Source organism: Streptomyces sp. NPDC030838 (assembly GCF_055572035.1).
The window spans coordinates 1,491,418-1,549,088 of record NZ_JBVIED010000001.1 but is presented as its reverse complement, the minus strand read 5'-3'; the positions used below and the strand labels follow the sequence as shown (position 1 = coordinate 1,549,088).

Genomic DNA, 57,671 nt, shown 5'->3' with positions numbered 1-57,671 from the left:
AACCACAGCAGCGCCGTGTCATCCGGGCCGCCGCGCCCCAGATGGCCCTCGACGCCCGCCAGCACGGCCGCCCGGGTGGCCTGGGCGTCGTACAACGTGCGGATCTCCGGCGCGAGTCCGCTGCGCCTCCGCAGCCAGTCCTCCGCCGCCCGCGCGTCGTTGACGCAGCCGCGCAGCGGCGCGCCGGGGTAGTCGTCGATGCCCACGAACAAGGCGTACACGGTCCGCATGCGGTGATCTTGCCAGGCCGGCGGGGTGCGGGCAGGGCGTTTCCGGGGCGCGCGCCGGGCGAGTACCGGGCGAGTTCGCGTTCGACCCATGTCTCCGCGTGCGTACGCCAGTTGACAGTGGTACATCACCGTCAGCACCGGCAGGAAGGACAGCAGCGTGAGTACCGGGGGACCCAATCCGTATCAGCCGTCGTGGCCGCCGGGCGGCGGGCCGTATCCGCCGCCGCAGCCGGGGCCCTACGTCCCGCCGCAGCCGGGCCCGCACCCGTACAACCCCTACGGCCCGTACGTGCCGCCGCAGCCTCCCGTCCCGCTCTGGCGCCGGCTGCGCGACGACGAGTGGCCGACCCTGCGGGAGCTGCTGGGGCGGGTGCGGGCGCGCGGCAACGGCTGCGTGGCGGCGCTCCTGTTCGTCCCGTGCCTCTGGGGCGTGACCCTGCCGCTGCTGGTCGGCTATCCGCTGGCCCGCGCGGCCCGCCGGAAGGCACGGCAGATCTTCCCGCCGAGCCACCGCCGGATCGAGGACGCCGAGGTGGTCCGGGTGCAGAAGGTGCGGGCCTGGACCGCCGCCGTCATGTCCTTCCTCATCCTGACCGTCTACGGCAAGCCGGAGGATGTCGCGCAGGCGCAGGAGCAGTACATGCTGCGGCTCGCGATCACGCCCTGGCTGCTGCTGCTCAGCGCGCCCGTCGTGGTGGCCCTGCTCTTCCGCTGGGCCGCCGCGGACGCCCGGCAGACCATGCGGCAGAACCTGCGCGCGGCCGGACGGTCGGCCCTGTGGTACTTCGGGGCCGTCACGTCGGTGCCGCTGATGGCCCTGCTGGCCGGCGGTCTCGCGGAGTTCGCACCCGGCCTCGGCGGAGCCGGGCAGTTCCTCGTCCTGCCGCTGGTGCTCGGGCAACTCGCGGCGCTCGTCTGGGCGGGGTGCTTCCTGCTGTTCGCCACCGGCCCCGCCGTCCGTGGCGCCTTCAACACCGCGCGGGTGCACGCGGCGCTGCCCGCGCTGCTCACCGGCGTCCTCGTGTGGGAGTTCACGGCGATCAGCGTGGCGACCGGCGGTACGCCGCCCGGCCCGCCGCTGGTGCAGATCGCCGCCCTGATCGGCGGCCCCGCCTCGGTGACGGCGGTGGCCTGGTGGGAGATCCACCGGCTGCGCACCCGGCACGGGGTGGTGCTGCGGGCCGGGTGAGGGACGGGGCGTCCGACCCGGTCGTACGACCGCGCGGGGCAACCGTGATTACGTAAGCCCATGACTGCGATCCGACTGCTCCTCGTCGACGACGACCCCCTGGTGCGGGCCGGGCTGTCCTTCATGCTGGGCGGGGCCGACGACATCGAGATCGTCGGGGAGGCCGCCGACGGCGACGAGGCGCAGGCCCTGGTCGCGCGGACCCGCCCGAACGTGGTGCTCATGGACATCCGGATGCCGACGGTGGACGGACTCACCGCCACCGAGCGGCTGCGCTCCCGCGCGGACGCCCCGCAGGTCGTCGTGCTCACCACCTTCCACGCCGACGAGCAGGTGCTGCGCGCCCTGCGCGCGGGCGCCGCCGGATTCGTCCTCAAGGACACCCCGCCCGCCGAGATCCTCGACGCCGTGCGCAGGGTCGCGGCGGGCGACCCCGTGCTGTCGCCCGCCGTCACCCGGCAGTTGATGGCCCACGCGGCCGGCACCGCCGCCGACATCCGCCGCACGCGCGCGCGTGAGCGCATCGCCGTCCTCGGCGAGCGGGAACGCGAGGTCGCCGTCGCGGTCGGCCGCGGTCTGTCCAACGCCGAGATCGCCGGGCGGCTGTTCATGAGCGTGCCCACCGTGAAGACCCATGTCTCGCGCATCCTGGCCAAGCTGGACCTCAGCAACCGGGTGCAGATCGCGCTGCTGGCCTACGACGCGGGACTCCTGGACCAGCCGGACGAGGACGCGCCGGCCGGGCACTGACGCCGCCGCTCGTCCGTTGACGGGGTGGACGGAGCGACAGGGGAAAGTCATGGGGGAAGGCGTGGGGGACCACATGGGGGACATCATCGATCTGGCCGACCACGGCGAGATCATCGATCTGGCGGACCACGGGGACGCGTTCCGCACCGACCCGCACCCGGTCTACGCCGCACTGCGCGCCCGCGGCCCGGTGCACCGGGTGCGGCTGCCGGCGCCCGAGGGCTACGAGACCTGGCTGGTCGTCGGGTACGAGGAGGCGCGCGCGGCGCTCGCCGACCCGAGGCTGTCCAAGGACACCGGCAGGATCGGGTTCACGCCGCTGGACGAGGAGCTGATCGGGCCGTATCTGCTGGTCGTCGACCCGCCCCGGCACACCCGGCTGCGCTCGCTCGTCACCCGCGCGTTCACCGCGCGGCGGGTGGAGGAGCTGCGGCCCCGGGTGCAGCGGATCACCGACGACCTGCTCGACGCGATGCTGCCGCTCGGCCGGGCCGATCTCGTGGAGTCGCTTGCCTACCCGCTGCCGATCACCGTGATCTGCGAACTGCTCGGCGTGCCCGAGCTGGACCGCGCGGAGTTCCGCACACTGTCCACCGAGGTCGTCGCCCCGACGAGCGCGGAGATCGGCCAGGACGCGGTCGCCCGGCTCGGCGCCTACCTGACCGAGCTGATCGAGGACAAGCGCTGCGCCGGCCCCGGGGACGACCTGCTCAGCGCGCTGATCGGCACCACCGCCGAGGACGGCGACCGGCTCTCCCCGGAGGAACTGCGCGGCATGGCCTATCTGCTGCTCCTCGCGGGCCACGAGACGACGGTCAACCTCATCACCAACGGCGTGCACGCCCTGCTCACCCACCCTGACCAACTGGCCGCCCTGCGCGCCGACATGACCCTGATCGACAGCGCGGTGGAGGAGATGCTGCGCTACGAGGGCCCGGTGGAGAACGCCACCTTCCGGTACGCCGCCGAGCCGCTGGAGATAGCCGGGACCCGGATCGAGGCGGGCGAGCCGGTCATGGTCGGCCTCACCTCGGGCGACCGCGACGACTCCCGCTACCCCGACGCCGGCCGCTTCGACATACGCCGCGACCCGCGCGCCCACCTCGCCTTCGGCCACGGCATCCACTACTGCCTGGGCGCCCCCCTGGCCCGCCTGGAGGCCCGCACCGCCATCCGCACCCTCCTCGACCGCGCCCCGGACCTGACCCTCGACGGCCCGCCCGGCGACTGGCTGCCGGGGATGCTGATACGGGGGATGCGGAGTCTGCCGGTGCGGTGGTAGGAGCGCGCGTCGACGGAACCGTCCCTCCGCGGGTGTCCTCCGGTCACCGGAACACCGCCTGTGCGGGCGTCCCTCCGGTCACCGGAACACCGCCTCCGCCCCGCCCGCTATCTCCGCCAGCCGTACCGGTCTGCGCTCGCGGCGGGAGCGTTCGCAGGCCTCGGCGATGCGCAGGGCCTGCAACGCCTCGCGGCCGTCGCACGGGTTGGCCCGCTCGCCCCGCACCACCTCCACGAACGCGGCGAGTTCGGCCTCGTACGCGGGTCCGAAGCGCTCCAGGAACCCGGTCCACGGGCGGGACGCGGCGGGCGGACCGGTCGGCTCGGTGGACGCGATCGGCGTGCGGTCGTCCAGGCCCACCACGATCTGGTCCAGCTCCCCGGCCAGCTCCATGCGCACGTCGTAGCCCGCCCCGTTCAGCCGGGTGGCCGTCGCGGTGACCAGGGTGCCGTCGTCCAGGGTGAGCAGCGCCGCGCCCGTGTCGACGTCGCCCGCCGCGCGGAACATCGCCGGACCGGCGTCGGACCCGGCGGCGTACACCTCCACCACCTCGTGGCCGGTCACCCAGCGCGCGATGTCGAAGTCATGGACCAGGGCGTCCCGGAACAGGCCGCCGGACAGCGGCAGATGCGCGGCCGGCGGCGGGCCGGCGTCGGAGGTGGTCGCCCGCACGGTGTGCAGCCGTCCGAGCCGCCCGGAGCGGACCGCCTCGCGCGCCCCCGTGTACCCCACGTCGAAGCGGCGCTGGAAGCCCATCTGCAAGACCGTCCCGGCCGCCTCCACCTCCGCGAGGGCGTGCAGCGTGCCGGGCAGGTCGAGCGCGATCGGCTTCTCGCAGAACACCGGCAGTCCCGAGCGCGCCGCCCGGCCGATCAGCTCGGCGTGGGCCGAGGTCGCCGTGGTGATCACCACCGCGTCCACGCCCCACCGGAAGATCTCGTCCACCCCGGGCGCCGCCGTCTCGCCGAGCCGGTGGGCCAGCTCCTGCGCCCGCGCGGGGTCCGCGTCCGTCAGGATCAGGGAGCCGACGTCCCGGTGCCGGCTGAGCGTGTTCGCATGGAAGGTGCCGATGCGGCCCGTACCGATGACCCCGATGCGCATGGAATCAAGGTGGGGTCGGACCCGCCCCACTGTCAATCCGCATGTCCGGACAATCGGACTACACAACTTCCCGTCAACCAGTCGTGAAAGCTACGCTCGGCCCGTGCCGAAACCAGATGTCGACCCGACCGTCCAGCTCGACCTCAGCGTGGACCGGAGTTCTCCGGTGCCCCTGTACTTCCAGTTGTCCCAGCAACTGGAGGCCGCGATCGAGCAGGGAACGCTGACCCCGGGCAGCCTGCTGGGCAACGAGATCGAGCTGGCCGCCCGGCTCGGCCTGTCCCGGCCCACCGTCCGCCAGGCCATCCAGTCCCTGGTCGACAAGGGGCTGCTGGTGCGCCGCCGCGGCGTCGGCACCCAGGTCGTGCACAGCCAGGTCAAGCGCCCGCTGGAGCTGAGCAGCCTCTACGACGACCTGGAGGCGGCCGGCCAGCGCCCCGCCACGAAGGTCCTGGTCAACACCGTCGTCCCGGCCTCCGCCGAGGTCGCGGCGGCGCTCGGGGTCGCCGAGGACAGCGACGTCCACCGCGTGGAACGGCTCCGGCTGGCGCACGGCGAGCCGATGGCGTACCTGTGCAACTTCCTGCCGCCCGGCCTGCTCGACCTGGACACCGCCCAGCTGGAGGCCACCGGCCTGTACCGGCTGATGCGGGCCGCGGGCATCACCCTGCACAGCGCCCGGCAGTCCATCGGCGCCCGCGCCGCGACCGCCGCCGAGGCCGACCGGCTCGGCGAGAGCGAGGGCGCCCCGCTGCTCACCATGCAGCGCACCACCTTCGACGACACCGGCCGCGCCGTCGAGTACGGCACCCACACCTACCGCCCGAGCCGCTACAGCTTCGAGTTCCAGCTCCTCGTACGGCCCTGAGATCGACCGTCCCGCGGGGCCCGGGTTCGTCGCAATGTCCGGACAATGCGACCGACTCGCGGTCCCCGGTCTCGGGAGGCACGATCCCCGTGTTCATACTGGGGCGTTTGGGGCCGGTGAGATGACCGGCCCCTCATGCACCGAAGAACACGGCAAGAAGGGCACGGCCTCGTGGCACGGTTTCGGACCTGGGTAGGCATCGCGGTGGCAGGGGCACTGACACTGTCCCTCGCGGGGTGCAGCAGCACCGGCGGCAAACGCGCCGAGGACGCCCGCAAGGCCGCGGCCGCCCGGGGCGAGGCGGCGGTGACCACCCCCCGCTGGACCTTCGCGATGATCACCCACTCGGGTGACGGCGACACGTTCTGGGACATCGTCCAGAGCGGCGCGAAGGAGGCGGCCGCCAAGGACAACATCAACTTCCTCTACTCGCACGACGACGAGGCCCAGCAGCAGGCCCAGCTGGTCGACGCGGCCATCGACAAGAAGGTCGACGGCATCATCGTCACCCTCGCCAAGCCGGACGCGATGAAGGCCGCCGTCGCCCGCGCCGTCAAGGCCGGCATCCCCGTGGTGACCGTGAACTCCGGCTCGGAGAAGTCCGAGGAGTTCGGCGCGCTCACCCACATCGGCCAGGACGAGACCATCGCCGGGCAGGCCGTCGGCGAGGAGCTGAACGCGCGCGGCAGGAAGAAGGCGATCTGCGTCCTGCACGAGCAGGGCAACGTCGGCCACGAGCAGCGCTGCGCCGGCGTCGAGGAGACCTTCGACGGCGACGTGCAGAACCTCTACGTCACGGGCACGAGCATGCCGGACGTGCAGTCCGCCATCGAGGCCAAGCTCCAGGCCGACAAGAAGGTCGACGCCGTCGTCACGCTCGGCGCCCCGTACGCCGACACCGCGGTCAAGGCCAAGCAGGGCGCGGGCAGCGACGCCGAGATCGACACCTTCGACCTGAACGCCAAGGTCGCCGCCGGCCTGAAGGACGGCACCCTCGGCTTCGCCGTCGACCAGCAGCCGTACCTCCAGGGCTACGAGGCCGTCGACCTGCTGTGGCTGTACAAGTACAACGCCGACGTCCTCGGCGGCGGCAAGCCCGTGCTCACCGGCCCGCAGATCATCACCAAGGACCAGGCCGCCGCTCTGGAGGAGTACACGAAGCGGGGCACCCGATGAGCGCGACCACCACCACCGACGAACGCCTCCTGCGCACCTCCCCGCTGCGCAAGCTCCTCGGCCGCCCCGAGCTGGGCTCCGTCGTCGGTGCCCTCGCCGTCTTCGTCTTCTTCGCCTTCGCGGCCGACAGCTTCCTGCGCGCCTCCAGCCTGAGCACCGTCCTCTACGCGTCCTCCACCATCGGCATCATGGCCGTCCCGGTCGCGCTGCTGATGATCGGCGGCGAGTTCGACCTGTCGGCCGGCGTCCTGGTGACATCGTCCGCGCTGATCTCGTCGATGTTCAGCTACCAGATGACGGCGAACGTCTGGGTCGGCGTAGGCGTCTCCCTGCTGGTCACGCTCGCGATCGGCGCCTTCAACGGCTTCATGCTGACCCGCACCAGGCTGCCCAGCTTCATCATCACGCTCGGCACCTTCCTGATGCTGACCGGCATGAACCTCGGCTTCACCAAGCTGATCTCCGGCACCGTCTCCACCAAGACGATCGCCGACATGGAGGGCTTCCCCAGCGCCCGCGACGTCTTCGCCTCGACCCTCACCATCGGCGGCGTCGACTTCAAGATCACCATCCTGTGGTGGTTCGCGCTGGTCGCCGTGGCCTCCTGGATCCTGCTGCGCACCCGCGCGGGCAACTGGATCTTCGCGGTCGGCGGCAACAAGGACGCCGCCCGCGCGGTCGGCGTCCCCGTCACCGCCACCAAGATCGGCCTCTACATGGGCGTCGCCTTCGGCGCCTGGATCGCCGGACAGCACCTGCTCTTCTCGTACGACGTCGTCCAGTCCGGCGAGGGCGTCGGCAACGAGCTGATCTACATCATCGCCGCCGTCATCGGGGGCTGTCTGATCACCGGCGGCTACGGCAGCGCCGTCGGATCGGCGGTCGGCGCGTTCATCTTCGGCATGACCAGCAAGGGCATCGTCTTCGCCGAGTGGAACCCCGACTGGTTCAAGTTCTTCCTCGGAGCGATGCTGCTCCTCGCGACCCTGCTCAACGCCTGGGTCCGCAAGCGCGCGGAGGCCACGAAATGACGGACACGGCGACTCGTACGGCGCTCGTGGAGCTGTCCGACGTCAGCAAGCACTACGGCAACGTCCGCGCGCTCGAAGGCGTCTCCCTGGAGGTTCACCAGGGCGAGATCACCTGCGTCCTGGGCGACAACGGCGCCGGCAAGTCCACCCTCATCAAGATCATCGCGGGCCTGCACCAGCACGACGCCGGCACCTTCCGCATCGAGGGCGAGGAGACCCGCCTGGGCTCCCCGCGCGAGGCCCTGGACCGGGGCATCGCCACCGTCTACCAGGACCTGGCCGTCGTCCCCCTCATGCCGGTCTGGCGGAACTTCTTCCTCGGCTCCGAACCCCGCAAGGGCGTCGGCCCCTTCAAGCGCATGGACGTCGACTTCATGCGCCGCGCCACCTATGCCGAACTGCGCAACATGGGCATCGACCTGCGCGACGTGGACCAGCCCATCGGCACCCTCTCCGGCGGCGAACGCCAGTGCGTGGCGATCGCCCGCGCGGTGTACTTCGGCGCGAAGGTCCTGATCCTGGACGAGCCGACGGCGGCACTGGGCGTGAAGCAGTCGGGCGTGGTGTTGAAGTACATAGCCGCGGCCCGGGACGAGGGCCTGGGCGTTGTCTTCATCACGCACAACCCGCATCACGCGTACATGGTCGGCGACAGATTCGTCCTGCTGCGGCGGGGCACCATGGTGGGGAATCACACCCGGGACGACATCACGCTGGACGAGCTGACGAACCAGATGGCAGGCGGAAGCGACCTGGCAGATCTACGCCAGGAACTGGAACGTCCCTAAGGGGCGCGGGGAACTGCGCGAAGTACCACAACGGCGCCGCACCCGGCAATGAACCGGAACCACGCAGTTCGGCACCCCGCACCCCCGTGAGGCAGAATCGGCCCCGATGAGCACCTACGGCACCTTCAACGCCCCCATCGGCTCCCGGCGTGCCCCCGCCCTCAGAACGATCGGCACCCGGGAACGCCGCTCCCACCTGACCGCGCCCCGCGTGCCCACGGTTGGTATCGACATCGGCGGCACCAAGGTGATGGCGGGCGTCGTCGACGCCGACGGCAACATCCTGGAGAAGCTCCGCACGGAGACCCCGGACAAGTCCAAGAGCCCCAAGGTCGTCGAGGACACCATCGTCGAGCTGGTGCTGGACCTGTCCGACCGGCACGACGTGCACGCCGTCGGCATCGGCGCGGCCGGCTGGGTCGACGCCGACCGCAACCGGGTGCTCTTCGCCCCCCACCTGTCGTGGCGCAACGAACCCCTGCGCGACCGCATCGCCGACCGGCTCGCGGTCCCCGTACTCGTCGACAACGACGCCAACACCGCCGCCTGGGCGGAGTGGCGCTTCGGCGCCGGCCGTGGCGAGGACCACCTCGTCATGATCACCCTCGGCACCGGGATCGGCGGCGCGATCCTCGAGGACGGCCAGGTCAAGCGGGGCAAGTTCGGGGTGGCCGGTGAGTTCGGCCATATGCAGGTGGTGCCCGGCGGCCACCGCTGCCCGTGCGGCAACCGCGGCTGCTGGGAGCAGTACAGCTCCGGGAACGCGCTGGTCCGCGAGGCCAAGGAGCTGGCCGCCGCCGACTCCCCGGTGGCGTACGGGATCATCGAGCACGTCAAGGGGCAGATCGACGACATCACCGGCCCGATGATCACCGAGCTGGCCCGCGAGGGCGACGCGATGTGCGTCGAGCTGCTCCAGGACATCGGCCAGTGGCTCGGCGTCGGCATCGCCAACCTGGCCGCCGCGCTCGACCCCTCCTGCTTCGTCATCGGCGGTGGCGTCTCGGCCGCCGACGACCTGCTGATCGGCCCCGCGCGGGACGCCTTCAAGCGGCATCTGACCGGTCGCGGCTACCGCCCCGAGGCCCGGATCGTCCGCGCCCAGCTCGGCCCCGAGGCCGGCATGGTCGGCGCCGCCGACCTCGCCCGGCTGGTCGCCCGCCGCTTCCGCCGCGCCAAGCGCCGCCGCGTGGAGCGGTACGAACGCTATGAGCGGTACGCGCAGGCCCGCCGCGCCCAGGGGTCGCTGTGACGTCGGGTCCCCTGCCGCACCAGGCCGGTCCGCTCGACGAGCCGCAGCGCCCCGTCGAGGACCGCCGCCACATGATCCGCCGCCGCGCGCTGACCCTGATCATCATCGTGCTGCTCATCGGCATCCCGGCCGGCTATCTCGTCATCTCCGCCAACCAGAGCCGCGACAGCGGCAAGGACAAGGAGAAGAAGTACTCCGCGACCGGCCTCACCGAAGGCTGGCCGTCGAAGGTGCAGCGCCGCCTCTACCAGGTGCCGATACCGCATCCCTCGAACAAGGTCGCCTGGTACGAGACGAACAACTGGAAGACCAGCCGCCTCTACGTCCAGTTCCAGACCACGCACGACGGCCTGGACGCCTTCCTGAAGGAGCTGGGCGTCAGCCGCAGCGACCTGGTCAAGGACGACATCACCATCGGCGCGCGCGACCGCGATGTCACCGGCTGGAAGTTCTCCGGGCAGAACGTCCGGCCCGGCCCGAACTACGGCCTCGTCCGCGAGCAGAAGAACCCGAGGCCGACGCAGAACGTGGTCGTGAACTTCGGCAATCCGACGTACCCGATGGTCTACGTCGTCTCCCGCACGGTTCCCTGACGCACCGGCCCCGGACGGCCGCCGGAGCCGATTGTCAGACCCGGCCCGTAGAGTCGAAGACGACTGATCGACGCGCACGGGCGGGAGGTGACCAGACGTATGCGCGACACGGCGACGGCGGCCGAGCGGACGGACGCGCGGGTGCCCGCGGGACTCGCGGCCGTCTTCCTCCCCGCACCCCTGCCGCGCGACGGCCGGATCGCCTTCTGGCACCCCGAGGGCGACCCCCCGGCGGACCTCCGCGCCGCCGAGCCCACGGAGCTGACGGTCGTACGGCGCCATGGCTCCGGCGTACGCCGCAGGCAGACCCCCGCACTCAGCGTGCCGCTCGACCAGGCCCTGCCGCTGCTGGTCCGCGCGCGGCACGATCCCGCCGCCCACCCCGCCACCGCCTGCTGGGGAGCCGCCGCCCGGCATGCCCTGCGGCTCGCCGCCCGCGGCCGTCTCCTGCCCGGACTGACGCCCACCGGCCACGACGCCTGGCGAGCCGGCCCGCTCGACCCCGACGACCTGGCCCACCTGCGCGCCATCGCCGCGGCTCTGCCGTACGAGGGCCACGCGGTGCCGCTGCCCGGCACCGGCCCACTCCGGCTGCCCGAGCCGGAGGCGCTGATGCGCTCCTTCCTGGACGCCGTCGCGGACACCCTGCCCCGCACCCCCGCCGCACCCCACGCCTGCGGACGCCCCTTCGCCGACCGCCGGCCGCAGCGCCTGCCCGACGCCCACGACTGGGCCGCCGAGGTCGCCGCCGGCATGGACGCGGGCGTGCGGATCTCGCTCCGCCTCGACCTGTCGGCGTACGACCTGTTCGACACCGGGCAGCACAGCGGGGAGAACGAGCGGCTGCGCCGCGCGGGCGCCGCGATCGTCCAGGTGCACAGCCTCGCCGACCCCACTCTCGTGACCGACGCGGCGGCCCTGTGGGCGGGCGAGGCGGACGCCGCGTTCGGACCCCGCGCCCGGGTGGACGCCGCCCTCGCGGTCCGCCGCGCGGCCCGCGTCTGGCCCCCGCTGGACCGGCTCGCCGAACAGGACGTGCCCGACGTCCTCGCGCTCTCCGAGGAGGAGCTGGGCGATCTGCTCGGCGTCGCCGCCTCCCGCCTCGCCGCCGCCGGAGTCGCCGTGCACTGGCCGCGCGACCTGGCCCGCGACCTCACCGCCGCCGCCGTGGTGCGCCCCGCGCCGGGCTCCGCGACCGACGGCACCGGCTTCTTCGAGAGCGAGGAGCTGCTCCAGTTCCGCTGGCAGCTCGCGCTCGGCGGGGAACCGCTCAGCGAGGCCGAGATGGACAGCCTCGCCGAGGCCCACCGCCCCGTCGTCCGGCTGCGCGACCAGTGGGTGCTCGTCGATCCGGCCCTCGTCCGCAAGGCCCGCAAACGCGAACTCGGACTGCTCGACCCGGTCGACGCCCTGTCCGTCGCCCTCACCGGCAGCGCCGAGATCGACGGCGAGACGGTGGAGGCGGTCCCGGTCGGCGCGCTGGCGGCCCTGCGCGACCGCCTGACCGCCGGTATCCACCCCGCCGAACCCCCCGCAGGCCTGCACGCCACCCTCCGCGACTACCAGCGGCGCGGCCTGGCCTGGCTCGACCTCATGACCTCCCTCGGCCTCGGCGGCTGCCTCGCCGACGACATGGGCCTCGGCAAGACCATCACCGTCATCGCCCTGCACCTGAAGCGGGCCCGCCCGGAACCGACCCTCGTGGTCTGCCCGGCCTCTCTGCTCGGCAACTGGCAGCGGGAGATCGAGCGGTTCGCCCCCGGCGTCCCGGTCCGCCGCTACCACGGCACCGGCCGCACCCTCGACGACCTGGACGCCGGCTTCGTCCTCACCACGTACGGCACCATGCGCTCGGCCGCCCCGGCCCTGGCCGGACAGCCATGGGGCATGGTGGTGGCGGACGAGGCCCAGCACGTCAAGAACCCGTACTCGGCCACGGCGAAGGCCCTACGGACCATCCCGACGCCCGCACGCGTGGCCCTGACCGGCACCCCCGTCGAGAACAACCTCTCCGAACTGTGGGCCCTCCTGGACTGGACGACGCCCGGCCTCCTCGGCCCCCTGAAGTCCTTCCGCGCCCGGCACGCCCGCGCGGTGGAGAACGGCGAGGACGAGGAGGCGGTGGCGCGGCTGGCCCGCCTCGTCCGCCCGTTCCTCCTGCGCCGCAAGAAGTCCGACCCGGGCATCGTCCCCGAGCTGCCGCCCAAGACGGAGACCGACCACCCCGTCCCCCTCACCCGCGAACAGGCCGCGCTCTACGAGGCGGTGGTGCGCGAGTCGCTGCTCGCCATCGAGACGGCGGACGGCATGGCCCGCCGGGGCCTGGTCCTGAAACTCCTGACGTCGTTGAAGCAGATCTGCGACCATCCCGCGCTCTACCTGAAGGAGGAACCCGCGCGGGCCGGCACCGACCGACTCGTGGCCCGCTCCGGCAAACTCGCCCTGCTGGACGAGCTGTTGGACACCCTCCTCGCCGAGGACGGCTCGGCGCTGGTCTTCACCCAGTACGTCGGCATGGCCCGCCTCATCACGACTCACCTCAACTCCCGCGCGGTCCCCGTGGACCTGCTGCACGGCGGCACCCCGGTGCCCGAGCGCGAACGAATGGTCGACCGCTTCCAGAGCGGGGCCACCCCCGTCCTCGTCCTCTCCCTCAAGGCGGCCGGCACGGGCCTCAACCTGACCCGGGCAGGCCACGTCGTCCACTTCGACCGCTGGTGGAACCCGGCCGTCGAGGAACAGGCCACCGACCGCGCGTACCGGATCGGCCAGACCCAGCCCGTCCAGGTCCACCGCCTCGTCACGGAGGGCACGGTGGAGGACCGCATCGCCGAGATGCTGGCCTCCAAGCGCGCCCTGGCCGACGCGATCCTCGGCTCCGGTGAGGCAGCCCTCACCGAGCTGACGGACCGTGAGCTGTCCGACCTCGTCTCCCTGCGGAGGGCGTCGTGAGCGGGGTGGCGCGTGGGCGGGGCGAGGACGGCGTGGGTGCCGGGGAGGTGAGCTTCGAGGAGGCCGGCTTCCAGGGGGAGGCCTTGTTCGAGGGGGAGCCCCTGGAGGGGGAGCGTTTCGAGGGGGATGGCGCCGAGGATGCGCGCTCCGAGGGGGCGGCGTTCGAGGGGGCGGCGTTCGAGGGGGCGGGCCTGGAGGAGGTCGGCTTCGAGGGGGAGCCCTTGGAGGAGGAGCGTTTCGAGGAAGCGGGCGTCGAGGTGACGCGGTCCGAGCGGACGGGTGTCGAGGAGACGCGCTCCGCGGAGGCGGGCGTCGACGAAGCGGGCGTGGAGGACGCGGGGTCCGCGCGTCCCGCGGATATGGCGCGCCGTGCCCTGAGGGCCGCCCGGTCGACGGCGGATGCCGTCCCGGGGGAGGAGACGTCATCCTCCGACGAGCGTGCCTCTGCCTCCGGCCCGGCGGGAGCCACTCCCAACGGCCCCCGCGCACCCCGGCCCGGCGACGCCGCACGCGCGGCCCTCCGCCGGGCGGTCGCGGCCCGGCGGGGTGCGGGGGAGAGCGTGGGCCGGGAGACCGGAGAGGCTGAAGCGCTCGCGGCCGTGGGCCGTGCCGCTGACCCCGCGAACCCGACGGACGTGTCGGAGGTCCCGCGGACCCCGGAGGCCCCGCAGCCCGACGCCCCGGCCACCCCGCGCGAGGTGCCCGAAGGCACCTCCGCAGGTCAGGCCGGCCTGGCGGATCCCCGTCCCGCCCTGACCGGTCATGGCCGCCCGGCGGACTCCGGTGCCGGCTCCGCAGGTCGGGACCGCACTACAGACCCCCGCCCCGCACCCGCGGGTCAGGCCGGCCCGGCGGATCCCCGCCCCACCCCTACAAGCCCTACCAGCCCCACAAGCCAGGCCCGCCCGGCGGACTCGTCTCCCTCACATCCGGACCGCACCGCGGCCTCCCGCCCCGCCGACGTCGCCCGTGACGCGCTCCGAGCCGCCCGTCGGGAGCAGGAGAAGCAGCGTGAGCGTGCGGCCCAGGCGCGCGAGGGTGGCAGGGCTGGGCGCAGCGCTGCGGAAGGGCGGCGCCCGGTCCGGCCCGTGCCCTCGCGGAGGGCCGCGGCGAGTGGAGAGATGGCCGCCTTCCTGGCGAACGCCTTCCGGATGCCGACCGACTCGGACGGCGCGGGCAGGACCGGCGACATCGCTCCGGCCCTCGACGCCCATGCCCCCGCGCCCAATGCGCCCGTCCCCAGTGCCCCCGCGCCCCATGCCCCTGTGCCCCAGGCCTCCTTCGCGTCCGAGGCCCCCTCGGAGGACACGGACCCCAGGACCGCCGCGCACCCCGAGGACCCGCACCACCGCACCCCCCGCTCCATGGCCTCCCCCCACCGCGACAGCGACCTGCGCCGCACCTTCGCCGCCTTCCCGTCGCGCCCGCATTCGGACGACGCCCGGTTCGCGGAGACCTGGTGGGGCAACGCCTGGATCACCGCGCTGGAGGAGGGCGCGCTGGACGCCAAGCGGCTGGCCCGCGGGCGTGGTTACGCCGAGCAGGGGCAGGTGGACGCCATCACGGTGACGCCGGGCCTGGTCCTCGCGTACGTGCACGGCAGCCGCCCGCGGCCGTACCGGGTCCAGATCCGGCTGCGCACGCTGGACGACGCGGACTGGGAGCGGTTCCTGGACGCCGCAGCGGACCGGCCGGGGCACATCGCCGCGCTGCTGGACAAGGAGATGCCGCACGCCCTCGCGGAGGGCGACGTCCCGCTGCTGCCCGGCCCCGGCGACCTGGAGCCCCGGTGCAGCTGCCCCGACCGTGGCCACCCCTGCAAGCACGCCGCCGCCCTCTGCTACCAGACCGCCCGGCTGCTCGACGCCGACCCCTTCGTGCTGCTCCTGCTGCGCGGCCGCGGCGAGCGCGAACTCCTCGACGCCCTCTCCCGGCTGAGCGCCACGCGGGCGGCCCGCGCCGCCCGGGAACGGGACCCGGAGCCCCTGCCCGGCGTCCGCGCGGCCGACGCCCTCGCCCCGCGCGCACTCCCGCCGCTGCCCAGGCCGTTGCCGGTGCCCCCGCACCCGGAGCAGCCCCCGGCCTACCCGGCGGCGCCCGGCGGCCCCGACCCGCTCGCCCTGGACCAGCTCGCCACCGACGCCGCGGCCCGCGCCCACGCCCTGCTCGCCACCGGCCACGACCCGGTCGCGGAGCTGACTCTGTGGCAGGACGCGGTACGGCTCGCCGCGGCCCGGCCCGGTGCCGGCCTCACCGCCGCCACACGGGGCCTGTACGCGTCCCTCGCCTCGGCCGCCGGCCGCACCCCCGGCGAGCTGGCCCGCGCGGTCGCCGCCTGGCGGCAGGGCGGCCTCGACGGGCTCGCCGCACTCGAGGAGCCCTGGGACCCGCCTGCGGGCCGCTTCGACCGCGCCCGCCCGCTCCTCCTCGCCGCCGACCTCCCCGCCTTCCGCCCCTGGCGCAACCGCCTCACCCACCCCCGCGGCCACATCCAGCTCCGCCTCGGCCGCGACGGACTCTGGTACGCCTACGAGTCGGAGCCGGGCGCGGACGACTGGTGGCCCCGCGGCACCCCGGACCCCGACCCGGTCGGCGCCCTGACGGGCCTCGGCGGCCCCACCGACCCCTGACCGGCCTGCCGGTTCGCCGGGGGCCCGGCGGCCAGGGTCGAAAGTCCTGTCAAGGCAACTCGGTGGCGACGCACCGCTGATGGCCGGGATCACCGCGACGCAGACGCTTCTCGGGATCGCCGCTGTCCCGATCGTCGTGGCACTGGTCCCGGCATAGTCCTGCCTCGAGCCGACCGCCACGTGCTACTTCCTGCGGTGACGGCGTACGGCATCGGTGTTGGCGCAGCGTGCGGAGCAGTAGGTACGGCGGCCGTTGCGGCTGGTGTCGACGAAGGCTGTCCGGCAGGAGTCCAGCGCACACACGCCCAGCCGCCCTCCCTCGCCTCCATGGTGAAGATGGCCAGGCCGCCGGCTGTCACGGCTTTCACGCGGCTGTGCAGATCCTGGCCGTCCGGGGTGAAGTGCAGGTGCGGCCGCAAACCGTCGTGCGTGGTCAGGTAGACGCTGCGCGCGCCATCCGCGAGCAGCGTGTTGATGGATTCGCACCGTTCCGTCTCGGAGGACGCCTCGAAGACCGGCCTCAGCCGCCGCGACCACGTTCTGATCCCCTCGCACGTGGAGCCGGTGATCAGCGGACGGCGGATCTCAGGTCCCGTAGCGCCTGTTCCAGCGCCTCAGGCGCCCATGCACTACTGATTCGAGGTTCACCAGCACCACGGCCAAGCGAACCCCGACCATGTTGTCATGCTCAAACCGCCCATGACCATTGCATCACCTGACCTCCGCTGAAGCCAGTCGCACAGTCGCGCGGTGCCTGCCGCACCGCCAGTGGCCTCGTCATGGCAGGGTGCGTGACCGGGGCCGGTCCGCCGGGTGCCCTCACCGGGGTGAGAGACGCGTCCGGGTGGAACCGACTGATCACGGCCGTCTCGTGCTCTCTGAGGGCACGACCCTTCACGAGCGTAGTGAATGACGACGGCACCACTGCCGACGGCTCCCCCCTGATCGACGGTGACGGATCCTACGACAGCGGTCGCGGCGGTGAGGAAGCCCGCCGGGGCAGCCCGGGCTTGTTCGGTGTCATCGCTCGGACCCTTCGCGGTGGGTGGGATGGTAGGCGCGCAGGAAACCGCACATACCCAGCGTCTGCTGGGGTGGTTGCGCGATACGCGAGACCTCTGCGTCGAACAGGTAGTCGAAGTCGTCGCCTCGCAGGGCGTTGATCTGCCGTAGTGCCATGTGCGCGGCAGCCAGCGCACCGTCGCTGACTGTCTTCTCCCAGGTGTCCAGCCGGGGTTGGACGAGCCGCACCGCTGCCGCGCAGAAGTCCTCGTACGCCGAGCGGTTCCCTCGCCGCCACTGCCGCTTCAGCTCGGTGAATCCTTCGACAGCCAGATCCCTGCGAGCCCGCGCGCGCTCGGGGCTGGGGATGCCGTCGGCGTCGAGGAGCGAGGCCGCGTCCGGGTAGGTCTCGGGGGAGAGGTACTCAGGCGGGAAGGTCATGACCGCGTCGCCTGCTTCTGGGAGGCCGCTGTTCTGCATGACGACGATCACGCGGAGGTCCTCGTCGTTGACGGCGCGGTGGATCGTGCCCGGGGTGAACCAGACCGTGTCTCCGGGGTGCAGCTCGGTCGTCGTGTGCCCCTGGTGGTTGAGGGTTTCCAGTCGGCCGCGTCCACTGACGACGACGTAGCACTCCGCGCAGGTGAGGTGCATGTGGGGCGAGCCGCCGTGTTCGTCGTCCGCCGTGGGCCAGGGATACACCTGGAGCTGGCTGAGTCCCACGGCTCCCGGGAAGTCGGGGACGGAGGTCACAGTGCGAACTCCCTTGCCGTCGCCTCGAGTTCGCGGCGATCAACCATGCGGTCGAGGAACACGAAGCGGTGGCTCAGGGACAGGGTCTCACCGGGTTCCAGCTTGATCTCCGTGTCGAAGGCGGGCGACGGGTTGAGGCAGGCGAAGGCGCTGCTGCGGGCGAACCACGTCAGCGGGGCGGCGGCGCTGGTGGTGCCGGCGTAGGCGAGTACGGTGGCGCCGCCGTCGATCTCGTCGTGCTCGCCGGTGATGGCCGCCCAGGCCCCCCGTGTGCCCATGACGGCGTCGCCCTCATGACCCCCGTCGGCGATGACGTCCGCGCCGGTCCAGGCCCGGGGACCGCGCCAGAACAGACCCGTGTACCCGGCGTTGGGGCGGCCGTGCGTGGTGGGGCTGCCCATCTCCAAGGGCTCGTGATGCACGTTGGTCAGGGCGGTGGTGAAGTCCAGCGCCCAGACACCGTCGTCGGTGTCTGCGCTGTGGAAGCGCAGGGTGCGCGTCTCGTCGATCCACACCTCGTCGCTGGAGGCGATCCAGTCCAGCCCCTGGATGACGGAGACCTCGCTGCCGCCAACGTCCTGCCGGTCGAAGGCGCGGTGCACCTGCCAGCCGTGGTTCTCACGCCAGACGTAGCCGTGGCCGGGTGCGCCCTGTTCGAAGGTGGGCCCGCCCCAGAAGTTGTCGCCGGACAGATGTGACCAGGTCATCTGCAGGCCCTTGTGCCAGCGGTGATCCCAGGGCCGGTAGACGCCCACGGGCGCGCCGGAGAGGGTCCTCAGCGGATAGAGGTAGGGCTTGGGGGATTCTTCGAGCGGGGTGTCCGGCCGGTACACGTACGTGGCGAGGTCGGTGCCGGCAGCCGACACCACGAACTGGGTCCCGGCGTCGTCGTGGTCGATCGTGAAGCGAGTGTCAGACACCGGTCTTCTCCTTGACGGCGTTGTCCTGGGCGGCGCCGGGGCGACCGCTCATGGAGTGGTAGAAGGGGTTGGCCGGGGCGATCACGTCCGGGGTGACGGGGCGTCCGGTCGTCGCCGACTCGTACAGGGCGGCGATGAAGGCCAGGACGCGGCGGCCGTCGTCGCCACTGGCCTCGGGGCGTTCCCCGGCGCGTAGCGACCGCAGCAGCGCGCGCAACTGCGCGGCGTGCGAACTGGCTTCGTCGTCGAGCGGTGCTCCCAGCTCCGTGGCCGTGGCGCCGGCCCGGTGGGGTGCGGGGGTCCACGTCCAGTGGGAGTTGTCGTAGCCGTAGAGGTGGGACAGCTCGACCGTGGCCTCGGTGAAGTCGAAGCGCAGGTAGCTGGTCTCGCGGGGGGAGAGGAGGCTGTTGACCAGGGACACCATGGCGCCACTGGCGAAGCGGACCATGGCCATGGAGACATCCTCGGTCTCCACGTCGCGGGCCAACGTGCCCATGGCGGCGCGGACTTCGGTCCATTCCCCCATCAGGGCCAGCATGAGGTCCATCTGGTGGATGCCGTGACCCATGGTGGGACCGCCGCCCTCGGTCTCCCACCTGCCGCGCCAGGGGACTTCGAAGTAGGCGTCGTCCCGGTACCACAGGGTGTGACAGACGCCGACCAGGGGAGCGCCGAGGCTGCCGGTGCGGATGTGCTCCCGCAGGGCTCGGGCGGCGGAACCGAAGCGGTGCTGGAAGACATAGGAGACGTACGGGCCACCCTCCCGCTCGTGGGCACCGACGACGTCGTACTCGGCCACCGAGAGCGTGGGGGGCTTCTCGCACCACACCCACACACCGGCGTCCAGGCAGGCGGTGATGGCCTCCCCGTGGGCGATCGGGGGCGTGCAGACGATGGCCAGGTCGGGGCGCTGCTCCTGGAGCATCCGATCGAGGTCGTCGTAGGCGGCGGGGATGTTCCAGCGGGCGGCGAATGCCTCGGCGCGCTGCTGGTCGACATCGACGACCGCGATGACGGTGGCCTCGCCGCTCTGGGCCTGGACGGCGGGCATGTGGCAGCCGTCGGCGATGTTTCCGGCGCCGACGATCGCCACCCTCACGGGCTGGCTGTACTCAGTCATGTGGCTCTTTCGTAGAAGCTCGGGTGGTGCCGTGGGCGCGACGCCGGGTCTTGGAACCGCTGACGAAGAAGGTCGGTTCGACCCGCCCAGCCCAGGCGTGCACACGTGGTCGTGCGGTCGAAGAGGGAAACGGCACTGATCAGATGATCCCGGCGCTCGCCGATGTAACGCGGCGGCAGCCTGAACGTAGTGAACGATCACCTTTTCGGTCAAGAGTTGGCGCAGTGATCGTTCACATTCGACAGTGAAGTCGCCCTCTGTGAGGGGACTTCAGGCCCGACGGTGGACTTGTCGAGGGGCACCCTGGCGAGGGGCCGGGCCGCTCGACTCTCGCGGAATGATGCGGAACAGATCGGCGACTTCGGCCACCGGCCCGGGCTCGCCGCGCAGGAGGGCGAGCAGCGACAGCATCGCCCGGCGGCCGACTTCTTCCTTGTCGGTGTGCACCGTTGAGATGGCCGGCGAGAAGTACTGGGTGAACTCCTCGTTGTCCCAGCCGAATACGCTCATGTCCTCGGGCACTCGCGTACCGCGGTCCTGGAACCCGCGGATGACGCCCATGGCGACGTAGTCGTTGGCGGCCAGCACAGCCGTCACACCGGAGTCGGCGGGCAGGTCCCGAGCGGCCTCGTATCCGGAGCGCATCGACCAGTCCCCGTCGACCACGCCGTAGGACTCGAGGCCCAGTCGCTCGATCGCCTCCACGTAGACCGCCCGCCGGTTGCGCGCCGAGGCCCACTAGCGGCTGCGGGCTGGCGGGGGATTGTCCCGTGAGGCGACCCTGCGCGCCTGCAACGAGGCGGCCACTTGGGTCAGCGAGGTGGCCTTCGATAAGGATGTGAAGAACAACTTCGCGCTGCGCAAGCTCACCTACAACGAGGCCAAGGCGCGGTGGAACCTGGGCGCCCAGGCCGCCCAGCACGTGATCAAGAAGGCCTGCGACGCCTACGCGACGCTGAAGGCGAACCTGAAGGCCGGGAACCTCGGGAGACCCGGCTCGAAGCGGTACCGCAGGGCCACCGGGAAGCCGATCGCCTTCCGCCCGGATGGGGCGCAGCCCTACGACGACCGGATGCTGTCCTGGCAGATCGCCGAACGCCGGATCTCGGTCTGGACGACGGCCGGGCGGATCAAGGACGTGGCGTTCATCGCCGCACCCGAGCAGCTGGCCACCCTGGCCCTGTACCGCAGGGGCGAGTCGGACCTGGTGTGCCGGGACGGCATGCGGTTCCTGAACGCCACCTGCGACGTACCCGAGCCGCCCCTGAACACCGATCCGGTGGACTTCCTCGGCCTCGACCTGGGCATCGTGAACATCGCCACCACCTCCGACGGCGAGATCATGGCCGGGCGCGAGCTCAACCGCGTCCGGGCCCGGGAGCGCAGGCTTCGCACCAAGCTGCAGAAGAAGAACACCCCGTCCGCCAAACGCAGGCTGAAGAAGCGGCGGCGCAACGAAGCGCGGCGGGCCAAGGACATCAACCACAAGATCGCGAAACATGTGGTGGCCGAGGCGATGGGGGCACCTCCCGCGCGAGCGAAGCCGAGCGTGGGGGAGCACCGGTCGCGGGATCGCCCTGGAGGACCTCACGGGCATCCGCGAACGGGTACGGCTTCGCAAGCCCCAACGGGCCACCCACTCCAGCTGGTCTTTCGCCCAGCTGGGGCAGTTCATCGCGTACAAGGCCCGCCGGGCGGGGGTGCCGGTGGTGTACGTCGATCCGGCGTACACCTCGCGCACCTGTGCCGAGTGCGGGCACGTCGACAAGGCGAACCGGGTCTCCCAGGCCTGGTTCGCGTGCCGGTCCTGCGGCGTCGTTGCCCGCGCATGGGAGTTGTGGCGACGCGGGGCCCAGCCAACGGCCCCTGCCCCACCACCGCGTCAGCGGGGTGGGGCTGGACGCAAACGCAGCATCACCGCCAGTGATGCCCGTTGTGCAAGCCCGTCGCTTTAGCGACGGGTAGTTGACTGCACGAGTACAAGGAACTCGCGACGGCAGGAGGGCGTACAGCGTCCTTGTGACGGACGAGGAACCGTACGCCCTCCTGGTCGGATGGCCCTCAGGGCGCCGTCTACTTCGGTTGGAACTCCCAGACGGTGTTCGAGTCCTGTGCTCCCGTGTTCCACCTCACGTCACCCGCGGAGGTCCCGTACAGGTAGGCCCTTCCGGCATGGTTGTTCCTGACGCGAAGCCCGCCCCCGGCAACCCCTTCCATGTCCCAGAGCGCGCTGTCCGAGATGGTGCCGGAATTCCAGAAGACGGTGTTGTCGCTGGAGCCGGTTTCCAGGTAGAAGCGCCCCGTTCTCACGTTCTTGAGGGTCCAGGATCCGGACGAATCCCTGGCGACGATCCAGTCCTGGTCGTCGTAGGTGGTCGCGGACGCGAGGGTGACCACACCGTTCAGGTCGGTATCGAGGTACAGACCCGAGGACGAGTTCCTTATCTTGTAGGTCGCGCCACTGGCGAGGTAGGCGACCCGCACGCATTCGCCGGCCGCCATGTCGATGGCGATGCCCCCGGAGACCGTGCTGTACGCCTTGACGCCGGCCCTCACCCAGTTGTCATTTCCGTCGTAGTGGCCGGTTTCGACAGACCTTACGACGCCGATGGTTCCCGGCAGCGTGAATGTGGCCCGGGCCGTGCTGGCGAGGGCGAATTCGGCCGCACCGCGCTTGACGGCGATGCCTTGTCCGTTGCTCGATGTCATGTAGTCGACGTTCAGCCCGGCCAGGGTTTTGGTGACGTTGACGCTGGTGGTGGCGTTGCGATTGAACGTCTGGAGGTTTGTACCGCCGGCTTCCACCGGGCTCTTGCCGGCCAGGTCGCGGCTGATCTTGTTCAGCATGCGGTTGAGGGCGGCGACCTTGTCGGAGACGGCCTTGCGGGTGACGACCTTGGTGGTGGGGTTGAAGTCGTACAGGCCGTGATCGCTGCTGCCGGTGCTGGAGTCCGGGTCCAGGGCGGCGTACAGATTGAACGCGGTGTTTCCGGCGAGGGCATTGAACTTGTGAATGTCCGCTGCCGTGTGCCCTGCGAAGTTCTCCATGATCATGGGGAAGTTCTTTCCCTGGGCCCAGAAGCTGTGCGTCCCGTAGGAGTAGATCGCGTCGTTGCTCGTGGTGTACGGGTCCCTTCCGAAGAAGTCGATGAACGACTTCCCCTGGTTCCGGAGGGCCTCGTTCTCGGTGATCGGAAGCGCATCCCCGACGACATTGACCCGGGTGTAGACCGAGTGGTCCGACTGCTTGACCACCTGCCCCAACTGATTCAGGTAATCCAGCAGCACGTCCTTGCGGAACTGCGCCGCGTCGGTGTACCCGCCACTGTTCCATCTGCTGGTGCTGTAGGCGCTGTAGCTCCGGTCGCTGGATGCGCCCCACTGCATTTGCGCCACGTTCGGCTCGTTCAGCACCTGGACCCCGATGACCGTGTGACGGGTGTCCGCGGAGGCGATGTGGGCCATGAGCCGGCCGAGTACGTACTTCTCCCGGCTGAGCAGGTTCGGGTCGGTCTTGTCCAGCAGGTGGTGGCCGTTCCGCTCCAGCCTGGTGCCGTCGGACTTCAGCACCAGCTGGTAGTCGTTGAGCACGTAGGACGGGAACCGGGGCGCCATGGAGAAACCGGTCGAGTCGCTGCCGAACCACAGGACTTCGAGCTTGAGACCGTATTCGCCGCACCAGGCGAGGTACCGGTCGATATCGGTCCAGTCGAAGGTGTCCTTCGAGGTCTCTACCTGCGACCACCAGATCGGGATGTTCACCACAGTGAATCCGTCGTCGCGGATCATCCGTAGCACGGGCTTCAACTGGGCGTCCGTCCAGCCGAACGTGTACTTGTGCTTCTCGTACCGGAATTGGACCCCACTGTGGAAGAAGGGCTTCCCGTCAACCATCAGCACGAGCTTGTCGTACGTGGACCTCGACGTGTCGACGTACGACACCACGTCGGCCGCCGCGGTGGCCCGCGGGAGGCTTCCGACGAGATTGAGGGCCGTACCCCCCAGAGCTGCCGCGCCGGTCATGGCGAGGAACCTGCGGCGTGACCAGTGATCGGTGTTCGGCTTCATGGCACTACCTACCTCCGTGCTGGGTAGTCAGCTGCTGGATGGTTAACGTTCACGTTCTGTGCTCGAAGTGCTGGTGGCCCGACCGTCGTGCCGGTCGCAGCGGGAAGGCAACATTGCAGAACCCAAGCGATCAGAAGTTGACTGAAGTCAACGGCATCGCACATGAGACTGGGCGGAGTGCTTGTGTGTCAATGGTGTGGACGAGGTGAGTTCCGAGGTCGTCCGCCGCAGGTCGGTTCACATCGAGGTGGCGGCCGCCATGGCGAGGCGCACGGTCATGCGCAGACGTCTTGACCATGAGGGTGAACGATCACTACGTTGCCCGTGCAGGTGTCGGGCACCTCATCCTTTCCGGGGTTCGTGGCCTTCTGTGAAGCCTTCGGGCTGACGCCACGGCCAGGGTCCTCCCTCTTCCCGCCGGCCACCGGTCGTCATCACCACAGATCAAGGGAGATCACGTGTACTCCGTCATGAGCAGAACGGGCTCGCGGTCCCGAAGATGGGCCGGCCCCTTGGCCGCCGGGACCTTGCTCCTCGGAGCTCTTCTCATACCTCCGGCCGCCTCGGCCGCCGAAACGCCGGGCACGACGCTGATCAACGAGACGTTCGACGCTCAGACCGAGCCTGCGAACTTCGGCTTCCCGGTCGGGGCCGACATCAGCAACGGTGTACTGAACGTCACCAAGGGCATGGGCAACTACACGACGTCGGTACGGCCGTTCGGGTCGTCCATCACGCAGGAGAAGACGCTCGACCTGCGCTTCGACTGGAAGACAGGCATCACCAGCACCGGGATGAAGTCCGGTCTGGAACTGCGCGACGACGCCGGGCACCTCGTCTTCGGGCTCGCCGCGACCGCCTCAGAGCTCCGCTACGCCGTGACCGGGCCCGACTCGGACTCCACCTCCGCCCCGGACTCACTCAATCCCACCTGGACCAGGATCAGTTTCGACCGGAGCAAGTGGTACACGGTCGATCTGCACATGGACTTCACTCTGCGCAAGGTCCAGTACTCGATCACCAGCAAGGAGGCCGCGCCGATCGTGATGGCCTCCGCCACGGGGAGCATCACGGGGACGAGCCTGGCGAAGCTGGTCGCCTGCAACTACTACGGAACCGGCGTGCAGTCGATCGACAACTTCCGGCTGGCCCGCCCCGCGAACTCCGCCTACGGAGCCCTCGCCGGCTCGTCCGTCTACGTCTTCGGCGACAGCATCGTCCACGGACACAAGTACGCGCGCAGCTTCGTGAACTTCCTCGCCGAACGTGAGGGAATGACGCTGACGAAGTACGCGGTGAACGGTGCGACCGTGGGAGCGGTGCCAGGGAGCACCAACCAGATCCTCCGCCAGGTGCAGTCGGCCAACGCACAGGCGCCCGACTTCGTCGTCTTCGACGGTGGCACGAACGACGCCATCCAGATCCACGACAACCACACCTACGGGGTCGGCACCGTCAGCGCCTCCCAGGACCCCGCCCCGTTCGACAACGGCACGTACACCGGAGCGCTCGAAACCACCATCCACACGATGAGGCAGAAGTGGCCGTCCGCCCAACTCGTGTACGTGGCCGCCCACAAGATGGGCTCGCGGGACTGGGACACCCAGCTCGCCCTGCGCCAGGTGACGCTGCAAGCCGCCCAGAAGTGGGGCGTCGCGGTGGCCGACGTCTTCGCGGACGCGACCCTCGACACGCGCGTCGACGCTCAGCGGGTGGCGTACACGTTCGACGACCTCGTCAACACCTTCCCGGGCAGTGGCGGCAGCGGCACGCACCCGAACATCGCCGGGATCACCGACTTCTACGTGCCCGTACTCACGGCAGAACTGTCTCAGCTCGCCGACACGACAACGCTCAAGGCGCGGCACTCGGGCAAGTGCGCCGCTGTGTCCACCGTCGAGGGGGCCGAGGTCCAGCAGTGGAGCTGCTCCGGCGGCGACAACCAGCAGTGGCAGCTGCACACCGTCGGTGGGGGCTACCGCCAGATCCTCGCCCGGCACTCCGGGATGTGTCTGGACGTGGCCGGCTCCTCCACGGCGGACAAGGCCGCGATAGTCCAGCAAACCTGCGACGGCCGCACCAGCCAGCAGTGGCTGCTGCGTGATACCGGCACCGGCTACGTCGAGATCGTCGCCCGTCATTCCGGGAAGTGCCTCGACGTGGACTCGGCCTTCACCGCGGACGGGACTCGCCTGCTGCAGTACACCTGCTGGAGCAGCGAGCTGCACAAGAACCAGCACTGGAGTCTCGGGGTTTGACATGAGGATTTTCGTGCCGCCAGGTGACGGCGGACTGGGCAGTAAAGTACCGACGGGCATGCGGGGCGGAGAGAGGCGGCGGAGCAGTACTGTGGACGCAGATGCGCGGCCGGAGCGATCGGAGCGGGATGTGAAGCGGTCGAAGCCTCCGAGTAAGAAGCGGCCCACCATCCTGGACGTCGCGGCGCACGCGGGTGTGTCGCATCAGACCGTCTCCCGGTTTCTGCGGGGCAACGGAGGGATGAAGCCGCAGACGGTGGCCCGCATCGAGCAGGCCGTGGCCGAGCTGGACTACCGGCCCAATCTGGTGGCGCGGTCGATGCGTACCCGCAAGTCGAACCGCATCACCGTGGTCCTGCCGACCATGACGACCTTCGTGCCCTCGCAGATCCTGCGCGGCGCGTCCGCGGAGGCCCAGGCAGCCGGTTACCTGCTGGACATCGTCGGGCTGGAAGGCGACGAAAGAGTCCGGGGGGACCGTGTCCGTGCCCTGCTCGACTCCGGTCAGGCCGATGGAGTGCTGGCCTTCACCCCGATCGGCGACATCGAACAGCTCGGGCTCGAGCACACCCCCACCGTGGTGATAGGCGAGTACGACGACCAGATGCGGTCCCACGGCATCACGGCGGACGGCGAGCCGGCCGCCATGATCATCGACCATCTCGCGTCCATAGGCCATCGGCGCTTCGTCCATGTCGCCGGCAGCACGGAATGGATGTCGGCACGCAAGCGACGCGAGGTCTATCTGCGGGCGGTCGCCGAGCGGGGCCTGGAGAACTACGCCGTCATCGACGGCGACTGGTCCGTGCGGTCCGGATACGACGCGGCCCAGGGCCTGTCGGCGGATTCCGGCGTCACCGCGGTTCTCGCCGCGAACGACGACGTCGCCATGGGCGTCATCCGCGGCTTCCAGGATCGCGGATGGCGGGTCCCGGAGGACGTGAGCGTCTTCGGCTGGGACAACCACGAGTTCACCGCGTACTTCAACCCGTCGATCTCCACCGTGGACCTCGACCGCGAGGCCATGGGCCGACAGGCCATGAAGGCCCTGCTGGCCCGCATCCGCCAGGAGGCGGAGCCGGAACTCCACCTGGACCTCAACTACCGCCTCGTGCTGCGCGAATCGAGCGGACCGGCGAGGACCGGCCCCGTCATCCGGTAAACGCACGGCCAGGACGCGGCCGCCCCGGCACGTTCCCGTGGTCCGTCCCTCGTCCGTGGCGAGACGGAAACCGGTGAAGTGCCATTGGGAGCTCAAAGGTTGTGTACAGAGCCTTGACCGAGATGTGGTCCGTCACTACGCTCGCCGCAGTGAACGTTCACTATTTCTGACGTCACCCGGATCTCAGCTCGGTGCGGGGCTTGTGCGGTCAATCCAGCGCAGCAACTCGCCACACCGGTGACAAGGTTCAAGCGCACGTTCACCATCACCCAGTCAGAGCCGCCGTAGTCCGCCCGAGAGCTCGACGAGCCCGGGCGGGCGAACTTCCCCACGGGCCGCAGGAAACTTTCGCGGGCCGGAGAACAGCCGAGTTGTGCAGCCCCGCGGCCGCGCCGCGAGACGGGCGACGTCGCAAGTCGGCTTCCTGACACGACGTATTCCCAGTCTGGGCGCATCGCCCGCATGGCAGCAGAGGAGCCCTCAACATGAACAACTCTTCCCGCCTGAGCAGACGCACACGACTCCGTGCGGTCGGGCTGAGCTGTTCGGTCTTCGCCCTGGTCCTGTCCGCGGGCTGCGCCGGAGACTCCTCCGGGAGCAACGGCAAGACCGTCATCCGGTTCAACTGGTGGGGATCGGACTCCCGGCATGAGATGACCAAGCAGATGATCGCGGTGTTCGAGAAGGAGCACCCGGACATCGACGTCCAGCCCGAGTACTCCAACTGGGACGACTACTGGAAGAAGCTGTCGACCGGTGCCGCCGCCGGTGACATGCCCGATGTCCTGCAGATCACCGACCCGTACATGTACTCCTACATCGACAACGGGCAGCTGATGGACCTGAAGAAGGTCAAGGACGTGCTGCACACCGACAAGCTGCCCGCGAACTCCATGGCGATGACGACCGTGAAGGGCGGCCTCTACGGAGTCCCGGCCGGCGACAGCGCGTTCGGTGTCGTCGCGGATCCGGTGGCGTTCAAGCAGGCCGGCGTGCCTCTCCCGGACGACACCAAGTGGTCGTGGGACGACTACGTGAAGACCGCCGAGGCCCTCTCCAAGGGCAAGAGGGGTCTGGTCGGTAGTGCGATGCCGCTCTACACCAACGACCTGGGCACCTGGCTGCGGCAACACGGCGAGGACTACTGGACCAAGGACGGCAGCGAGATCGGTTTCTCTGCGGAGACTGTGGCCGCCTACTGGGAATGGGTCGTCAAGCTGCGTGACAGCGGTGGCACGACCAGCCCGGACGCCGCGATCGAGCAGTTGTCGTCGGGAGCCGGTATCGAGCAGGGCCTGGTCGCCCAGCACAAGGCTGCCATGAGCGACATATCCGTGACCCAGCTCGGTGCGCTCGAGGGTGCCAGCGGACGCGAGGCCAAGCTGCTCCTCTTCCCCGGCGAGGACGGAGCCACCCAGGTCGGTGCCTACACCAAGCCCGGCGTCTTCTACGGCGCCTCCGCGCGGACCGAGCACCCCAAGGAGGCTGCGGAGCTGCTCGACTTCCTGGTCAACTCCCCTGAGGCGGCCAAGATCCAGAAGTTCGACCGAGGCGTTCCCGTCAACCCCGACGTGCTCAAGGCGATAACGCCCGAACTGTCCCCCGCGGAGAAGCGGATCGCCGACTACCTGAACCGCGTCAACGCCCTGAAGCCGACCGCGGTTCACATCCCCCACGCGGAGGCCGGTCCCGCTGTCCCCGACATCTTCCAGCGACTCAACGAGGACGTGCTGTTCAACCGTGCGTCGCCGAAGGAGGCGGCCGAGAAGTTCATCTCCGAGATCAAGTCCCAGATGTGAGCCCCCACTTGTAAGTAGCACCTCCGGAAGGAATCCCCGCTGTGCCCGATCCGCGCATGACCACCTTTCGCCGCCGACTGCCGGGAGTCGTCTACGGCGGGGACTACAACCCAGAGCAATGGCCGAAGGAGGTGTGGCAGGAGGACGTCCGGCTCATGCGAACCGCAGGCGTGCGGCTCGTGAGCCTGGGTATCTTCTCCTGGGCCATGCTGGAGCCGGCCGACGGCCGGTTCGACTTCTCATGGCTCGACGAGATCATGGACCTGCTGTGGGCGAACGGCATCCACGTCAACCTCGCGACCCCGAACGCCGCGCCACCGCCGTGGCTCGTCACGGAATTCCCCGAGACACTGTCGGTCGACCGGCAGGGAGTGCGGCACGGCATCGGCAGCCGAGGACACTTCTGCCCCTCCTCCCCGGTCTACCGGGACCGCAGCCGGCGCATCGCCACGAAGTTGGCCGAGCGGTACGGGAGGCATCCCGGCCTGGCCATGTGGCACATCGGCAACGAATACCACTCCGACTGCTACTGCGACCTGTGCGACGACCGCTTCCGCACCTGGCTGCGGCAGCGGTACGGCACGCTGGACGAGCTCAACCACCGGTGGGGCACGGCGTTCTGGAGCCAGCGCTACAGCGACTGGTCCCAAGTGCATCTTCCCGGACCCGTGCGCGGCTCGGTCAACCCTTCCCGTGAGCTGGACTTCTCCCGCTTCACCTCCGACCTCCTGCTGGAACTCGTCACGCAGGAGCGCGACCTGCTCCACCGGATCACACCGGACGTTCCGGCGACCACCAACTTCTTCGGGTGCCGGCTGACCGACAGCCACCGGTGGGCGAAGGAACTCGACGTCGTCGCCTTCGACTGCTACCCCGACCCGGGAAAGCCGCACTCGCTGGTCACCGCCGCCTTCCAGTACGACCTGATGCGCTCACTGGGTGGCGGCCGGCCCTGGATGCTGATGGAGCAGGCGGCCGGCGCGGTGAGCCAGTGGAAGATCAACCAGGTCAAACAACCGGGCCGGATGCGCCTGGGCTCCTACCAGGCCGTCGCGCACGGCTCCGACGCGGTGATGTTCTTCCAGTGGCGGGCCTCCCGCCAGGGGCAGGAGAAGTTCCACTCGGCGATGCTCCCCCACGGCGGTGAGAAGACCCGTACCTGGCAGGAGGTGAAGGCGCTCGGCAACGAGCTGCGGACCATCGACGAGGCGGCCACGGCACGGACCGGCGCACAGGTCGCGATCGTATGGGACTGGCAGAACTGGTGGGCCGTGGAAGGCTGCGCCCACCCCGACAACACCTTCGACTACCGGGACACCGTCGCCCGGCACTACCGCGCCCTCTGGAACAGCCAGGTTGCCGTCGACGTCGTGACTCTCGACGACGACCTGTCGTCCTACCGGGTCCTGGTCATTCCCAACCAGTACCTGATGACCCGCCGACACAGCGCGGCTGTACGAACGTTCGTGGAGGACGGCGGTCAGCTAGTCGTCTCGTACTTCTCCGGGATCGTCGACGAGGACGACCGGATCGTCGAAGGCGGATACCCAGGAGCCCTGCGCGAGGTCATCGGCGCGCACGTCCAGGAGTTCTCTCCGCTGCCCGCCGAGGCCACGGTGCCGGTCCAGGCGGCAGCCGACCAGGCCGCGCTGAACGGTTTCCTCGCGACCGCCTCCGTGTGGCAGGACGACCTCGACCTCGAGACCGCCCGACCGCTCGCCGTCTACTGCGAGGGCCATCTCGCCGGCAAGGCCGCGGTGATCGAGCACGAACTCGGCCAGGGCCGTGCCGTATACGTCGGCACACGTCTGGACGACGACGCCCTGGAGGCCCTTGTGCGGCACGTCCTGGTCCGTGCCGGCGTGCGACCGGTGCACGCCGCACCGCGGGGCGTCGAGGTCACCGAGCGACGGTCGGACACGAGCGCGTACCTGTTCCTGCTGAACCACCGGCAGGACAAGGCGACCGTCACCCTCGACCGCTCCGGCACCGACCTGCTCACCGGACGCCGCCTGGGAGCCGGGGAGACGCTCGTCCTCGACGCGGCGGACGTCGCCGTCGTACGCAGTCCCCTGGCCGCATTGCAGCACGCCGAGCCGTCGAGCGGCTCCTGAGCCCCGCACCCGATCCAAGAACCCGAGGACGATGACTGTGCTCCGCAGACCCCTCAGCCAGGCGGCCAGAAAAGAAGAACGTGTTGCATGGGTCTTCCTTCTGCCGTGGTTCATCGGCGTGGCCGGCGTCACGCTCGGTCCGATGATCGCCTCGCTGTACTTCTCCATGACGGACTACAACCTGCTGAGCTCTCCCCAGTGGGTGGGGCTGGAGAACTACAGCAAGATGCTCGACGACCCCCGGTTGCGCCAATCCCTGAGCGTGACCTTCGTCTACGTCGCCATCAGCGTGCCGCTGCTGCTGGCGGTCGCCCTCGCCCTGGCCATGGTCCTCAACCGGGGCATCAAGGGGCTGGCGTTCTACCGGTCCGTCTACTACCTGCCCTCGCTCCTCGGTGCCTCGGTCGCGGTGGGCATCCTGTGGCGGCAGGTCTTCGGCACCGAAGGCCTGGTGAACAGGTTCCTCGGACTGTTCGGCATCGACGGGCCCGGCTGGATCTCCAACCCCGATACCGCGCTGTACAGCCTCATCGTCCTGCACGTGTGGACCTTCGGCTCCTCGATGGTGATCTTCCTGGCCGGCCTGCGGCAGATCCCCGAGCAGTACTACGAAGCCGCCGCCCTCGACGGCGCCGGCCGCTGGCACCAGTTCCGGCACGTCACCGTGCCGCTGCTCACCCCGATCATCTTCTTCAACCTCGTTCTGCAGGTCATCAACTCCTTCCAGTCCTTCACCCAGGCCTTCGTCGTCAGCGGGGGGACGGGAGGTCCCTCGGACTCGACCCTCTTCTACTCCCTGTACCTGTACGAGGAGGGCTTCGGCCGGCTCCACATGGGATACGCCTCGGCCATGGCCTGGCTCCTCGTGGTGATCGTCGGCGTCCTGACCGCGATCAACTTCTACTTCAGCAAGAGATGGGTGTTCTACGGTGACGGTAAGTGAGATGACACGCCTGACGGCCGAAGACGCTCCTTCGCCCGCTCCTGCTTCTGCCCCGCACCGCCGCAGGCGGGTGGCTCGCATACGCGCGCTCCTCAAGCACGTCGCGCTCATCACGTTCGGGCTCGTGATGCTCTACCCGCTGCTGTGGATGATCGCCAGCTCGATCAAACCCGACGCCCTGATCTTCCGCGAGCCCTCACTGCTCCCCACGGAGACCGACTTCGGTCACTACGTCGACGGCTGGAACGCGCTGTCGCACCCGTTCGGGGTCTACCTGATGAACTCGGCGATCGTCGTCCTGGGGGCACTGCTCGGCAACCTGGTCAGCTGCTCCATGGCGGCCTACGCCTTCGCGCGACTGAAGTTCCGCGGGCGGGCGTTCTTCTTCGGCATGATGATGCTGACCCTGATGGTGCCGATCTACGTACTCATCATTCCGCAGTACGTGATGTTCTCGAAGATCGAATGGGTCAACACGTTTCTCCCGTTGATCGTTCCCAAGTTCCTGGCCACGGACGCCTTCTTCATCTTCCTGATGATCCAGTTCTTCCGGAGCCTGCCCATCGAGCTGGACGAAGCGGCCAAGATCGACGGGGCCGGGTACTGGCGGATCTACTTCCGCATCCTGCTGCCGATCTCGCTGCCGGCCCTGGCCACCACCGCGATCTTCACCTTCATCTGGACGTGGAACGACTTCCTGGGCCAGCTGATCTACCTGACAAAACCCGAACTGCAGACGGCGCCCGTGGCCCTGCGCAACTACGTCGACGCCACCAGCGGAGCCTCATGGGGATCGCTGTTCGCGATGTCCGTCGTCACCTTGATCCCGGTCTTCATCGTCTTCCTCGTCGGCCAGCGCTACCTCGTCAAGGGAATCGCCACCACAGGAATGAAGTGACCCTTGGTACGGAGGGAGGCGTCGAGGAGCTCGACCGGGTGGACGACGGGGACGCCGACCTCGCCCACGTGACGGCGGATCTGCAGCGGACAGCCCGCGTTCCCGTGGCGATCACGTCGGGCCGGCCGGCGAGGAGGTTGTCCGCCTTGCGGCGGCCCAGCAGTTCGGCGGGCCAGAGCGTGTCTCTTGGATGGGTGGTCAATTGATGGGATGTGTCCGTCCGATGAGTGATCACTGAGCGATGCGGGACCGGATCGAGCCGCTGATGCCGGCGGATCCGGTCCGCGGGCGGCGATGGGCCGACCACCGCCTCACTCTTGGGGCCATCGCGTGGAAGTCCCGTACCAACTCGCCCTGGCGGGACCTTCCCGGCGAGCTCGGTTCCTTCCAGACCGCTCACAAACGGCTGATCAGATGGGCCGTCGACGCCTGGGAGATGATCCTCGCCGCCGCCCTGGCAGCGGCGGACGCTGACGACGACATCGGCTGGACGGTGTCGGTGGACTCTACGGTCGTCCGGGCCCACCAGCACGCTGCCGGGGCACGCAACAGGGGGCGGCCCACGCCGCGAGCCCGCCGATCACGCGCTCGGACCCTCGCCTTCACTGTCACCGCAGGCCAGGCAGGTGACGCACCGGCCTTCGGGACGATAATGCCCCGTATCCGCGTGCCCCGCACTGGCCCGGGCCGGCCCCGGACCCGGCCCCTGGCCGTTCTGGGCGACCGCGCGTACTCCTCACACGCCGTCCGCAGCCACCTGCGGCGCCGGGGCATCCGTGCGGTCATCCCGCAGCCGTCCGCCCGGCTTCGACAGCGGGGCGTACAAGCAGCGGAACAGCGTCGAGCGGTGCATCAACCGCTTCAAGCAGCGGCGCGGCCTGTCCACACGAACCGACAAGCTCGCGATCGCCTACCAGGCCGCACTCCACCTCGCGGGCATCCTCATCAGGGCCCGACGCTGACCAAAGAGATGGAACCTATAGCCCCAGCACTGCGTGGCGGCGGGTCGCACCTCAGCCTCCGAGGGTGCCCCGCTGAGCGGTGAGCGCAACCCGGGTGAGGAGGTCTCGGAACTGGGCCCGCTGTTCTTCGCTCAACTCCCCAAGCAGCCGTGCTTCAGCGGCCGCGACATCAGTTCGCATGCGCTGCAGTTGCGATCGGCCTTCGTCCGAGAGGATCACGTGGCGAGCCCGCCGGTCCTGCGGATTCGGGCGTCGCGACAGCAGACCCAGGCCCTCCAGGTCGTCGAGAAGGTAGGTCATCACCGTTCGGTCGAGACCGACCTGGCCGGCCAGTTCGAGTTGTGTGGGGGGTTTGTCCCCGGCCTCGGCCAATGCCATGAGTACCAAGTAGGCGCGTGATCCTCCGGGCAGCGTCTCCGCGGCCTCAGCCGCAGCGCGCCGAAGCGCCGCCGAGATCATTCGAATGGCCCAAACCAGGTCGTTGTCCAAGGCGAGACACTCGGCGCCTTCGCTCGCTCGGCCGCGGGGTTGAGAGGACATCACATCACCGTAGCACCCTTCGACAGCCCGACAGATAGTCTTGTTGACAGAACATCTTGTCGACATAGTGTTCTGGGGAGGCGGCGCGCTCCAGCTCCGCAATGACGCAGCGGGTGCCGCATCGAGGCCGCAACGTCTGGGATCGGGTGAGCGATCGCCGAGGGCCTGGCCCGACGAGGAGCGTCCGGCGTCCTGCTGTATGAGTCCGTTCCGACGACACACACGTTCCTGCCGGTAGGGCCTTGGTGCCCGAAATGGTGCGCCGACAGAACGGATCGATCGTCCAATCGAGTCGGGCTCGGCGCGAACCCCGGCTGCGGTCGGTGCGGCTCACGGCGCTTCAAGGGCCGGCACCGAGATGCTCGCTCGCTAGCGGGCGTCTGGGCTCGGTCCGTCGGCGTGCGTCAACGCGGTCTCCCCGGGAGCCCTCCACGCCGAGGGAACGGCCGCGATGCTCGGCGGGGACATGGTCGTGCTCGATGGAACAAGCGCGCGAGGGGCGCTGGGGACCCGAACGAAATCGCCGATGTCGTCTGCTTCCTGCTCGGACCTTCGAGCGGCTACGTCAACGGTGCGGTCCTCGCTTCCGATGGCGGCGAGCGCAGCGCCAGATGACGGTCCGTTCGTCGGGCCTCGCCCCTGACCTCGCGCGGCGGTGAGGACTTGGTAGCCGCGGCCGCAGGGGACGCCTGCGATGACGCGCCCTGCCTCCTTGGCGTAGGCGCGAAGCGCGACCCCCAGAGCCCAGCCGAGATCCAACTGGAGTTCGTCGCGAACCTCCGGTACCCGCGTCATGCCGCATTTACAACCGGCTCACTTTTCTTGTCGGCAGATGTTCTGTCATGCATACTATCTGCATCACAGCAGAACTACGTTGGAGGACCGCACCGTGCACCTGTTCCGTCTCGACGCGAGCATCCGTACCGAAGGATCGGTGAGCCGCGCCCTCGCGGACATCGCCGAGCAGGCGTGGCTCGCCGAGCACCCCGGCGGCGTCGTGACCCGGCGCGACCTCGGGGTCCAGCCGCTGCCCGGGGACGCGTGGACGGCGCTCGCCCACGAAGTCGTCAACCCGTCCGCGCCGGCCCCGGCCGAGGCGCACGAGCTCCTCGACCGTCTCGGCGCGGAACTGCTCGAGGCCGACGCGTTCCTGTTCGCGGTGCCGATGTACAACTGGAATGTCCCGGAACAGGTCAAGACCTGGATCGACCTGATCCTGAAGCACCCCGTGGTGGGGGTGCACGGTGACTGGCCGCTCAAGGGCAAGCCGGCGCTTCTGACGCTGAGCCGGGGCGGCGGCTACGGGCCCGGCACCCCGAAGGAGGGCTGGGACCACGCCACGCCCTACCTGCGCACGATCCTGGCCGACGTCTTCGGCCTCGACCTGCAGATCGCCGAGGCGGAGCTGACCCACGCGTTCTGGAATCCGGAGATGGCGCACCTGCGGGGGCTGGCCGAAGAGTCGATGAAGACGGGGCAGGAGCAGGCCGCCGAGCACGGGCTGCGGATCGCCAAGCTGAGCAGGGCCTGACCGCCCCAGGGGCTGTCTGTCTCGTAGATCACCGCGAACTGCGCCCCCCGCGGCGGCATCCGGCTTGCGGGGCACTGGCTGCGCCGGCGTCGTCGCACGGAGGATCCCCTGGCGAGCGTTCCTCCGCCGCCTTGCGATGCATCCCCCGGAACGGCCGCTCGCCACCGCACTGATCTGCGAGACAGACCCTTAGGCCGTGACTCTGCGGCGGCGAAGCCGTTCGCGCGATGGTCGATGAAGGGTGACTGGCGCCTGCTGGTACCGAGCCACAGGGCGTGTCCCAAGAGGGGCCTTGCCGCATTTCAGGCGCCATCACGGTTCAGGCCGCCCGAGCGGGCCGGTGCCATCCACCCAGCACTTCACCGCGCAGCAATCGCGCTGAAGCACGCGATCCGTGCCGTAGGGCTGTACCTCGAGGAAGGTCTCGGGACGGGGCAGGCGGCTACTGAAGCTCACAGCGAGTTTGCCGCGGTGCTACTGAGGATTTCGGTTCAGGGTGACCGGGGTCTCGGCGGTGGGTGTATCCCTGGGGGACGCGGCGCCCCGATGGGGGCGGCCTGACCGCGAAGCAGCGGGCCGGCGGGAACAAGTGCGGTTCGAAACCGCCGTGCTGGCCTGCCCCTGTGAAAAGCCTCGTGACGCCCTCACTGCTGAGCGGCCCTGCGGTGCTCGCCTCCAGGGCTGCGGTGTCAGAGTGCGGTGACCGCCTGACTGTCAGAGGGCGTCAGGGAAGGCGGGCCCTGAAGCCTGGACCAGGCCCTGTCTTCCGGAAAGCGGGCCACGCGCGCCGACGGCTAGTCCGTACCGGTGGGGGCGGGGCGGGCGCAAAGCGTGGGGCGCCTGCCGGGGCCGGGAGCGCTGCCATCCTCCTCGTCCATGGATGTCAGCACTTTCTACGCCCTCTTCTCCGCCACCTGCTTCACCCTGGTCGGCCTGTGGTGGAACGTCGTCCAGAGCCATGCCGACTGGATGCGCGACGCCGACCTGCGCCGGGTCGTCGGCGGGATCTACCTGTCCTTCCTGCTGCCTGCCCTGATGGGCCTGTTCGCCCAGGTCGGAGGTACCGAACAGCCGCAGGTCTGGCGGACGGCCTTCATCGCGCTCGCCGTGGTCGGCTGCGTGTGCACCCTGCGGCTGCTGGCCCGTGCCCGCGGCGACCATTTCGTCACCTGGCAGCAGGCCGGCGCCGCACTGCTCTACGCCCTGATCGCCGTCGTCGGCGCCTTCCCCGAACTCGCCCGCCACATCGAGCTGCGCCCCATCCAGGCCGAGGCCCTCATTCTGATCGCCCTGGTCGTCCTGGGCCACGCCCTGGTCTGGCGGTTCATGGCGGGAGAAGGCCGCGCTGCCGAGGACGTGGCTACTACGGCTACTGAGGTTTTGGGTTCGGAGTGACGTCATGGCGGCGTCGTGATCAGTCCCAGCCAGGTCATCGATGCTGCACGGGGCCAGGTTGCCCAGGCTCTTCTTCAGATGCGCCCACACCCCCTCCGCCGGGTTGAGGTCGGGGGTGTAGGCCGGGAAACGGAAGACTGTCAGCCACGGCCGTTTCCCGATCAGCTCGCGCATAGCGGCGTCGACGTGGTGGCTGTAGTTGTCCCAGAGCAGCACGATGTTGCCGCCGAGCTGCTGGTGGGCGGCATCTGGCAACGAGGCGAAGTCCCTCTCTCGAAAGCCTTTCTTCTCACCTTTGCGGCCATGGTGCACCAACATCCGGAAGATCAGCCGGGTGCGCTGATCGGCCTTGTGACAGACCAGGCCCGCCAGGGAGATGCGGCCCGAGCCGGCTGCCCGGACCTGACCAGGGGCGGACGGCCACGACGGGACCAGGTGCACGCCTTCGGCGGCCGCAGCAGTTGCCCTGCCTCGTCCGCGAAGCACAGCCAGGCATCCCGGTCCCTCACCGTCTTTCCACCCGCGGCCACATCTCCTTGATCCACGTGGCTACGGCCTCCTCGTCGCGTTCGGCAGCCCGCCGCACCGGCACCTGCACCGAAAAGCCCATCTGGTGCCGATGCGCCAGGTTTGTGCTGGGCTGAAGCGCACGTGGAAGCGCCGGGCGATCACGGTCGCCACCCGGGCCAGCGTCCAGCGCTGGTCCTCCATCCAGCCGTGCGCGGCCGGTCCCTTCTCCAGTTCCGCCGCCAGCCAGGCCCGCCACTCGGGTTTCATCCTTGACGGACGCCCGGACGGCCCCTTTGACCGCAGTGCCTCCATACCGCCGTCTCGCCAGCGGGCATTCCAGGCGTGGGCGGACTTCCGCGAGACGCGTAACCGCCGCGCGACCTGGGGCGGCGTCTCCCCTCGCGCGAATAACTCGGCGGCCCGAAACCGCACCTGCTCCCGCCGGGCCCGCTGCTTCGCGGCCAAGCCGCCCCCATCGGGATACCGCATCCCTCAGGCATACACCCACCGCCGAGACCACGGTCACCCTGAACCGAAAACCTCAGTAGTCAGGCGTGGCCACAGGGGCCGGGGCGGTCACGCCACCTCGTTCAACAGGTCGGCCAGTACGTCGGGCCGTTCCAGGGCGAGGAAGTGGCCGGCCTTCGGCACCTGCGTGAAGTCGGCGGCCGGCAGCAGCTGCTTGTCGGCTTCCCGGTCCGATGGCCGGGACCAGTCCTTCTCCCCGTAGACGAGGTGGATGGGAGCCTTGACCTCGGGGTAGCGCGAGCGGGCCGCGATGAGGCTGGGCAGGGCCTGGTACACGCTCCGGGCAACGGCCGGGTAGCCGGGACGGCTTCCTACCTGGAGGAGCTCGTCCACGTAGTCCTCGGGCAATGCGCTCTTGTCGCCCAGGCCGCCCTGAAGAATCTTGCGGAGGGCGGGCTTTGGCTCCACACCGGCGATCACCGGGCCCACTCCGGGCATGAGGACACCGCTGACCACCACGCGGGCGAGGAGGCTGGAGCGGGCGATCCCGCCGCGGAAGTCGTAGGTGTTCACCGCGACGACGCGCCGTACCTGCTCCGGCAGATCGGCCGCGGCGGTCAGGGCGAGCACCGCCCCCATGGACTCCCCGACCAACGTCACGTCGTGCAGGTCGAGTTCGGTGAGGAGCCGCTCGACGCCCGCACGCATGGCCGGCTCGTCGTACGACGCCCCGGGCACGATCTGCGAGTAGCCCATCCCCGGCAGATCGAGGGCGTACACGGTGTACCGGTCGGCGATCAGCGGGATGAGGGAGTGGTAGTGCTCGGCCTGTGTGCGCACGGTGTGCAGCAGGACCAGAGGGCACCGGTGCCCGCCTTGAGGTAGCGCAGGGTCCCCTCGCGGCTGTTTCGCCCTGCACGCGGGGCGATGGTGTGACTGGTGGTCCCGGGGATGTCGATCGCGGGACGTGAATCCTGACTGGGCATCTCGCCGACTCCTGGTGTGCGAACTGCTGATGGGAACGGGGGTACGGTCCGGCAGGGCCACAGTGGGAAACCGACCGGTTCAGAGTGTAAACCGATCGGTTTCCGAGAGTAAGCGCCACGCACACCCATCGCCCGAATGGCACCCGGATGGCGCCGGGAGGCGGCTTTCCCTCGCTTGCGTTGCGAAAACCGATCTGTTTTCCTGGAGGAAACCGATCGGTTTCCCATCGGTGTCCGGTCCATGCCAATAATCAGCAGCCAAGGGGAAAAGTGAGTACCACCATCGACCGCGGGGCGCCCGCCTCCGGAAAGACAGACTCGGGCCGCCGCGGCTCACACGCCATGCGCTGGTGGGTGCTCGTCGTGCTGGGCACGGCACAGCTGATGGTCACGCTCGACGCGACCGTCGTGAACATCGCGCTGCCCGCAGCCCAACATGACCTCGGTTTCGGTGACGGCAGCCGGCAGTGGGTGATCACGGGTTACGCCCTGGCGTTCGGCAGCCTGCTGCTGCTCGGTGGCCGACTCGGTGACCTGTTCGGCCGGCGTACCACCTTCGTGACCGGCCTGGTCGGTTTCGCGGGCGCGTCCGTCGCCGGCGGCGCGGCCGGCAGCTTCGAGGTCCTGGTCGGGGCACGTGTGGCACAGGGTCTCTTCGCCGCCCTGCTGGCACCCGCGGCCCTCTCACTGCTCAGCGTGACCTTCACTCAGCCGTCCGAGAGGCCGAAGGCGTTCGGCATCTTCAGTGCATTGTCCGGTGCGGGTGCCGCGGTCGGGCTGCTGCTCGGCGGCATGCTCACCGAATGGACATCGTGGCGCTGGGTGATGTACGTGAACGTCATCTTCGCGGGCGTCGCGCTCCTCGGTGCGCTGCTGCTGCTCGCCAAGCCCGCGGTCACCGAACGGCCCCGAATAGACGTCCCGGGCACCGTCACGGTCAGCGCCGCGCTGTTCGCCATCGTCTACGGTTTCGCGCACGTCGAATCCACCAGTTGGACCGACCCGGTCAGCCTCGGGTCCCTGGCGGGCGGCGTCGTGTTGCTCGCGGTGTTCGTGTGGCTGGAGTCCCGGGTCGCGTATCCGCTGCTGCCGCTGCGACTGGTGCTGGACCGGACCCGCGGTGGTTCGTTCCTGGCGGTGTTCGTCTTGGGCATGGGGATGTTCTCGATCTTCCTGTTCCTGACCTATTACCTGGAGGCCAGCATCGGCTACTCGCCGATCGAGGCCGGTCTGGCGTTCCTGCCGATGGTCGCGGGCATTGTCGCCTCGTCGACCACGGCGCCGTCGTTGCTGCTGCCCAGGGTCGGACCGAAGGCCGTGATCACCGCCGGGTTCCTGGTCTCCGCCTTCGGCATGGCTCTGCTGACCCGGCTCACCCTGGACAGCACCTACGTCGCCCACATCATGCCCGGGATGATCCTGCTGGGTCTCGGCATCGGCGCAGTGATGACCACCGCGTTCCAGGGAGCGACCGCAGGCGTGCACCACGAGGACACGGGCGTCGCCTCAGCGCTGATCAACACCAGCCAGCAGGTGGGCGGCTCGATCAGCACGGCGCTGCTGACCACCGTCGCCTCATCGGCCACGACCGACTACCTGTCCTCGCACAAGCCTGGCGCGCTGACCGTGGCGCAGGCCGGGGTCGAGGGCTACACGGCCACCCTGGCGTGGGGTGCCGGGATCTTCATGGTCGGTGCGGCGCTCGCAGCGCTCCTGATTCCGAACCGGGCTCTGGCGCCGTCGGAGGGTGAGCCCCTGATCGCGCACTGATCCTGAATCCACCGAGGCGTTGCGGGAGGGGGAGGATTCACCCGATGTCGGCGGCACGCGCGGTCATGGTGGGCGCGGACACCGTCTTCGTGAGGGGCCCCGCCCACCAAGCTCACACGCCCGCTCGGCTGCGGGCAACTCCCGAGATCGCTCCGCCTGTTCCGTAAACCGATCGGTTTTCTGTTCGTTGGGATCGAGTTAACCTCGCGGTATGACCACCGAAGCGAAGTCAAGTTCCAGGGAGCGGCTGCTGGAGGCGGCGGCAACACTCACCTACCGAGAAGGCGTCGGCATCGGCGTCGATGCGCTGTGCAAGGCGGCGGGAGTGTCGAAGCGCTCCATGTACCAGCTGTTCGAGAGCAAGGACGAACTGCTCGCGGCGAGTCTGGAGCGGCGCACTTCCGCCTACGTGGCGGCACTCCTGCCCGCGGCGGACGACGACCGTTCACCACGGGAGCGGATCCTGCACGTCTTCGAGCAGGTGGAATCGCAGTCACGCGCGCCCGAGTTCCACGGCTGCCCCTTCCTGGCCGCGCAGATCGAGCTCAAGGACCAGGGCCACCCCGCGAGCCGGGTCGCCCATCAGATCAAGGAGAACCTGACCGCCTTCTTCCGCGCCGAGACCGAGCAGGGCGGAGCGAGTGACCCCGGTCTCCTGGCTCGACAGCTCAGCCTGGTCTTCGACGGTGCCAGCGCCCGCGCGGGCATCGGAGCGGACAAACTGACGGGCCTCATCGCGCCCACGGTGATCACCCTGCTCGACGCGGCAGGCATGCGCTGACGCATCGCCCCTCCCGAACGCTTCCCCACCGCCCGGCGTTCGGGGGAAGCCCCATAGCCGTAAGAAGTGTTGCCGAGCATGCCGCAGGCGAAGAAGCCTGCGGTCCGGTCGGCATCGGCGCCCAGCGGCAGGTGCACGGTCTCCCAGATCCTCATCCAGCCGCCTCGGACGACCTCGCCGATCAGGTCATCGCCCTGCGCCTCGGCGGCCGCCGCGACGGCGTATCCCTGCATCTGCATCAGGAGCGTTTCGGGGCGCGTCGACATCAGCTGCGCGTACGCGTTCGTCATGGCCTGAAGAGCCCGCTCGGCGCCTTCCGCCCCGTCGGCCGCCCCCTCGAAAGCCAGGCGCGTGTCCTCCATGCTCCGCGTCAAAGCGGCGACGAAGAGCGCCTTCTTGTCCGGGAAGAGCCGGAAGAGATACGGCTGTGTGACGCCGGCCCGCCTGGCGGTCGCCGCGGTGCTGGTGCCGTGGTAGCCGGCGATCGCAAACTCGGCGATCGCCGCGCGGACGACGCTCTCGCGCCTCTCCTGCGCACTGATCCTGCCCATACCGTCCTTCTCCCTGCCTGAGCTTGCATGTGGAAACCGATCGGTTTACTGCGGTAAAAACCGATCGGTTTTTCAATGAGTACGGGAGTCATGATGAGGACAGATCGGCCGGTTGCACTCGTGACGGGTGCGTCATCCGGCATCGGGAAGGAAACCGCGCTCGCACTGGTCGCAGCGGGTTTCGACGTGGTCGGCACAAGCCGCGACACCCTTCGGGGTCATGCGCATGGTGAAGGAGGTCCTGCCGCACATGCGCGCTCAGAGGCGCGGGCGCATCATCAACATCTCGTCCGTACTCGGGTTCTTGCCCCAGCCCTACATGGCCGCCTATGCCGCCTCCAAGCATGCGGTCGAGGGCTACACCGAGTCCCTGCACCACGAGGTCCGTGACCACGGCGTGCGGGCGCTTATCGTCCAACCGGCCTACACAAGGACCGGATTCGAGGCCAACGGCGCGAAGCCCGACACGCCCCTGGAGGTCTACGCGGAGCAGGGGCAGACCGTCGACCGCGTGATGGCGGAGGCGATCAGGGACGGTGACGCCCCCACACAGTGTCAGTCTTCTCCGACCAGGCTGGGCGCTGGTTCGGCTGAAGCCGTGCGACTGTGGTCGGTCATGCCAGTGCGCCGGGATCGATGGGACGGTTGCGCAGTGCCGTCCCGGACCGGGGGTCTGACTCTTGAGATCTTTGACCGAAGTGTCCAGTCACGGGCTTGTCGACTGTCCTTGCGGGATGGTGTCTGCTGTCACCGAGCCACAGGGCGTGTCCCTAGAGGGCCTTGCCGAGTTTCAGGCGCCATCACGGTTCAGACCGCCCGAGCGGGCCGGTGCCATCCGCCCAGCATGTCACCACGCAGGAGGCGAACCACCATGACGACCAGACAGCACAGCACTTCCCCCAGTACGGATCCTCCCGTGCGGAGAGAGGTCGTGCTGGGTGTTGACACGCACGGCGAGGTTCACGTCGCCGCCGTGGTGTCCCCGCTGGGGAAGGTCCTGGGCACCGAGTCCTTTCCGGCGACGGTGGCCGGCTACCGGCAGCTGCTCGTGTGGGCCCGTAAACGGGGGACGGTGCGCCGGGCCGGTGTGGAGGGCACCGGCACCTTCGGCGCGGGCCTGTCCCTCGACCTGCTGGCGCAGCAGGTCGAGGTATATGAGGTGAACCGGCCCGACCGCTCGGCCCGCCGGCTGCTGGGGAAGTCGGACCCGATCGATGCGCAGGCCGCCGCTCGAGCCGTGCTCAGCGGCCGCGCCCGGGCGCGGGCCAAGTCCGGCGACGGTCCGGTGCACAGCGCCAGGTTGTTCAAGCTCGCCAAGGACTCCGCGGTCAAGGCCCGCACCCAGGCGATCAACCAGCTCAAGGCCGTCCTGGTCATCGCTGAGCCCGCCCTGCGGGAACAGCTGTCCAGGCTGGGCAATCGCGAGCTGGTCCGCACCTGCGCGCGCCTCGCCCCGCACGACAGTGGGGGAGACGAGGACGCGGTGGCCCAGGCCACCCATCTGACGTTGCGCATGCTCGCCGAGCGCATCGAACAACTCACCGCTCAGATCGACGAGCTGAACCAACGCCTGACCCGGCTCGTCGAACGCCACGCCCCCCAGCTACTCGAACCGGTGGGCATCGGCCCCGACAGCGCCGTCACTCTCCTAATCACCATGGGAGACAACCCCGAGCGACTGAACACCGAGGCGTCCTTTGCTGCCCTTTGCGGAGTCAGCCCCGTCGAGTACTCCTCGGGCCGGCGGCGCACACGCCGGCTCAACTACGGCGGCGACCGTCAGGCGAACGCGGCCCTGCACCGCATCGTCTTCACCCGCCTGCGCCACGACCCGCGCACCCAGGCGTACTACGAACGCCGCACCCAGGAGGGCAAGACCCGCCGTGAGATCATCCGATGCCTCAAGCGATACGCAGCCCGCGAGGTCTTCAACCTGGTCAGACCGGTATCTTGCACCCCCGCGTTATAGGGGCGTCCGTGAGACGTGAGAGGGTCTGGGGCGTGAGTGAGACACCGTCGAACACCCTGCAATACCGCTTTGACGGGCCAGAAGAGGCCCCGGTCCTGATCCTCGGTCCCTCACTGGGTACTACATGGCACATGTGGGACCGGCAGGTTCCGGAGCTGACCAAGCAGTGGCGCGTCTTCCGGTTCGACCTGCCGGGCCACGGCGGCGCCCCCGCCTACCCGGCGGGTTCCGTCAGCGAGCTCACCGCCCGGCTGCTCACCACCCTCGACGGCCTCGGCGTGCAGCGCTTCGGCTACGCGGGCTGCGCGCTCGGCGGCGCCGTCGGCGTGGAGCTGGCCCTGCGCCACCCGGAGCGCCTGGCCTCCCTCGTGCTGATCGCCGCCTCCCCGAGGTTCGGCACGGCGGACGAGTTCCGCCAGCGCGGCGTGATCGTCCGCACCAACGGACTCGACCCGATCGCCCGCACCGCGCCCGACCGCTGGTTCACCTCCGGCTTCGCCGCCGCCCAGCCCGCGATCACCGACTGGGCGGTGCAGATGGTGCGCACCACCGACCCCGGCTGCTACATCGCCGCGTGCGAGGCACTGGCCACCTTCGACGTCCGGCCGGAGCTGGGCCGGGTGGGCGTCCCCACCCTGGTCCTGGTCGGCTCGGAGGACCAGGTCACCGGCCCCGCCGAAGCCCGCACCCTGGTCGCCGGGATCCCGGACGCCCGCCTCGCCGTCGTCCCCGGCGCCTCCCACCTGGTGCCCGTCGAGCAGCCCGCCGCGGTCACGGACCTGCTGGTCACCCACTTCTCCACCGCCTGGCAGCCGGTCGTCGACCCCGGCACCGGCCAGATGGCCATCGCGGCCGCCCCGGTCAAGCCGGTGCTCGCCGCGGTGCCCCCGCAGACCGCGCCGATCGCGCCCATCGCCGAGATCGCCCCGGCCGCCGCGCAGCCGCACGCCGTGGGCCGGCCGGACCCGTACGACGCCGGGATCAAGGTGCGCCGGGAGGTGCTCGGCGACGCGCACGTGGACCGGGCGCTGGCGCAGGCGGACGAGTTCTCCGGGGACTTCCAGGAGTTCGTCACCCGCTACGCCTGGGGCGAGGTCTGGGACCGCCCGGGCCTGGACCGGCGCACCCGCAGCTGCATCACCCTGACCGCCCTGGTCGCGGGCGGCCACCTGGACGAGCTGGCCTTCCACACCCGCGCCGCCCTGCGCAACGGCCTGACCCCGGCCGAGATCAAGGAGGTGCTGCTGCACGCCGCCGTCTACTGCGGCGTACCGGCGGCGAACAGCGCGTTCCGGGTGGCGCAGCAGGTGATCCGGGAGGAGACCACGCCCCAGGAGTGAGCGCACGTCCCGCCCGGACGGCAGGATGACCCCATGAAGCTGAAGCTCACGAAGAAGTCGCACGCCTGCGTCCGTCTGGAGAAGGACGGGCGCACGCTCGTCCTCGACCCCGGCGGATTCAGCGAGGCGGACGCCGCCGTCGGCGCGGACGCGATCCTCGTCACGCACGAGCACCCCGACCACTTCGACGAGGTGCGGCTGCGGGCCGGGATGGAGGCCAATCCGGCGGCCGAGATCTGGACCCTGAAGTCGGTCGCGGAGCAGCTCTCGGCGGCGTTCCCGGGGCGGGTGCACACCGTCGGCCACGGCGACACCTTCACGGCCGCGGGCTTCGACGTTCAGGTCCACGGCGAGCTGCACGCGGTGATCCACCCGGACATCCCGCGCATCACCAACGTCGGCTACCTGATCGACGGCGGCAAGGTCTTCCACCCCGGCGACGCCCTCACCGTCCCCGACCACCCGGTGGAGACGCTGATGCTCCCGGTCATGGCCCCGTGGAGCAAGATCTCCGAGGTCATCGACTACGTCCGCGAGCTGCGCCCGCAGCGCGCCTACGACATCCACGACGCCCTCCTCACCGACCTCGCCCGCCCGATCTACGACCGCCAGATCGGCGCGCTGGGCGGCTCGGAGCACCTGCGGCTGACGCCCGGAGACTCCGCGGAGCTGTAAGCCCTGTCGTTTGGATCATCCCGGCGTCGCGGGGTCTGGCACGCACATCTGCCGCGTTGTCGTCACTCGCCGACGCTCCGCGTCGACTCCCTCCTCCGCCTTGCAGCTGCACGCACCAGACCCCGCTCGAGTCGGCCAAGACGCACCGCACCTCACAGCCGGGCTGATCCAAACGACAGGGCCTAGCGGCCACCCGGGCGGGACCGCGTTGTCAGTCCCGCCCGGTAGGTTGTGAGGCATGCGCATCGCGACCTGGAACGTGAACTCGATCACCGCCCGCCTGCCGAGGCTCCTGGCCTGGCTGGAGAGCAGCGGCACCGACGTGCTCTGCCTCCAGGAGGCCAAGGTCGCCGAGGAGCAGTTCCCGTTCGACGAGCTGCGCGACCTCGGCTACGAGGCGGCGGTGCACGCGACCGGCCGCTGGAACGGCGTGGCGGTGCTCTCCCGCGTCGGCATCGAGGACGTGGTCAAGGGCCTGCCCGGCGACCCCGGCTTCGACGGCGTGGTGGAGCCCCGCGCCATCTCCGCGACCTGCGGCCCGGTCCGCGTCTGGTCGGTGTATGTGCCGAACGGCCGTGAGGTGGAGCACCCGCACTACGCGTACAAGCTCCAGTGGTTCGAGGCCCTGAAGGCGGCGGTCGCGGGCGACGCGGGCGGCAGCCGCCCGTTCGCCGTGATGGGCGACTACAACGTGGCCCCGACCGACGACGACGTCTTCGACCCGGCCGCCTTCGAGGGCTCCACCCACGTCACCCCGGCCGAGCGCGCCGCCCTCGCCTCGCTTCAGGAGGCGGGCCTCGCCGACGTGGTCCCGCGCCCCCTGAAGTACGACCACCCGTTCACGTACTGGGACTACCGCCAGCTCTGCTTCCCCAAGAACCGCGGCATGCGCATCGACCTGGTCTACGGCAACCAGCCGTTCGCCAAGGCCGTCAAGGACGCCTACGTGGACCGCGAGGAGCGCAAGGGCAAGGGCGCCTCGGACCACGCGCCGGTCGTGGTCGACCTGGACGTGTAGCCGTCACAGCAGCCGCAGGTCCACCGACTCCGCCAGCGCCGCCAGGCCGGCGTCCCCCGGATGCAGGTGGTCCCCGCTGTCGTACGAGGGCAGCATCCGGGACGGCCGCGCGGGGTCGCGGATCACCGCGTCGAAGTCCAGCACCCCGTCGAAGACGCCGGCGCGGCGGATCCAGTCGTTGACGGCGACCCGCTCGGCGTCGACGGCGGCCGTGCAGCGGACCTCGCCCTCGCAGGGCAGGATCGTCGCCGCCAGCACCCGCAGCCCGCGGGCGTGCGCGCGATCGGCGATCTCCCGCAGCCCGGCGGTCACCCGCGCCGCGGTCGTGCCCCAGCGGACGTCGTTGACGCCCTGGAAGACGACCACCGTGCGGGCCGAGGTCTGGGCGAGGACGTCCCGGTCGAGCCGGTGCAGGGCGCTCACCCCGCCGGAGCTGGTGGAGACGCCGTCGCCCGGGTAGACGTCGGTGACCACGCGGTTCGCCGAGATGCCCTGGTTGAGCACGCCGTAGTGCGGCACCTCGTCCTGCGCCAGCAGCCGCCGGGCCAGCACGTTCGGCCAGCGCCGGTTGGCGTCCACCGTCGACTTGTCCCCGTCGGTGATGGAGTCGCCGAGCAGCACCACCGAGCCCGGCCCGCGGCCCACGTCCACCCCGGTGAGCAGCGGCCAGCTGGTGATGACCGAGGTGTACGCGCTCGCCGTGCCGTCGGCCGCGTGGTCGCCGGGTTCGCTGACGTACGACCGCTGCTGCGCGAGCCGGTGCACCGGCGCCGCCGGGACCGTGTGGGGGAGGTGGAAGCTGACCAGCAGATTGGCGTCGGCCGGCACGTCGAAGTCGACGGGGTCGCTATAGGCCTGCGCGCCCGCCGGGATGACGGTGCCCGGCGCGCCCCCGAACGTCAGCGGTACGGGTGTGCCGAGCGCCGCCGCGCCCGCCGCCTGGACCGCGACCGTGGTGCTGCCGATCCGTACCGGCGCGGAAGCGAAGGTGTTGTCGAGGCGCAGCCGCACCCGCGGCCCGCCCGCCGAGGTGTGCACCACCAGCCGCAGCGTCCGGTCGGTCCACGGCCCCACGGTCGGATAGCCGGAGGTCGCCGTGGTCCAGCTGCCGGTCCAGCCGGCCGTGCCCGCCCGTACCGACACCGCGAACACATGCAGTCCGGCCGCGCGCGGCAGCCGTACCGACACCACCTCGCGGTCCCGCACGAGGGGCACCGTCACGACGTACAGCCGGGCCTTCTCGGCGAGTTGGCCGCCGGGGGTGTTGATGTGCGGCAGCGCCACCGCCTTGGTGGCGAGCGGGCCGCGGCGCCAGTCGGGGGCGGTGAGCAGGTAGGAGGAGGCGGAGCCGTCGGCGTACCCGACCGTGCCCGAGCCGGTCACGTCCTGTCCGGTGGTGCCCGCGACCAGGAAGGCGAGGGCGTCGCCGTGGCCGTGCACCCGGACCTCCTGGCCGTCGGCGACGACGTTGTCCGGCTCGCCCGCGGCCCGCTTCGGCCAGGTGAGCCGGGCACCCTGCACGGTGAGCGAACGGCCGGGCGTCCAGCCGGCCGCGGCGAGGTCCCGCGCGGACAGGGAGGCGCCGGTGCCGTCGAAGTCCGCCGCGGCGGGGCGGGCGTCGTCGCTGACGGCCGTGTTGTCGAACAGCTGGGTGATCGGCTTCGGTTCGGCGGGGCGCTCGCCGGCGGCCCGGGCGGCGGCCGTCGGGGCCGCGGACGCGCACAGCAGGAGGACGACCGCCAGCCCTCGGACCCCTCGACGCACCAACCGGACCTCCCGACACAGGCGACACGGACACCGCTCCGTGAAGCTAGAGAGGGGGCGGGGACCCGTCAACGAACCGGGGGAGAACACGGCGTGAAACCGCCCGCGGGCGTGGCCGGGATCGTCCGCGTGCCCTGTGGTGCGCACGCCGGTACGAATGTCAGGCTGGAGGTATGAACATCCCTTTCCTGGGCGACCGGCACACGGAGCGTGGGACTCCCGATCCCGCGGGCATCGCCGAACTCCTGGCCGAATGTGAGCTGCTGCGTTCCCAGGCGGGCCAGGCGGGGGTCCGGCTGGACGACACGGCGGCCTCGCTGGAGGCGCTGGACCAGCTGCCGCCGCGCTGGCGGGACGACGCGGAGACGCTGCTCCGGCTGGGCAACGACGCCGGCCTGTATCTGGGCACGGTGGTGGTGCGGACGGTGCCCGGCGCGTCCTGGGAGATCCGCTCCGACGGGCAGCCGGTCGTCCTGCTCGCCTCGGGGCGGGAGGTCGACGTGGTGGCCGCCGGGCAGGAGTGGGCGGCGAGCGGGGTGCCCGAGCTGTCCCAGCTGTACGCCGAGGTCGCGGAGGCCTGAAGCGGCGCGCTGACGTAAATACGGCTTATGCCCGAAAGATGCGTGTCGTGACTTAACTCCCTTCTGGGATGGATAGTTTGCGGCCACCACGACACAGCGGAAAGTGGGTAGCGCTGAGCATGGCCGTCGATCCGTTGATCGAGCTGCGGAACGTCAACAAGTACTACGCATCCAGTCCGGGACGATCCTGCTCGACGGCAAGCCGCTGCCGGAGGAGGGCAAGGCGCTCGCCCGGCTGCGCGCCGAGGCCGGCATCGTCTTCCGGTCCTTCAGCCCTCAGGCCCTTGAGGCACCGGGGTTCCAAGATCCTCCGTCACTGAGCGGGGGGCACCGCCCATGGCCCTCGCCATCCGGGTGCCCCGCGCCCAGCGCGTCGGATCTCGACTACGATGTGCCGTTCATCCTCGTGGTGAGGACGCTTGCCCAGAGCCGGGCCGTCCGGCCGCGGCCGCCGATCACTGCTCGCGCAGCGGAATCGACACGTACGACGGGTCGTTCGCCGGTGAGGAGAAGGTCAGCCGCGCGCCGGACGGGTTGTGCTCGATGTAGAGCGGGTCGACCGTGTCGACGACCAGGGCGAGCCGGTGCCCTGCCGGGACGTCGTAGGCCGTGGAGAACAGCTCCAGGTCGACGCCGAACGGCTTTCCGGGCGTCTGTCCGTGGAAGGTGTACGGCGCGTTGCTGACCAGCTTGCCGAGGCCGAGCGGGCCCACGTCGTAGAGGTACGCGACGAGGGTTCCGCTCTCCTTGGTCGAGGTGACCGTGGTGTGCAGCGTGGCGGCGCCCCGCACCCGCTGGGCCGTGGCGTACTTCTCCGACTGCCAGACGGCGGCCCAACGGCGCGGAAGCAGGGGGATCGAGGCGACCGGGGGGACCTGGGCGACCTGGTCGAGCAGGTTGGACAGGAAGATGACCCCGCCGTCCGCCCCGGAGTTGACGTTCGTGTCGATCGTGGTGGTGCCCCCGAGGGTGATCTTCCGCTGGGTCGCGGCGACCGACTTCCAGTCCGGGTAGTCCTCGTAGCCGCCGCCCGAACGGGACTTCAGCCGCACCGGTTGCTCGCGGTCGATGCCGTTGTCCTCGCCCTTGAGATGGTGGTCGAACCAGCGCTCGGTGTCGGTCCACACGTCGTTGGGCAGCCCGAGCAGGCCCGTCGCCTCGGCGGTCGCGTGGTCGCCGGGCCGCAGCTGGAGTCTCTTCGGGCCGGTCAGCTTCTCGTAGAAGTCGGCGTACTGGTTGGGCGGGAAGATGGTGTCGCCCCAGGCGTTGGCGAGCATCACCGCCGTGCCGTGGTCGTTGATCCGGTCGACGTAGGTCGCGGGGGAGCGCTTCTTCCCCCAGGCGATCATCTCGTCCTCCTTGTCCAGGTTGGAGGCGAAGAAGTCCTGGAAGATCTGCTGGAGTTCGGCGCTCGGGCGGCCGGTGAGCTGTCCCGCGCCCTGGAGCAGGGCGGCGGCCTGGGCGTGCTGGGTGCGGCCGGAGTAGATGGAGTCGATGAGGTCGGACCAGCCGCTGAGCGCGGCGACCGCCTTGACCCGCTCGTCGTGCGCGGCGGTGAGCAGGCTGATGCCGGCGCCGTAGGAGACGCCCGCCATGCCGACGTTCCCCGCGTCGGACGGGGTGTGGGCGAGGGCCCAGTCGATCACTTTCGACGCGTCCGCTATGTCGGGTGGGCCCGCGACCTCGATATGGCCGCCGGACTGCCAGAACCCGCGCACGTTGTAGGTGACGACCACATAGCCGGAGTCGGCGAGTTTCTGAGCCTGGGCCAGATACTCGATCTGGGGCGTGGCCCAGCTCGTGGGCAGCACGATCAGCGGGTAGCGGTGCGAGCCGTCGGCGCCGGCCGGGGTGACGACGTTCGCCTTGAGCGTCGTACCGCCGTCGCCGGCGATGTCGACGAACCGGACGCCGCCGGTCGCGGCGTGGGCGGTGGGGGCGACGGTGAGGGCGCCACCGGCGACCAGGGTCGCGGAGACGGCGCCCACGGCGGTCGTGCGCAGGGCCTTGCGATGGTGTCCCACGGGTCACTCCTCACGCGTGTCAACGAAAAGTGACCCGACGGTAACCTCAGTGGCTTACCGGGGGTAACCCGTCGGTAAGTTACGTGAAAGTAACAATCATTGAAGGGCGGACGGCTCGGCTGCCGCCGGGATCGGCGACTGCGCCGCCCGCGTCACGTCCGCCACCAGCTCCACCACGTCCGGCCCGTACGCCTGCGAGTTGACCACCTTCAGGAGCAGCACGAAGGAGCCCGTGCCGTACTTGCGCGACAGCCGCTCGTGGTGGCGGGCGAGATAGCGGGTCGCGGCCTGGTTGTCGATCGCCCGCTGCCCGCAGAACAGGAACACCGGCCGCGCCTGCCGTGCCTCTCCGGCGGTGAGCCGGGCCAGCAGCACGTACTCCGTGCGGCCCGGCTCCAGCACATAGCGCTCGCCGCCGATCTGGAAGGCGCCCCGCTCCGGCCCCGGCTCGGCGTCGACGTTGACCCGCACCCCCGGCAGCAGGCTGTGCAAATGGGCCGCCATCCGGCGGTTGGAGGCCGGCCCGCCCACGCAGAACTCGGTGCGTTCACCGAAACCCTGCTGGGCCGAGTCGTGCGCGACGACCTGCGCGTGCGCGTTGCAGTCCTTGATCAGGGCCGACAGCTCCAGCAGCGCGAAGACGTCGTGCCGGGTCACCGTCAGATCCGGCCCGCCCGCGTCCCGGTTGACCACCAGCAGCGACTCGGAGTTGTCCGGCAGCCCGAAGAACGCCTGCTTGCGACGGAGTCTGCGCTTCCAGAGATAGGTGCGGGTGAACCAGCCCAGTGCGGCGCTGATGCCGGTCGCCAGCACGCCCAGGACGAGGTTGCGCACGTCGTCGTTCATGGCCGGGCATCGTAGCGGGTGCTCCTGACGTGCCCATGGTCATGGACTACGCTGCCCGAACGGCCTTTCTCTGGAGGTGCGGATGCGTCGTCCTGTCGCACGGAAGCTGTCCGTCCTGGCGGTCTCGGTCGCCGTCGTGTCGGTGGGCGCCGCCGCGCCACCCACGGCCCCGCGCACGGAGCCCGAGAAGGTCCCCGTCGCCGTCGGCCACGGCGGCGCCGTCGCCAGCGTCGACGCGGACGCCTCCGCCGTCGGCATCGAGGTGCTGAGGAACGGCGGCAACGCGGTCGACGCGGCCGTCGCCACCGCCGCCGCGCTCGGCGTCACCGAGCCCTACTCCGCGGGCATCGGCGGAGGCGGCTACTTCGTCTACTACGACGCCAAGTCCCGCACCGTGCACACCATCGACGGCCGCGAGACCGCCCCGCTGACCGCGGACTCCCAGCTCTTCCTGGAGAACGGCAAACCCCTCACCTTCGCCGAGGCCGGCACCAGCGGCCTCTCCGTCGGCACCCCCGGCACACCCGCCACCTGGCGGGCCGCCCTCGACAAGTGGGGCAGCGAACGGCTCGGCACCCTGCTGAAGCCCGCCGTGCGGCTGGCCCGCGACGGCTTCACCGTCGACGCCACCTTCCGCGCGCAGACCGCCGCCAACGAGACCCGCTTCCGGTACTTCCCCGACACCGCCGAGCTGTTCCTGCCGGACGGCGAACTCCCGGTCGTCGGCTCGACGTTCAAGAACCCTGACCTCGCCCGCACGTACGAGGAACTGGCCCGCAAGGGCGTCGGTACGCTCTACCGGGGCGATCTCGGCCAGGACGTCGTCGACACGGTCAACAAGCCGCGCGTCGACCCTGGTTCGAACTGGAACCCCCGCCCCGGCGACCTGTCCGCGAAGGACCTGGCCGCCTACCGCGTCAGGTTCCAGGCCCCCACGAAGACGTCCTACCGCGGGCTCGACGTCTACTCCATGGCGCCCTCCTCCTCGGGCGGCACCACGGTCGGCGAGGCCCTCAACATCCTGGAGCGGACCGACCTGTCGAAGGCGAGCGAGGCGCGGTACCTGCACCGCTACATCGAGGCCAGCCGGATCGCCTTCGCCGACCGCGGGCGCTGGGTCGGCGACCCGGCCTTCGAGGACGTACCAACGAAGGAACTGCTGTCGCAGCGGTACGCCGATTCGCGCGCCTGCCTCATCAAGGACGACGCGGTGCTCACCAGCCCGCTCGCCCCCGGCGACCCGCGCGACCCGGCGGCCTGCGGCACCGGCGGCACGGCGGCGCCCACGACGTACGAGGGCGAGAACACCACGCATCTGACGGTCGCCGACAAGTGGGGCAACGTCGTCTCCTACACCCTCACCATCGAGCAGACCGGCGGCAGCGGCATCACTGTTCCGGACCGCGGATTCATTCTCAACAACGAGCTGACGGACTTCTCCTTCGCTCCCGCCAACCCGGCCGTCCACGACCCGAACCTGCCCGGACCGGGCAAGCGGCCCCGGTCGTCGATGTCGCCGACGATCGTGCTGGACCGGCACGACCGGCCGGTCGTGGCCCTCGGTTCGCCCGGCGGCTCCACCATCATCACCACCGTGCTCCAGACCCTCACCGGGTTCCTCGACCGCGGCCTGCCCCTCGTCGACGCGATCGCCGCACCGCGCGCCAGCCAGCGCAACGCCGCACAGACCGACCTCGAACCGGGCCTCTACGACAGCGAGATGCGGGCCGAACTGGAGGGCGTCGGGCACGCCTTCCGGCGCAACCCGGAGATCGGCGCGGCCACCGGTGTGCAACGGCTGCCGAACGGCACGTGGCTGGCGGCGGCGGAGACGGTACGGCGGGGCGGGGGCTCGGCGATGGTCGTCCGGCCGGTGCCGTAGGCGGCCCGACTGGGCACGGCCGGTAAGGGACTGACAGATCGTCTTCGCGACGGCTACGATGTCCGCGATGATGACCTTCTCCTCGTACGGATTGGGGGAATCGTTCGCGCAAGGTGAGTGCTGATGGCACATCACTTCGCGAACGAGCTTCCATCCCGACTGCTGATGTGGCAGCGCGTGCGTGAGTACGCCGTGCCACCGTCCATGATCGAGACCGCGACCGCACGGCGTGCGGTCGGTGACTGGGCGGGGGCCTGCGCCGCCGCCCGGATCGACGTCGATCTCGATCTGCGCGCCGTGCGCGACCGCCACGGCACCGACCTCGTCCACCGCCTCCGCGCGGATCTGCGCCGGCTGGCGCCGGATCTGCTCCGCTGGCACATGCCCCGGATCGCCCCCGACGGGCGACTGCGGCCCGGCCTCACCCTCTCGCTGGCCCGTTACCGGAGTTCCGGCGCCACGCCGCTGGAACTGGTGGTGCGGACACCGCCGGCCTGGGCGGACGCCGGACAGCGGATGTCCCTGGCCCTGTGGGACGGATCCGCGAACGGCGCCCCACGGCACCACCCGCACCCGCATCCCGACCGCCGTTTCCGGCTCGACCTGCATCGGCACCTCTGGGACGCCGGGCGAAGCGGGGAACTGGCACGGCGGTGCGGTGCGGAGGCAGCACCGTCGGCGCCGCCGCCCGGCCTCCCGCTCCCGCAGGACCCGCCTGCCGCGGACGATTCCCCGTGGGCGGTGGGGCGTTGGGCCGCCGAGGCGGAGCTGCTGCTGCGGGCCGAGGGGCGTCCGCGCGGGGCGTTCACCGTGCGGCTCGGTGCCCGTCGCCGCGCCGTGCTCGAACTCGTCGCCCCCGACGACAGCCATGCCCCGACGGTCCGGCCGCTGCGGGAGACGCTGCCGCCGCAGGAGACCGCGGCGCTTCCGGTGCTGCCCGAGGCGGCGGCCCGGGTCCTGCCGGACCTGGAGCTGCTGCGGGCAGGGCTCGTCCCGGCCGAGCGGCTGCATCCGCTCGTCGCCGCGGCGCTGCCGCCGGTCTTCGGCTCCGTCCCGCCGGCCGGCTCCGCCCTGGTGCCCGGCTCCGCCCCGCCGGCCGGCTTCGCCCTGGTGTCCGGCTCCGCCCCGCCGGCCGGCTTCGCCCTGGTGTCCGGCTCCGCCCCGCCGGCCGACTTGGCCCTGGTGTCCGGCTCCGCCCCGGTGGGCGGACCGGCCGCCCTGCCCGGTGACCCGCACCGGGTGGAATGCCGGGGCGCGGTCCACCGGATCGCGCTGCGGGACGGGGTGCTGACGGCGGTCGATCACGACCCGGCCGAACTGCGCCGGGAGGAACTGCTGGTGGCGCTCGGCGGGCCGGCACTGCCCTGCCTGCGGGCGATCGACGCCGTGCACCGCAGCCCGGAGGCACTGCCCGCGGTGCGGGAGCGGCTCCGCCACGGTGACATCGCCGGGGCGCTGACCGTGGTCGAGGGGCTGCTCGGTCCCGCCGCGGTCCTGCGCGACGGGCCGCTCCGCGAGGAACTGGAGTCGGCCGCGGCGCGCCGCATCGACCACGGGCTCTTCCGCTCGGGGCTGGTCGCCGTGCACCCCGCCGCCGGTGCGGCGGACGGCGGTACCGCCGCGGGCGGGGAGCACACGGAGGCGGACCACCGTCCCCGGCTCGACCGCCGTACGCCTCTCGCGATGCGCCGCAAGCGCACCGGCCGGGGCCGGCCCCGCACCGGTCTGACCTGCTGACCACCGCGGAAGTCCCTTACCCGCACCGCGCGTTCCGGCGCCGTACGCCCCCATGACCTCCGGGACGGCCGTCCCGTTCCGTTCCCTTCTCCCACCCCAGGTGATGCCCATGACCACCAGCACCCTTCTCCCCGCACCCGCGCCCGCGCCCGCCGCCGACGCCTTCCGGACCGGCACCCAACTCGCCCTCGCCGACGACCTCCTCACCCTCCTGCGGACGACCACCACCGAGCCGCGCCCCGACGAGCAGCTCGAAGCGCTCACCCTGGCCGTCGCGGCCGACCTGCCCGTGCTGCTCTGGGGCGAGCCGGGCATCGGCAAGACCGCAGCCCTGACCCAGCTCGCCGCCTCCCTCGACCTGCCGCTGACGACCGTGATCGCCAGCGTCCACGAACCGTCCGACTTCTCCGGGCTGCCCATCGTGGGCGACGACCCGGCCGTGCAAGGGGTGCCGATGGCGCCGCCGCAATGGGCCGTGGAGCTGGTACGGGCCGGCCGGGGCCTGCTCTTCCTGGACGAACTGTCCACCGCCACCCCGGCCGTCCAGGCCGCACTGCTCCGGGTGGTCCTGGAGCGGAGGGTCGGGGCGCTGCAACTGCCGCCGGGAGTGCGGATCGTGGCCGCCGCCAATCCGCGCGCGTCGGCGGCGGACGGCTGGGAGCTGAGCCCGCCGCTGGCCAACCGGTTCGTGCATCTGTACTGGGTGCACGACCGGGAGGTGGTGGTGCGCGGGCTGGGCGGGGTCTGGCCCCGCGCGGAGCTGCCCCGGCTGGCGCCGGAGCGGCTGCCGGAGGCGGTGGCCTTCGCCCGGCGCGCGGTCTGCGGCTTCCTGGAGGCCCGGCCGACGCTGATCCACCGGCTGCCCAGCACCGAGACGCGGCGCGGCGGCGCCTGGCCCTCGCCCCGCAGCTGGGAGGCCGCGCTGACCCTGCTGGCCTTCGGTACGGCGGCCGCCGTCTCCCGCGATGTGCTGGCGCTGCTGGTGCGGGGCGCGGTGGGAGACGGCCCCGGGCTCGAACTCCTCGCCTACCTGGACCGCATGGACCTGCCGGACCCGGAGACACTGCTCGCCGATCCGGCCACCGCCGAACTCCCCGAGCGGGGCGATCTGCGCCAGGCGGCGCTGGAGGCCGTGGTCGCCGCCGTCGGGGCACGCCCCGAGCGGGAGCGGTGGGAGGCGGCCTGGGCGGTCCTCGTCCGGGCTCTGGAGACCGGCGCCCCGGACCTGTTGGTCGCCCCGGCGACGACGCTGGCCTCGCTGCGGCGCGACGACTGGGAGGTGCCGGAGACGGTGGAGCGGCTGGCCGGGGTCATCGGTCTCGCCCGGCGCGCTGACCACTCGGTGGAGCGGGTCGCGGCAGCGGCCGGCGCTCGGCAGGCGACGGGCGCACGCCGATGACGGGGGCCGCGCCGCGCCCGGTCTCGGGTGCTGTGTCTTCGCCTGCGTCGGCGGGCCCGGTGT

40 protein-coding genes and 8 pseudogenes (1 of these 48 running past the window's edge) are annotated in these 57,671 nt (G+C 70.5%); 33 read left to right on the top strand and 15 right to left on the bottom strand.

Annotated features, from left to right (window positions below; translation table 11 throughout):
* Positions 1-230, bottom strand: partial view of a caspase family protein gene (locus tag ACZ42A_RS06915; RefSeq protein WP_468526063.1) — the 5' end (the start) only. The gene continues 1,612 nt to the left of window position 1, outside the view; 230 of the gene's 1,842 nt are visible here — the first part of the coding sequence; its start codon is at positions 228-230; its stop codon lies beyond the left edge, outside the window.
* Positions 231-387: 157 nt separating this feature from the next.
* Between ACZ42A_RS06915 and ACZ42A_RS06910 the strand changes: the two genes are divergently transcribed.
* The 3 genes from ACZ42A_RS06910 (at position 388) to ACZ42A_RS06900 (ending at position 3,451) form a co-directional block, all read left to right on the top strand.
* Positions 388-1,419 carry a hypothetical protein gene (locus ACZ42A_RS06910; protein WP_468526062.1) on the top strand — a complete coding sequence of 344 codons (1,032 nt, stop codon included), beginning with the start codon at positions 388-390 and terminating at the stop codon, positions 1,417-1,419.
* A 60-nt stretch (positions 1,420-1,479) separates the two neighbouring features.
* On the top strand, positions 1,480-2,169 hold the full coding sequence (locus tag ACZ42A_RS06905) for a response regulator (RefSeq protein ID WP_468526061.1): 690 nt from the start codon (positions 1,480-1,482) through the stop codon (positions 2,167-2,169).
* Positions 2,170-2,242: 73 nt separating this feature from the next.
* Positions 2,243-3,451, top strand: coding sequence for a cytochrome P450 family protein (locus ACZ42A_RS06900; RefSeq protein WP_468526060.1), 1,209 nt, complete (start codon positions 2,243-2,245; stop codon positions 3,449-3,451).
* Positions 3,452-3,529: 78 nt separating this feature from the next.
* Here ACZ42A_RS06900 and ACZ42A_RS06895 read toward each other — a convergent pair whose 3' ends face one another.
* Positions 3,530-4,552 carry a Gfo/Idh/MocA family protein gene (locus tag ACZ42A_RS06895; RefSeq protein WP_468526059.1) on the bottom strand — a complete coding sequence of 341 codons (1,023 nt, stop codon included), beginning with the start codon at positions 4,550-4,552 and terminating at the stop codon, positions 3,530-3,532.
* A gap of 103 nt (positions 4,553-4,655) precedes the next feature.
* Between ACZ42A_RS06895 and ACZ42A_RS06890 the strand changes: the two genes are divergently transcribed.
* From ACZ42A_RS06890 to ACZ42A_RS06855, 8 genes are all read left to right on the top strand, one after another.
* The gene (locus ACZ42A_RS06890; protein WP_468526058.1) at positions 4,656-5,420 is read left to right on the top strand and encodes a GntR family transcriptional regulator; all 765 of its coding nucleotides are present in this window, start codon (positions 4,656-4,658) and stop codon (positions 5,418-5,420) included.
* 171 nt (positions 5,421-5,591) lie between these two features.
* Positions 5,592-6,596 (top strand): sugar ABC transporter substrate-binding protein, encoded by a 1,005-nt coding sequence (locus ACZ42A_RS06885; RefSeq protein WP_468526057.1) that lies wholly within the window; start codon positions 5,592-5,594, stop codon positions 6,594-6,596.
* Positions 6,593-7,627, top strand: coding sequence for an ABC transporter permease (locus tag ACZ42A_RS06880; RefSeq protein ID WP_468526056.1), 1,035 nt, complete (start codon positions 6,593-6,595; stop codon positions 7,625-7,627). The genes ACZ42A_RS06885 and ACZ42A_RS06880 overlap by 4 nt, the downstream gene beginning before the upstream one ends.
* Entirely contained in the window at positions 7,624-8,415 is a 792-nt protein-coding gene (locus ACZ42A_RS06875; RefSeq protein WP_468526055.1) for an ATP-binding cassette domain-containing protein, read from the top strand. The genes ACZ42A_RS06880 and ACZ42A_RS06875 overlap by 4 nt, the downstream gene beginning before the upstream one ends.
* A 106-nt stretch (positions 8,416-8,521) precedes the next feature.
* On the top strand, positions 8,522-9,667 hold the full coding sequence (locus ACZ42A_RS06870) for an ROK family glucokinase (protein ID WP_468526054.1): 1,146 nt from the start codon (positions 8,522-8,524) through the stop codon (positions 9,665-9,667).
* Positions 9,664-10,260 carry a sugar kinase gene (locus tag ACZ42A_RS06865; protein WP_468526053.1) on the top strand — a complete coding sequence of 199 codons (597 nt, stop codon included), beginning with the start codon at positions 9,664-9,666 and terminating at the stop codon, positions 10,258-10,260. Before ACZ42A_RS06870 ends, ACZ42A_RS06865 begins: the two co-directional genes overlap by 4 nt.
* 99 nt (positions 10,261-10,359) lie before the next feature.
* Positions 10,360-13,212 (top strand): DEAD/DEAH box helicase, encoded by a 2,853-nt coding sequence (locus ACZ42A_RS06860; RefSeq protein ID WP_468526052.1) that lies wholly within the window; start codon positions 10,360-10,362, stop codon positions 13,210-13,212.
* Positions 13,213-13,571: 359 nt separating this feature from the next.
* Positions 13,572-15,842, top strand: a complete 2,271-nt coding sequence (locus ACZ42A_RS06855) for an SWIM zinc finger family protein (protein ID WP_468526159.1) — start codon at positions 13,572-13,574, stop codon at positions 15,840-15,842.
* Between the two features lie 183 nt (positions 15,843-16,025).
* Here the strand turns inward: ACZ42A_RS06855 and ACZ42A_RS06850 are convergent, their stop codons facing one another.
* The 5 genes and pseudogenes from ACZ42A_RS06850 to ACZ42A_RS06830 all read right to left on the bottom strand — a co-directional run.
* On the bottom strand, positions 16,026-16,145 hold the full coding sequence (locus tag ACZ42A_RS06850) for a CGNR zinc finger domain-containing protein (RefSeq protein ID WP_468526051.1): 120 nt from the start codon (positions 16,143-16,145) through the stop codon (positions 16,026-16,028).
* 717 nt (positions 16,146-16,862) lie between these two features.
* Positions 16,863-17,597 carry a cupin domain-containing protein gene (locus ACZ42A_RS06845; protein WP_468526050.1) on the bottom strand — a complete coding sequence of 245 codons (735 nt, stop codon included), beginning with the start codon at positions 17,595-17,597 and terminating at the stop codon, positions 16,863-16,865.
* The gene (locus ACZ42A_RS06840; protein ID WP_468526049.1) at positions 17,594-18,517 is read right to left on the bottom strand and encodes a DUF6807 domain-containing protein; all 924 of its coding nucleotides are present in this window, start codon (positions 18,515-18,517) and stop codon (positions 17,594-17,596) included. The genes ACZ42A_RS06845 and ACZ42A_RS06840 overlap by 4 nt, the downstream gene beginning before the upstream one ends.
* A complete protein-coding gene (locus ACZ42A_RS06835) occupies positions 18,510-19,637 on the bottom strand; it encodes a Gfo/Idh/MocA family protein (protein WP_468526048.1) in 1,128 nt (375 codons plus the stop codon). The genes ACZ42A_RS06840 and ACZ42A_RS06835 overlap by 8 nt, the downstream gene beginning before the upstream one ends.
* Positions 19,638-19,907: 270 nt before the next feature.
* Positions 19,908-20,354, bottom strand: a pseudogene (locus ACZ42A_RS06830) (substrate-binding domain-containing protein); the annotation flags it as partial.
* 28 nt (positions 20,355-20,382) lie between these two features.
* Between ACZ42A_RS06830 and ACZ42A_RS06825 the strand changes: the two are divergent.
* Positions 20,383-21,592, top strand: a pseudogene (locus tag ACZ42A_RS06825) (RNA-guided endonuclease InsQ/TnpB family protein).
* Positions 21,593-21,710: 118 nt separating this feature from the next.
* Here the strand turns inward: ACZ42A_RS06825 and ACZ42A_RS06820 are convergent.
* A complete protein-coding gene (locus tag ACZ42A_RS06820) occupies positions 21,711-23,705 on the bottom strand; it encodes an RICIN domain-containing protein (RefSeq protein WP_468526047.1) in 1,995 nt (664 codons plus the stop codon).
* A 512-nt stretch (positions 23,706-24,217) separates the two neighbouring features.
* Here ACZ42A_RS06820 and ACZ42A_RS06815 point away from each other — a divergent pair.
* The 7 genes and pseudogenes from ACZ42A_RS06815 to ACZ42A_RS06785 all read left to right on the top strand — a co-directional run bounded on the left by ACZ42A_RS06815 (position 24,218) and on the right by ACZ42A_RS06785 (position 33,841).
* On the top strand, positions 24,218-25,963 hold the full coding sequence (locus ACZ42A_RS06815) for an RICIN domain-containing protein (RefSeq protein ID WP_468526046.1): 1,746 nt from the start codon (positions 24,218-24,220) through the stop codon (positions 25,961-25,963).
* Between the two features lies 1 nt (position 25,964).
* Positions 25,965-27,125 (top strand): LacI family DNA-binding transcriptional regulator, encoded by a 1,161-nt coding sequence (locus ACZ42A_RS06810; RefSeq protein WP_468526045.1) that lies wholly within the window; start codon positions 25,965-25,967, stop codon positions 27,123-27,125.
* Positions 27,126-27,610: 485 nt separating this feature from the next.
* Positions 27,611-28,924, top strand: coding sequence for an ABC transporter substrate-binding protein (locus ACZ42A_RS06805; RefSeq protein WP_468526044.1), 1,314 nt, complete (start codon positions 27,611-27,613; stop codon positions 28,922-28,924).
* Positions 28,925-28,980: 56 nt separating this feature from the next.
* A complete protein-coding gene (locus ACZ42A_RS06800; RefSeq protein WP_468526043.1) occupies positions 28,981-31,038 on the top strand; it encodes a beta-galactosidase in 2,058 nt (685 codons plus the stop codon).
* 142 nt (positions 31,039-31,180) lie between these two features.
* Positions 31,181-31,981 (top strand): carbohydrate ABC transporter permease, encoded by an 801-nt coding sequence (locus tag ACZ42A_RS06795; protein ID WP_468526042.1) that lies wholly within the window; start codon positions 31,181-31,183, stop codon positions 31,979-31,981.
* 70 nt (positions 31,982-32,051) lie between these two features.
* Entirely contained in the window at positions 32,052-32,879 is an 828-nt protein-coding gene (locus ACZ42A_RS06790) for a carbohydrate ABC transporter permease (protein ID WP_468526041.1), read from the top strand.
* Positions 32,880-33,120: 241 nt separating this feature from the next.
* Positions 33,121-33,841 (top strand): annotated as a pseudogene (locus tag ACZ42A_RS06785) (IS5 family transposase).
* Between the two features lie 51 nt (positions 33,842-33,892).
* Here the strand turns inward: ACZ42A_RS06785 and ACZ42A_RS06780 are convergent.
* Positions 33,893-34,330 carry a MarR family winged helix-turn-helix transcriptional regulator gene (locus tag ACZ42A_RS06780; RefSeq protein WP_468526040.1) on the bottom strand — a complete coding sequence of 146 codons (438 nt, stop codon included), beginning with the start codon at positions 34,328-34,330 and terminating at the stop codon, positions 33,893-33,895.
* A gap of 940 nt (positions 34,331-35,270) precedes the next feature.
* Here ACZ42A_RS06780 and ACZ42A_RS06775 point away from each other — a divergent pair.
* Both ACZ42A_RS06775 and ACZ42A_RS06770 read left to right on the top strand, forming a co-directional pair.
* A complete protein-coding gene (locus ACZ42A_RS06775; RefSeq protein WP_468526039.1) occupies positions 35,271-35,912 on the top strand; it encodes an FMN-dependent NADH-azoreductase in 642 nt (213 codons plus the stop codon).
* 876 nt (positions 35,913-36,788) lie between these two features.
* Positions 36,789-37,307, top strand: a complete 519-nt coding sequence (locus tag ACZ42A_RS06770; protein ID WP_468526038.1) for a hypothetical protein — start codon at positions 36,789-36,791, stop codon at positions 37,305-37,307.
* 24 nt (positions 37,308-37,331) lie between these two features.
* On the opposite strand, the pseudogene ACZ42A_RS06765 reads toward ACZ42A_RS06770, so the two are convergent.
* Together ACZ42A_RS06765 and ACZ42A_RS06760 are read right to left on the bottom strand one after the other, a co-directional pair.
* Positions 37,332-38,306 (bottom strand): annotated as a pseudogene (locus ACZ42A_RS06765) (IS630 family transposase); the annotation flags it as partial.
* 87 nt (positions 38,307-38,393) lie between these two features.
* A pseudogene (locus ACZ42A_RS06760) lies at positions 38,394-39,271 on the bottom strand (alpha/beta fold hydrolase).
* 342 nt (positions 39,272-39,613) lie between these two features.
* On the opposite strand from ACZ42A_RS06760, the gene ACZ42A_RS06755 reads away from it, so the two are divergent.
* The gene (locus ACZ42A_RS06755) at positions 39,614-41,041 is read left to right on the top strand and encodes an MFS transporter (protein ID WP_468526158.1); all 1,428 of its coding nucleotides are present in this window, start codon (positions 39,614-39,616) and stop codon (positions 41,039-41,041) included.
* Between the two features lie 211 nt (positions 41,042-41,252).
* Positions 41,253-41,822 (top strand): TetR/AcrR family transcriptional regulator, encoded by a 570-nt coding sequence (locus ACZ42A_RS06750; RefSeq protein ID WP_468526037.1) that lies wholly within the window; start codon positions 41,253-41,255, stop codon positions 41,820-41,822.
* A gap of 434 nt (positions 41,823-42,256) precedes the next feature.
* On the opposite strand, the pseudogene ACZ42A_RS06745 reads toward ACZ42A_RS06750, so the two are convergent.
* Positions 42,257-42,373, bottom strand: a pseudogene (locus tag ACZ42A_RS06745) (TetR family transcriptional regulator); the annotation flags it as partial.
* A gap of 93 nt (positions 42,374-42,466) precedes the next feature.
* On the opposite strand from ACZ42A_RS06745, the pseudogene ACZ42A_RS06740 reads away from it, so the two are divergent.
* The 5 genes and pseudogenes from ACZ42A_RS06740 to ACZ42A_RS06720 form a co-directional block, all read left to right on the top strand.
* Positions 42,467-42,920 (top strand): annotated as a pseudogene (locus ACZ42A_RS06740) (SDR family NAD(P)-dependent oxidoreductase); the annotation flags it as partial.
* Between the two features lie 324 nt (positions 42,921-43,244).
* Positions 43,245-44,342, top strand: coding sequence for an IS110 family RNA-guided transposase (locus ACZ42A_RS06735; RefSeq protein ID WP_468526157.1), 1,098 nt, complete (start codon positions 43,245-43,247; stop codon positions 44,340-44,342).
* A 32-nt stretch (positions 44,343-44,374) separates the two neighbouring features.
* Positions 44,375-45,682: a bifunctional 3-oxoadipate enol-lactonase/4-carboxymuconolactone decarboxylase PcaDC gene (pcaDC, locus tag ACZ42A_RS06730; RefSeq protein ID WP_468526036.1), complete on the top strand. Its 1,308-nt coding sequence runs from the start codon at positions 44,375-44,377 to the stop codon at positions 45,680-45,682.
* Between the two features lie 39 nt (positions 45,683-45,721).
* Positions 45,722-46,357: an MBL fold metallo-hydrolase gene (locus ACZ42A_RS06725; RefSeq protein ID WP_468526156.1), complete on the top strand. Its 636-nt coding sequence runs from the start codon at positions 45,722-45,724 to the stop codon at positions 46,355-46,357.
* A 238-nt stretch (positions 46,358-46,595) separates the two neighbouring features.
* Positions 46,596-47,375, top strand: coding sequence for an exodeoxyribonuclease III (locus ACZ42A_RS06720; RefSeq protein ID WP_468526035.1), 780 nt, complete (start codon positions 46,596-46,598; stop codon positions 47,373-47,375).
* Between the two features lie 3 nt (positions 47,376-47,378).
* On the opposite strand, the gene ACZ42A_RS06715 is transcribed toward ACZ42A_RS06720, so the two are convergent.
* Entirely contained in the window at positions 47,379-49,139 is a 1,761-nt protein-coding gene (locus ACZ42A_RS06715) for an SGNH/GDSL hydrolase family protein (RefSeq protein WP_468526155.1), read from the bottom strand.
* Positions 49,140-49,312: 173 nt separating this feature from the next.
* Here ACZ42A_RS06715 and ACZ42A_RS06710 point away from each other — a divergent pair, with 173 nt between their 5' ends.
* Positions 49,313-49,720, top strand: coding sequence for a DUF6278 family protein (locus ACZ42A_RS06710; protein WP_468526034.1), 408 nt, complete (start codon positions 49,313-49,315; stop codon positions 49,718-49,720).
* A gap of 169 nt (positions 49,721-49,889) precedes the next feature.
* Positions 49,890-49,994, top strand: a pseudogene (locus ACZ42A_RS06705) (amino acid ABC transporter ATP-binding protein); the annotation flags it as partial.
* Between the two features lie 181 nt (positions 49,995-50,175).
* On the opposite strand, the gene ACZ42A_RS06700 reads toward ACZ42A_RS06705, so the two are convergent.
* Positions 50,176-51,744: a CocE/NonD family hydrolase gene (locus tag ACZ42A_RS06700; protein ID WP_468526033.1), complete on the bottom strand. Its 1,569-nt coding sequence runs from the start codon at positions 51,742-51,744 to the stop codon at positions 50,176-50,178.
* A 96-nt stretch (positions 51,745-51,840) separates the two neighbouring features.
* Positions 51,841-52,590, bottom strand: a complete 750-nt coding sequence (locus tag ACZ42A_RS06695) for a hypothetical protein (protein WP_468526032.1) — start codon at positions 52,588-52,590, stop codon at positions 51,841-51,843.
* 82 nt (positions 52,591-52,672) lie between these two features.
* Between ACZ42A_RS06695 and ggt the strand changes: the two genes are divergently transcribed.
* The 3 genes from ggt to ACZ42A_RS06680 all read left to right on the top strand — a co-directional run bounded on the left by ggt (position 52,673) and on the right by ACZ42A_RS06680 (position 57,608).
* The gene (gene ggt / locus ACZ42A_RS06690; RefSeq protein WP_468526031.1) at positions 52,673-54,472 is read left to right on the top strand and encodes a gamma-glutamyltransferase; all 1,800 of its coding nucleotides are present in this window, start codon (positions 52,673-52,675) and stop codon (positions 54,470-54,472) included.
* 123 nt (positions 54,473-54,595) lie between these two features.
* Positions 54,596-56,209 carry a hypothetical protein gene (locus ACZ42A_RS06685; RefSeq protein WP_468526030.1) on the top strand — a complete coding sequence of 538 codons (1,614 nt, stop codon included), beginning with the start codon at positions 54,596-54,598 and terminating at the stop codon, positions 56,207-56,209.
* Between the two features lie 109 nt (positions 56,210-56,318).
* Complete coding sequence (locus ACZ42A_RS06680) at positions 56,319-57,608, top strand: AAA family ATPase (protein WP_468526029.1); 1,290 nt, start codon at positions 56,319-56,321, stop codon at positions 57,606-57,608.
* Positions 57,609-57,671: the final 63 nt, after the last annotated feature.

Coding starts and splice junctions, on each gene's coding strand:
- ACZ42A_RS06805 (WP_468526044.1), top strand. CDS start 27,611: ATGAACAACTCTTCCCGCCTGAGCAGACGCACACGACTCCGTGCGGTC.
- ACZ42A_RS06800 (WP_468526043.1), top strand. CDS start 28,981: ATGACCACCTTTCGCCGCCGACTGCCGGGAGTCGTCTACGGCGGGGAC.
- ACZ42A_RS06710 (WP_468526034.1), top strand. CDS start 49,313: ATGAACATCCCTTTCCTGGGCGACCGGCACACGGAGCGTGGGACTCCC.
- ACZ42A_RS06860 (WP_468526052.1), top strand. CDS start 10,360: ATGCGCGACACGGCGACGGCGGCCGAGCGGACGGACGCGCGGGTGCCC.
- ggt (WP_468526031.1), top strand. CDS start 52,673: ATGCGTCGTCCTGTCGCACGGAAGCTGTCCGTCCTGGCGGTCTCGGTC.
- ACZ42A_RS06810 (WP_468526045.1), top strand. CDS start 25,965: ATGAGGATTTTCGTGCCGCCAGGTGACGGCGGACTGGGCAGTAAAGTA.
- ACZ42A_RS06880 (WP_468526056.1), top strand. CDS start 6,593: ATGAGCGCGACCACCACCACCGACGAACGCCTCCTGCGCACCTCCCCG.
- ACZ42A_RS06750 (WP_468526037.1), top strand. CDS start 41,253: ATGACCACCGAAGCGAAGTCAAGTTCCAGGGAGCGGCTGCTGGAGGCG.
- ACZ42A_RS06735 (WP_468526157.1), top strand. CDS start 43,245: ATGACGACCAGACAGCACAGCACTTCCCCCAGTACGGATCCTCCCGTG.
- ACZ42A_RS06795 (WP_468526042.1), top strand. CDS start 31,181: ATGATCGCCTCGCTGTACTTCTCCATGACGGACTACAACCTGCTGAGC.
- ACZ42A_RS06835 (WP_468526048.1), bottom strand. CDS start 19,637: ATGACTGAGTACAGCCAGCCCGTGAGGGTGGCGATCGTCGGCGCCGGA.
- ACZ42A_RS06680 (WP_468526029.1), top strand. CDS start 56,319: ATGACCACCAGCACCCTTCTCCCCGCACCCGCGCCCGCGCCCGCCGCC.
- ACZ42A_RS06900 (WP_468526060.1), top strand. CDS start 2,243: ATGGGGGACATCATCGATCTGGCCGACCACGGCGAGATCATCGATCTG.
- ACZ42A_RS06875 (WP_468526055.1), top strand. CDS start 7,624: ATGACGGACACGGCGACTCGTACGGCGCTCGTGGAGCTGTCCGACGTC.
- ACZ42A_RS06695 (WP_468526032.1), bottom strand. CDS start 52,590: ATGAACGACGACGTGCGCAACCTCGTCCTGGGCGTGCTGGCGACCGGC.
- ACZ42A_RS06755 (WP_468526158.1), top strand. CDS start 39,614: ATGCGCTGGTGGGTGCTCGTCGTGCTGGGCACGGCACAGCTGATGGTC.
- ACZ42A_RS06895 (WP_468526059.1), bottom strand. CDS start 4,552: ATGCGCATCGGGGTCATCGGTACGGGCCGCATCGGCACCTTCCATGCG.
- ACZ42A_RS06820 (WP_468526047.1), bottom strand. CDS start 23,705: ATGAAGCCGAACACCGATCACTGGTCACGCCGCAGGTTCCTCGCCATG.
- ACZ42A_RS06855 (WP_468526159.1), top strand. CDS start 13,572: ATGGCGCGCCGTGCCCTGAGGGCCGCCCGGTCGACGGCGGATGCCGTC.
- ACZ42A_RS06905 (WP_468526061.1), top strand. CDS start 1,480: ATGACTGCGATCCGACTGCTCCTCGTCGACGACGACCCCCTGGTGCGG.
- ACZ42A_RS06685 (WP_468526030.1), top strand. CDS start 54,596: ATGGCACATCACTTCGCGAACGAGCTTCCATCCCGACTGCTGATGTGG.
- ACZ42A_RS06770 (WP_468526038.1), top strand. CDS start 36,789: ATGGATGTCAGCACTTTCTACGCCCTCTTCTCCGCCACCTGCTTCACC.
- ACZ42A_RS06870 (WP_468526054.1), top strand. CDS start 8,522: ATGAGCACCTACGGCACCTTCAACGCCCCCATCGGCTCCCGGCGTGCC.
- ACZ42A_RS06720 (WP_468526035.1), top strand. CDS start 46,596: ATGCGCATCGCGACCTGGAACGTGAACTCGATCACCGCCCGCCTGCCG.